56 protein-coding genes and 1 tRNA gene (2 of these 57 cut by a window edge) are annotated in these 55,082 nt (G+C 68.6%); 25 read left to right on the plus strand and 32 right to left on the minus strand.

Annotation, left to right across the window (positions count from 1 at the left end; all coding sequences use genetic code 11):
• From ACO1BU_RS15335 to ACO1BU_RS15345, 3 genes are all read left to right on the plus strand, one after another.
• On the plus strand, nt 1-958 hold the 3' portion of the coding sequence (locus ACO1BU_RS15335) for a DHA2 family efflux MFS transporter permease subunit (protein ID WP_424136836.1). The gene continues 632 nt to the left of window position 1, outside the view; only the last 958 of its 1,590 coding nucleotides appear in the window; the start codon falls outside the window, past its left edge; the stop codon is at nt 956-958.
• 51 nt (nt 959-1,009) lie between these two features.
• Nucleotides 1,010-2,317 (plus strand): leucine-rich repeat-containing protein kinase family protein, encoded by a 1,308-nt coding sequence (locus tag ACO1BU_RS15340; protein WP_424136837.1) that lies wholly within the window; start codon nt 1,010-1,012, stop codon nt 2,315-2,317.
• Nucleotides 2,318-2,428: 111 nt separating this feature from the next.
• On the plus strand, nt 2,429-2,824 hold the full coding sequence (locus ACO1BU_RS15345) for a hypothetical protein (RefSeq protein ID WP_424136838.1): 396 nt from the start codon (nt 2,429-2,431) through the stop codon (nt 2,822-2,824).
• A 3-nt stretch (nt 2,825-2,827) separates the two neighbouring features.
• Here the strand turns inward: ACO1BU_RS15345 and ACO1BU_RS15350 are convergent, their stop codons facing one another.
• Both ACO1BU_RS15350 and thiS read right to left on the minus strand, forming a co-directional pair.
• Complete coding sequence (locus tag ACO1BU_RS15350; RefSeq protein ID WP_424136839.1) at nt 2,828-3,622, minus strand: thiazole synthase; 795 nt, start codon at nt 3,620-3,622, stop codon at nt 2,828-2,830.
• 4 nt (nt 3,623-3,626) lie between these two features.
• On the minus strand, nt 3,627-3,863 hold the full coding sequence (gene thiS / locus ACO1BU_RS15355; protein WP_424136840.1) for a sulfur carrier protein ThiS: 237 nt from the start codon (nt 3,861-3,863) through the stop codon (nt 3,627-3,629).
• Nucleotides 3,864-3,947: 84 nt separating this feature from the next.
• Here thiS and ACO1BU_RS15360 point away from each other — a divergent pair, with 84 nt between their 5' ends.
• The 5 genes from ACO1BU_RS15360 to aat all read left to right on the plus strand — a co-directional run bounded on the left by ACO1BU_RS15360 (nt 3,948) and on the right by aat (nt 7,775).
• The gene (locus ACO1BU_RS15360; protein WP_424136841.1) at nt 3,948-4,616 is read left to right on the plus strand and encodes a phosphoribosylanthranilate isomerase; all 669 of its coding nucleotides are present in this window, start codon (nt 3,948-3,950) and stop codon (nt 4,614-4,616) included.
• Between the two features lie 94 nt (nt 4,617-4,710).
• Entirely contained in the window at nt 4,711-5,166 is a 456-nt protein-coding gene (gene aroQ, locus ACO1BU_RS15365) for a type II 3-dehydroquinate dehydratase (protein WP_424136842.1), read from the plus strand.
• Nucleotides 5,163-5,639 carry an acetyl-CoA carboxylase biotin carboxyl carrier protein gene (gene accB, locus ACO1BU_RS15370; protein ID WP_424136843.1) on the plus strand — a complete coding sequence of 159 codons (477 nt, stop codon included), beginning with the start codon at nt 5,163-5,165 and terminating at the stop codon, nt 5,637-5,639. Before aroQ ends, accB begins: the two co-directional genes overlap by 4 nt.
• Before the next feature lie 4 nt (nt 5,640-5,643).
• Nucleotides 5,644-7,002 carry an acetyl-CoA carboxylase biotin carboxylase subunit gene (gene accC / locus ACO1BU_RS15375; RefSeq protein WP_424136844.1) on the plus strand — a complete coding sequence of 453 codons (1,359 nt, stop codon included), beginning with the start codon at nt 5,644-5,646 and terminating at the stop codon, nt 7,000-7,002.
• A 104-nt stretch (nt 7,003-7,106) separates the two neighbouring features.
• Nucleotides 7,107-7,775, plus strand: a complete 669-nt coding sequence (gene aat / locus ACO1BU_RS15380) for a leucyl/phenylalanyl-tRNA--protein transferase (protein ID WP_424136845.1) — start codon at nt 7,107-7,109, stop codon at nt 7,773-7,775.
• Here the strand turns inward: aat and ACO1BU_RS15385 are convergent.
• The 6 genes from ACO1BU_RS15385 to ACO1BU_RS15410 all read right to left on the minus strand — a co-directional run bounded on the left by ACO1BU_RS15385 (nt 7,661) and on the right by ACO1BU_RS15410 (nt 11,774).
• Nucleotides 7,661-9,190 carry an alpha,alpha-trehalose-phosphate synthase (UDP-forming) gene (locus ACO1BU_RS15385; protein WP_424136846.1) on the minus strand — a complete coding sequence of 510 codons (1,530 nt, stop codon included), beginning with the start codon at nt 9,188-9,190 and terminating at the stop codon, nt 7,661-7,663. The genes aat and ACO1BU_RS15385 overlap by 115 nt on opposite strands.
• A gap of 236 nt (nt 9,191-9,426) precedes the next feature.
• Entirely contained in the window at nt 9,427-10,185 is a 759-nt protein-coding gene (gene otsB / locus ACO1BU_RS15390) for a trehalose-phosphatase (protein WP_424136847.1), read from the minus strand.
• A gap of 51 nt (nt 10,186-10,236) precedes the next feature.
• Nucleotides 10,237-10,647, minus strand: a complete 411-nt coding sequence (locus ACO1BU_RS15395; protein WP_424136848.1) for a DUF2155 domain-containing protein — start codon at nt 10,645-10,647, stop codon at nt 10,237-10,239.
• Entirely contained in the window at nt 10,644-10,871 is a 228-nt protein-coding gene (locus ACO1BU_RS15400; RefSeq protein WP_424136849.1) for a hypothetical protein, read from the minus strand. Before ACO1BU_RS15400 ends, ACO1BU_RS15395 begins: the two co-directional genes overlap by 4 nt.
• Complete coding sequence (gene mlaD / locus ACO1BU_RS15405; RefSeq protein WP_424136850.1) at nt 10,868-11,386, minus strand: outer membrane lipid asymmetry maintenance protein MlaD; 519 nt, start codon at nt 11,384-11,386, stop codon at nt 10,868-10,870. Before mlaD ends, ACO1BU_RS15400 begins: the two co-directional genes overlap by 4 nt.
• Before the next feature lie 28 nt (nt 11,387-11,414).
• Nucleotides 11,415-11,774: an NADH:ubiquinone oxidoreductase subunit NDUFA12 gene (locus tag ACO1BU_RS15410; RefSeq protein ID WP_424136851.1), complete on the minus strand. Its 360-nt coding sequence runs from the start codon at nt 11,772-11,774 to the stop codon at nt 11,415-11,417.
• 179 nt (nt 11,775-11,953) lie between these two features.
• On the opposite strand from ACO1BU_RS15410, the gene ACO1BU_RS15415 reads away from it, so the two are divergent.
• The 9 genes from ACO1BU_RS15415 to ACO1BU_RS15455 all read left to right on the plus strand — a co-directional run bounded on the left by ACO1BU_RS15415 (nt 11,954) and on the right by ACO1BU_RS15455 (nt 21,477).
• The gene (locus tag ACO1BU_RS15415; RefSeq protein WP_424136852.1) at nt 11,954-13,477 is read left to right on the plus strand and encodes a TSCPD domain-containing protein; all 1,524 of its coding nucleotides are present in this window, start codon (nt 11,954-11,956) and stop codon (nt 13,475-13,477) included.
• 3 nt (nt 13,478-13,480) lie between these two features.
• On the plus strand, nt 13,481-13,951 hold the full coding sequence (locus ACO1BU_RS15420; RefSeq protein WP_424136853.1) for a RidA family protein: 471 nt from the start codon (nt 13,481-13,483) through the stop codon (nt 13,949-13,951).
• Nucleotides 13,948-14,322, plus strand: coding sequence for a nuclear transport factor 2 family protein (locus ACO1BU_RS15425; protein WP_424136854.1), 375 nt, complete (start codon nt 13,948-13,950; stop codon nt 14,320-14,322). Before ACO1BU_RS15420 ends, ACO1BU_RS15425 begins: the two co-directional genes overlap by 4 nt.
• 45 nt (nt 14,323-14,367) lie before the next feature.
• Entirely contained in the window at nt 14,368-15,522 is a 1,155-nt protein-coding gene (locus ACO1BU_RS15430; RefSeq protein ID WP_424136855.1) for a GNAT family N-acetyltransferase, read from the plus strand.
• A 43-nt stretch (nt 15,523-15,565) separates the two neighbouring features.
• Nucleotides 15,566-16,441 carry a DMT family transporter gene (locus ACO1BU_RS15435; protein ID WP_424136856.1) on the plus strand — a complete coding sequence of 292 codons (876 nt, stop codon included), beginning with the start codon at nt 15,566-15,568 and terminating at the stop codon, nt 16,439-16,441.
• Nucleotides 16,438-18,465 (plus strand): DNA/RNA helicase domain-containing protein, encoded by a 2,028-nt coding sequence (locus ACO1BU_RS15440; RefSeq protein ID WP_424136857.1) that lies wholly within the window; start codon nt 16,438-16,440, stop codon nt 18,463-18,465. The genes ACO1BU_RS15435 and ACO1BU_RS15440 overlap by 4 nt, the downstream gene beginning before the upstream one ends.
• Nucleotides 18,466-18,552: 87 nt before the next feature.
• Nucleotides 18,553-19,632 (plus strand): amino acid ABC transporter substrate-binding protein, encoded by a 1,080-nt coding sequence (locus tag ACO1BU_RS15445; RefSeq protein WP_424136858.1) that lies wholly within the window; start codon nt 18,553-18,555, stop codon nt 19,630-19,632.
• A 27-nt stretch (nt 19,633-19,659) separates the two neighbouring features.
• Nucleotides 19,660-20,517 carry an endonuclease/exonuclease/phosphatase family protein gene (locus ACO1BU_RS15450; protein WP_424136859.1) on the plus strand — a complete coding sequence of 286 codons (858 nt, stop codon included), beginning with the start codon at nt 19,660-19,662 and terminating at the stop codon, nt 20,515-20,517.
• A 75-nt stretch (nt 20,518-20,592) separates the two neighbouring features.
• Nucleotides 20,593-21,477: a PPK2 family polyphosphate kinase gene (locus tag ACO1BU_RS15455; protein WP_424136860.1), complete on the plus strand. Its 885-nt coding sequence runs from the start codon at nt 20,593-20,595 to the stop codon at nt 21,475-21,477.
• Between the two features lie 97 nt (nt 21,478-21,574).
• Here ACO1BU_RS15455 and clpA read toward each other — a convergent pair whose 3' ends face one another.
• The 3 genes from clpA to ACO1BU_RS15470 form a co-directional block, all read right to left on the minus strand.
• Nucleotides 21,575-23,947: an ATP-dependent Clp protease ATP-binding subunit ClpA gene (gene clpA / locus ACO1BU_RS15460; RefSeq protein ID WP_424136861.1), complete on the minus strand. Its 2,373-nt coding sequence runs from the start codon at nt 23,945-23,947 to the stop codon at nt 21,575-21,577.
• A 196-nt stretch (nt 23,948-24,143) separates the two neighbouring features.
• Nucleotides 24,144-24,563, minus strand: a complete 420-nt coding sequence (clpS, locus tag ACO1BU_RS15465) for an ATP-dependent Clp protease adapter ClpS (RefSeq protein ID WP_424136862.1) — start codon at nt 24,561-24,563, stop codon at nt 24,144-24,146.
• A 295-nt stretch (nt 24,564-24,858) separates the two neighbouring features.
• Nucleotides 24,859-25,407 (minus strand): phasin family protein, encoded by a 549-nt coding sequence (locus ACO1BU_RS15470; RefSeq protein ID WP_424136863.1) that lies wholly within the window; start codon nt 25,405-25,407, stop codon nt 24,859-24,861.
• A gap of 345 nt (nt 25,408-25,752) precedes the next feature.
• Between ACO1BU_RS15470 and ACO1BU_RS15475 the strand changes: the two genes are divergently transcribed.
• A complete protein-coding gene (locus ACO1BU_RS15475; RefSeq protein WP_424136864.1) occupies nt 25,753-26,985 on the plus strand; it encodes a D-alanyl-D-alanine carboxypeptidase family protein in 1,233 nt (410 codons plus the stop codon).
• A 55-nt stretch (nt 26,986-27,040) separates the two neighbouring features.
• Here ACO1BU_RS15475 and ACO1BU_RS15480 read toward each other — a convergent pair whose 3' ends face one another.
• From ACO1BU_RS15480 to ACO1BU_RS15510, 7 genes are all read right to left on the minus strand, one after another.
• Nucleotides 27,041-28,147 (minus strand): DSD1 family PLP-dependent enzyme, encoded by a 1,107-nt coding sequence (locus tag ACO1BU_RS15480; protein WP_424136865.1) that lies wholly within the window; start codon nt 28,145-28,147, stop codon nt 27,041-27,043.
• A gap of 61 nt (nt 28,148-28,208) precedes the next feature.
• The gene (locus ACO1BU_RS15485; RefSeq protein ID WP_424136912.1) at nt 28,209-28,568 is read right to left on the minus strand and encodes a gamma-glutamylcyclotransferase family protein; all 360 of its coding nucleotides are present in this window, start codon (nt 28,566-28,568) and stop codon (nt 28,209-28,211) included.
• Nucleotides 28,565-29,977 (minus strand): phosphoglucomutase/phosphomannomutase PgmG, encoded by a 1,413-nt coding sequence (gene pgmG, locus ACO1BU_RS15490; RefSeq protein WP_424136866.1) that lies wholly within the window; start codon nt 29,975-29,977, stop codon nt 28,565-28,567. The genes ACO1BU_RS15485 and pgmG overlap by 4 nt, the downstream gene beginning before the upstream one ends.
• 31 nt (nt 29,978-30,008) lie before the next feature.
• Nucleotides 30,009-31,313 (minus strand): UDP-glucose dehydrogenase family protein, encoded by a 1,305-nt coding sequence (locus ACO1BU_RS15495; protein WP_424136867.1) that lies wholly within the window; start codon nt 31,311-31,313, stop codon nt 30,009-30,011.
• A 121-nt stretch (nt 31,314-31,434) separates the two neighbouring features.
• The gene (gene galU / locus ACO1BU_RS15500) at nt 31,435-32,307 is read right to left on the minus strand and encodes a UTP--glucose-1-phosphate uridylyltransferase GalU (protein WP_424136868.1); all 873 of its coding nucleotides are present in this window, start codon (nt 32,305-32,307) and stop codon (nt 31,435-31,437) included.
• Between the two features lie 88 nt (nt 32,308-32,395).
• A complete protein-coding gene (locus ACO1BU_RS15505; RefSeq protein WP_424136869.1) occupies nt 32,396-33,064 on the minus strand; it encodes a J domain-containing protein in 669 nt (222 codons plus the stop codon).
• Nucleotides 33,061-33,750 (minus strand): vWA domain-containing protein, encoded by a 690-nt coding sequence (locus ACO1BU_RS15510; protein WP_424136870.1) that lies wholly within the window; start codon nt 33,748-33,750, stop codon nt 33,061-33,063. Before ACO1BU_RS15510 ends, ACO1BU_RS15505 begins: the two co-directional genes overlap by 4 nt.
• A 114-nt stretch (nt 33,751-33,864) precedes the next feature.
• Between ACO1BU_RS15510 and ACO1BU_RS15515 the strand changes: the two genes are divergently transcribed.
• Nucleotides 33,865-35,538 carry a hypothetical protein gene (locus ACO1BU_RS15515; RefSeq protein ID WP_424136871.1) on the plus strand — a complete coding sequence of 558 codons (1,674 nt, stop codon included), beginning with the start codon at nt 33,865-33,867 and terminating at the stop codon, nt 35,536-35,538.
• A 31-nt stretch (nt 35,539-35,569) separates the two neighbouring features.
• On the opposite strand, the gene ACO1BU_RS15520 is transcribed toward ACO1BU_RS15515, so the two are convergent.
• Complete coding sequence (locus ACO1BU_RS15520) at nt 35,570-37,834, minus strand: NADP-dependent malic enzyme (RefSeq protein WP_424136872.1); 2,265 nt, start codon at nt 37,832-37,834, stop codon at nt 35,570-35,572.
• Between the two features lie 95 nt (nt 37,835-37,929).
• Between ACO1BU_RS15520 and ACO1BU_RS15525 the strand changes: the two genes are divergently transcribed.
• Nucleotides 37,930-38,130 (plus strand): hypothetical protein, encoded by a 201-nt coding sequence (locus tag ACO1BU_RS15525; protein WP_424136873.1) that lies wholly within the window; start codon nt 37,930-37,932, stop codon nt 38,128-38,130.
• A 93-nt stretch (nt 38,131-38,223) separates the two neighbouring features.
• Here the strand turns inward: ACO1BU_RS15525 and ACO1BU_RS15530 are convergent.
• Nucleotides 38,224-38,309: transfer RNA gene (locus ACO1BU_RS15530), tRNA-Leu, on the minus strand.
• A 47-nt stretch (nt 38,310-38,356) separates the two neighbouring features.
• Here ACO1BU_RS15530 and lipB point away from each other — a divergent pair.
• The 3 genes from lipB to ACO1BU_RS15545 all read left to right on the plus strand — a co-directional run bounded on the left by lipB (nt 38,357) and on the right by ACO1BU_RS15545 (nt 41,243).
• Nucleotides 38,357-39,028, plus strand: a complete 672-nt coding sequence (gene lipB, locus ACO1BU_RS15535; RefSeq protein WP_424136874.1) for a lipoyl(octanoyl) transferase LipB — start codon at nt 38,357-38,359, stop codon at nt 39,026-39,028.
• Nucleotides 39,029-39,198: 170 nt separating this feature from the next.
• Nucleotides 39,199-40,944 carry a cation:proton antiporter domain-containing protein gene (locus ACO1BU_RS15540; protein ID WP_424136875.1) on the plus strand — a complete coding sequence of 582 codons (1,746 nt, stop codon included), beginning with the start codon at nt 39,199-39,201 and terminating at the stop codon, nt 40,942-40,944.
• Nucleotides 40,945-41,087: 143 nt separating this feature from the next.
• Complete coding sequence (locus ACO1BU_RS15545; protein ID WP_424136876.1) at nt 41,088-41,243, plus strand: hypothetical protein; 156 nt, start codon at nt 41,088-41,090, stop codon at nt 41,241-41,243.
• Between the two features lie 56 nt (nt 41,244-41,299).
• Here the strand turns inward: ACO1BU_RS15545 and ACO1BU_RS15550 are convergent, their stop codons facing one another.
• Nucleotides 41,300-42,670: a DEAD/DEAH box helicase gene (locus tag ACO1BU_RS15550; RefSeq protein ID WP_424136877.1), complete on the minus strand. Its 1,371-nt coding sequence runs from the start codon at nt 42,668-42,670 to the stop codon at nt 41,300-41,302.
• Nucleotides 42,671-42,974: 304 nt separating this feature from the next.
• Between ACO1BU_RS15550 and mtgA the strand changes: the two genes are divergently transcribed.
• Nucleotides 42,975-43,655, plus strand: coding sequence for a monofunctional biosynthetic peptidoglycan transglycosylase (mtgA, locus tag ACO1BU_RS15555; RefSeq protein WP_424136878.1), 681 nt, complete (start codon nt 42,975-42,977; stop codon nt 43,653-43,655).
• Between the two features lie 16 nt (nt 43,656-43,671).
• Here the strand turns inward: mtgA and ACO1BU_RS15560 are convergent, their stop codons facing one another.
• Nucleotides 43,672-43,947, minus strand: a complete 276-nt coding sequence (locus tag ACO1BU_RS15560; protein WP_424136879.1) for an acylphosphatase — start codon at nt 43,945-43,947, stop codon at nt 43,672-43,674.
• The gene (locus ACO1BU_RS15565; protein WP_424136880.1) at nt 43,944-44,645 is read right to left on the minus strand and encodes an ATP12 family chaperone protein; all 702 of its coding nucleotides are present in this window, start codon (nt 44,643-44,645) and stop codon (nt 43,944-43,946) included. The genes ACO1BU_RS15560 and ACO1BU_RS15565 overlap by 4 nt, the downstream gene beginning before the upstream one ends.
• 46 nt (nt 44,646-44,691) lie before the next feature.
• On the opposite strand from ACO1BU_RS15565, the gene ACO1BU_RS15570 reads away from it, so the two are divergent.
• Complete coding sequence (locus ACO1BU_RS15570; protein ID WP_424136881.1) at nt 44,692-45,021, plus strand: YnfA family protein; 330 nt, start codon at nt 44,692-44,694, stop codon at nt 45,019-45,021.
• A gap of 78 nt (nt 45,022-45,099) precedes the next feature.
• Here the strand turns inward: ACO1BU_RS15570 and ACO1BU_RS15575 are convergent, their stop codons facing one another.
• The 9 genes from ACO1BU_RS15575 to hutH all read right to left on the minus strand — a co-directional run.
• A complete protein-coding gene (locus ACO1BU_RS15575) occupies nt 45,100-45,810 on the minus strand; it encodes a metal-dependent hydrolase (RefSeq protein ID WP_424136882.1) in 711 nt (236 codons plus the stop codon).
• Nucleotides 45,811-45,928: 118 nt separating this feature from the next.
• The gene (locus ACO1BU_RS15580) at nt 45,929-46,210 is read right to left on the minus strand and encodes a formate dehydrogenase subunit delta (RefSeq protein WP_424136883.1); all 282 of its coding nucleotides are present in this window, start codon (nt 46,208-46,210) and stop codon (nt 45,929-45,931) included.
• Nucleotides 46,207-47,025, minus strand: a complete 819-nt coding sequence (gene fdhD / locus ACO1BU_RS15585) for a formate dehydrogenase accessory sulfurtransferase FdhD (protein ID WP_424136884.1) — start codon at nt 47,023-47,025, stop codon at nt 46,207-46,209. Before fdhD ends, ACO1BU_RS15580 begins: the two co-directional genes overlap by 4 nt.
• Nucleotides 47,006-49,849 carry a formate dehydrogenase subunit alpha gene (gene fdhF / locus ACO1BU_RS15590; protein WP_424136885.1) on the minus strand — a complete coding sequence of 948 codons (2,844 nt, stop codon included), beginning with the start codon at nt 49,847-49,849 and terminating at the stop codon, nt 47,006-47,008. The genes fdhD and fdhF overlap by 20 nt, the downstream gene beginning before the upstream one ends.
• Nucleotides 49,850-49,862: 13 nt before the next feature.
• Nucleotides 49,863-51,422 carry a formate dehydrogenase beta subunit gene (locus ACO1BU_RS15595; RefSeq protein WP_424136886.1) on the minus strand — a complete coding sequence of 520 codons (1,560 nt, stop codon included), beginning with the start codon at nt 51,420-51,422 and terminating at the stop codon, nt 49,863-49,865.
• A complete protein-coding gene (locus tag ACO1BU_RS15600; protein ID WP_424136887.1) occupies nt 51,419-51,925 on the minus strand; it encodes a formate dehydrogenase subunit gamma in 507 nt (168 codons plus the stop codon). Before ACO1BU_RS15600 ends, ACO1BU_RS15595 begins: the two co-directional genes overlap by 4 nt.
• A gap of 102 nt (nt 51,926-52,027) precedes the next feature.
• Nucleotides 52,028-52,924 (minus strand): LysR family transcriptional regulator, encoded by an 897-nt coding sequence (locus tag ACO1BU_RS15605; RefSeq protein ID WP_424136888.1) that lies wholly within the window; start codon nt 52,922-52,924, stop codon nt 52,028-52,030.
• Nucleotides 52,925-52,978: 54 nt separating this feature from the next.
• Entirely contained in the window at nt 52,979-54,175 is a 1,197-nt protein-coding gene (hutI, locus tag ACO1BU_RS15610) for an imidazolonepropionase (RefSeq protein WP_424136889.1), read from the minus strand.
• Nucleotides 54,168-55,082: the 3' portion of a histidine ammonia-lyase gene (gene hutH / locus ACO1BU_RS15615; RefSeq protein ID WP_424136890.1), read on the minus strand. It continues 594 nt past the right edge of the window; only the last 915 of its 1,509 coding nucleotides appear in the window; its start codon lies beyond the right edge, outside the window; its stop codon occupies nt 54,168-54,170. Before hutH ends, hutI begins: the two co-directional genes overlap by 8 nt.

A 55,082-nucleotide genomic window follows, 5' to 3' on the forward strand; every position in this document is an offset into this window, starting at 1 on the left:
GCTCGGGCGCTTTGACTGGACGGGCCTTGTCGCCATGGCCGTCTTCCTCGGCAGCATGGAATATGTGATGGAGGAAGGTCCGCGCTGGGACTGGCTGGACGATCCCACCATCGCGACCTTCGCCGCGGCCTGTGCGGTCTCCGGCATCGTGTTCTTCTGGCGCGCCTTCACGCGCAAGGAGCCGATCGTCGAGCTGCGCGCCTATGCCAATGCGAATTTCGCCTTCGGCAGCGTCTTCGCTTTCCTTGTCGGCATCGGCCTCTATGGCGCGGTCTATCTCGTCCCGCTCTTCCTCGGGCGCATCCGTGGCTACAACTCGCTGCAGATTGGCGAGACGATGTTCGTGACCGGGCTTGCCATGTTCCTGGCGGCACCGGTGGTGGGCCGCCTGGCGCGCGTGCTGGATCCGCGGATCCTGCTCGCCTTTGGTATGGGCACCACAGGGCTCGCCATGTGGATGACCTCGCAGCTCACGGCGCAATCCAGCTTCGGCGAGCTATGGCTGCCGCTGTCGCTGCGCGGTGTCGGCACGATGTTCGCCATGGTGCCGGTGAACCAGGTGGCGCTTGGCACCTTGCCGCCGGCGATGATCAAGAACGCCTCGGGCCTCTACAACCTCATGCGCAATCTCGGCGGCGCCGTGGGTCTGGCCATGATTAACACACTGGTGATCGACCGCTCCGCCGCGCACCGACTTCATCTCTCGGAGGCGACGAACTGGGCGCGTCCCGGCGTATCGCAGGCGGTGGACGGCATCGCCTCGGCCATGTCCGGCCGCCTGGGCGAGGCGGCTGACCACGCGGCCCTGGCCCGCGTCTCCGCCATGATCACGCGGGAAGCATTGATCCTGTCCTATAACGACGTGCTTGTGGTGATCGCCGTGCTTTTCGCCCTCGCGGTGCCGCTGGTGCTTTTCGTGAAGCTGCCGAAGCCCGGGGCAGGGGGCGCGGCGCATTGACGCCGGGCCGGGGCTGCCCGAAGGGGGCGGCCCCAGCCCGGGAGGATGATGTTGGGCGCTGAAACCCTGGCGGCGCTGCGCCGCGGCGATCTGGCCGGAATCCGGGAGCTGCATCTCGGCCATCTCGGCCTGACGGAGTTCCCGTGCGAAATCCTCGCCCTGGCGGATACGCTGGAGGTGCTCGACCTTGGCGGCAACGTCCTGACCGCGCTGCCCCAGGATTTCGGCCGGCTGCGCCGGCTGCGCGTGCTCTTCCTCTCCGGCAACCGCTTCGTCCGCCTGCCGCCGGTGCTGGGTGACTGCCCGATGTTGGGCCAGATCGGCCTCCGAGCCTCAGGCCTGCGCGAGGTTCCGGCCGAGGCCCTGCCGCCCGCGTTGCGCTGGCTGACCTTGACCGACAACCAGATCGAGGCCCTGCCGTCCGCCATTGGTGACCGGCCTGCCTTGCAGAAGCTGATGCTCGCCGGCAACCGCCTGCATCAGCTGCCCGAAAGCCTGGCCGGGGCACCAAATCTCGAACTGCTTCGCCTCTCCGCCAACCGCTTCGAGGCCTTGCCGCCCTGGCTGACAGAATTGCCAGCCCTGGCCTGGATCGCCTGGGCTGGGAATCCGATGGACCGGGAGGCCGGACCGCCCCCCGCCACGCCGGTGGAGTGGCGGGCCCTGGAGCCCGGCCCGATCCTGGGGGAGGGTGCCTCCGGCCGCGTGCAGCGTGCTCTCTGGCATGCCGGCACTGGCGCGGCGCCGCGCCCGGTGGCGCTGAAGCTCTTCAAGGGCACCATGACCAGCGATGGCCTGCCAGAGCGCGAGATGGCCGCCTGCCTGGCCGCGGGCGCGCATCCCCACCTGACCGGCGCACTGGGCCGCCTGCAGGGCCATCCCGAAGGCCTCGACGGCCTGCTCATGCCCCTGCTGCCAGAGGGCTGGCGCGCTCTGGCCGGTCCGCCGAGTGCGGAGAGTTGCTCCCGCGACATCTACGATCCGGCACTGCGCCTCGATCCCGCCACCGCCCTCCGCCTGGCGCGCTGCGCCGGTGTTGCGGCCGCCCATCTGCATGCGCGGGGCCTGCTGCACGGCGATCTCTATGCCCACAACCTGCTATGGGACGGGGCCGGAGGTCATGCGGTGCTCAGTGATTTCGGCGCGGCCTCCTTCCTGCCGGATGGCCGGGCCGGTGAGGCGCTGCAACGGATCGAGATGCGCGCCTGGGGCCTGTTGCTTGGTGAACTGCTCGACCGCTGCAATGGCCTCGGCGGAGACGCCGGCCTGCGGGATCTGCAAGGGCGCTGCACCGCACCAGCCCCAGCGGCGCGACCCTTGATGGCGGAAGCCCTGGAGATGCTCCCACCTCCTCCATGAGGGCCGTCCGGCCCGGACGGGCCTTAGCCGAGCGACGACCCGGCACAGCCATTTTCCTCCTGCGGCGTTGTCGCTGGGCGCCCCACCATGGCCCGAAGGAGGAGATCATCCATGAACGTCGTCAGCCTTGCCCGTTTCCTGGGCTGGTTCAGCATCGGCCTGGGGGCGATGCAGATTCTCGGCGGCCGGACATTGGCCGGCAAGCTGGGGATGCGGGGCCGCACGGGCTTGTTCCGGGCCTTTGGCGTGCGAGAGGTGGCGAATGGCGTCGCCATCCTGTCGAATCCCACCTCCGCCCCGCTGCTCTGGGCCCGCGTCGGCGGCGACGCTCTGGACCTGGCCACCCTGATCGGCACGCCCGCCTTCGGCCCGCGCGAACGGGCCAATGTGAAGCTGGCCATCGCGGCCGTGGCCGGCGTGGCGCTGCTCGACATCCTCTGCGCCACGCGGCTCAGCACGGACAGCGACGCGGAACTGCGTGCGCTGCCGCCTTACTGGGAGGACTGATTCCTAGCGGATCAGCCCGGTCATCGGGCTGGAAGCATCCGCCGCATAGTTCCGCGGCATCCGCCCGGCCAAATAGGCGTGGCGCCCGGCCTCCACCCCAGCCTTCATGGCCCGCGCCATCCGCACGGGATCCCTGGCATGGGCGATGGCCGAATTCAGCAAGACGGCGTCGCAGCCCAGCTCCATGGCCTGGGCCGCCTCGCTGGCCGTGCCGATCCCGGCATCCACCAGCACCGGCACTTTTGCGTTCTCAATGATGGAACGCAGCATGAAGGGGTTGGTGAGGCCCAGGCCGGAGCCGATCGGCGCGCCCAGCGGCATCACCGCCACGCAGCCCATTTCCTCCAGCCGCTTCGCCGCCAGCGGGTCGTCGGCGCAGTAGACCATGACCTGGAACCCGTCCTTGATCAGGGCTTCCGCCGCCTCGAAGGTCGCGGGCATGTCGGGGTAGAGGAAGGGCGGGGGCCCCAGCACCTCCAGCTTCACCAGATTCCAGCCCCCGGCCTCCCGCGCCAGCCGAAGGGTCCGCACCGCGTCCTTCGCCGTGTGGCAGCCGGCAGTGTTGGGCAAGTAGGTGTAGCGGTCCGGCGGCACGAAATCCTGCAGCATCGGCGCCTTGGGGTCCGACAGATTCACCCGCCGAACCGCCACCGTGACCATCTCGGCCCCCGAGGCCTCGATGGCCGCCGCGGTCTCCTCCAGGCTCTTGTACCGCCCGGTCCCAACCACGAGGCGGGAACGGAAGCGGTGCCCCGCCACCTCCCAGGAATCGTCCTGGGCTGTCATCACGCCGTCCATGGCCTCAGCCTCCCCCGATGAAATGCACGATCTCCAGCTGGTCCCCCGGCTGGAGCAGGGTGGTGGCATAGGCGGAGCGCGGTACGATCTCCTCGTTCCGCTCCACCGCCACCTTGCGCGTATCCAGCCCCGACTCCGCCAGGAAATCGGCCAGAGGAAGAGAGGCGGGCAGAGTGCGGGCCTCGCCGTTCACGGTGATGGTGACCGCGCCGGGCGCGGCCATGAGGGTAGGTCCGGACATGGCCCAGCGGATGTGGCACGGGGCGCTGCCGGGTTGAAGGGGCTGCGCTTGCCTGTCCTTCCCGCCAGGGGCATGGATGCCGCCATGAGAACGCGCGTGAAAGTCTGCTGCATCGCCTCGGCCGAGGAAGCGGAGATGGCCGTCGCGGCTGGCGCCGATGCCCTTGGGCTGGTCGGCGCCATGCCTTCTGGCCCAGGTCCGATCCCCGATGATCGTATCGCGGAGATTGCCCGTCTCGTTCCGCCACCGGTCGCCACTTTCCTCCTGACCTCGGAGACGACGGCCGAGGCCATATCGGCCCATATCCGCGCCACCGGTCCCACAGCCGTCCAGGTGGTCTCCCATATCGAACCGGCGGAGGCGGCCCGGCTGGCGGTGCTGGAGCCGCGAGTCCGCCGCGTGCAGGTGGTCCATGTGGAGGGAAGCGATGCGCTGGACCTCGTTCCGCTCTACGCACCCCATGTTCACGCCTTCCTGCTCGATTCCGGCAGGCCGAACGCCACCATCCGGGAACTGGGCGGCACGGGGCGGGTGCATGATTGGGCGGTGAGCGCGGCGTTCGTGCAGGCCAGCCCTGTCCCTGTCTTCCTGGCCGGGGGCCTGACCCCGGATAATGCCGGGGAGGCCATTCGCCGCGTCCGTCCCTACGGCCTGGACCTTTGCTCGGGCGTTCGGACCGAGGGGCGGCTGGACCCGGCGAAGCTCGAGTCCTTCATGCGATCCGTGCGTTCGGCCGACCGCGAGGCGGGTTGACGAGTGGCTCGGGTTTGCGTGCCCACGGGCCCGCATGCTAGCCCGCCCGGCCAGACACCCGGACGCACCCCCCGGGAGGACCGGAACCAAGCCCGTGGAACCCCCGCTGATTGCCGTCCTGAACGGCCCCAACCTCAACCTGCTGGGCACGCGCGAGCCGGAGAAATACGGCACCGCTACCCTGGATGACGTCGAGGCGCTCTGCGCCGAGGCGGCCGAGGAGCTGGGACTGGCGATCGACTTCCGCCAGACCAACCTGGAAGGCGAGTTGATCTCCTGGATTCAGGAAGCCCGCGGCAACGCGGCCGGCATTATCATCAACCCCGCCGGGTATTCGCATACCTCCATCGCCCTGATGGATGCGTTGCTGGCGGTGGACCTGCCGGTGGTCGAGGTCCATATCACCAACATTCACCGGCGGGAGCCTTTCCGGCATCTCTCCTACGTCTCCCGCGCGGCGGTAGGCGTGATCTGCGGCCTGGGGGTCGGGGGTTACGCCCTGGCGCTTCGCGCGATCGCCGGCATTATCGGTCAGGACGACACGCCATGAGCGGCCTTTCCTTCGACCCGGACGCAATTCGCGCCCTGGCCAAGATCCTTCGCGAAACAGATCTCACCGAGATCGAGTTGGTCGAGAACGAGAGCCGCATCCGCGTGGCTCGCACCGTTCCCGTCCAGCAGGTGGTCCAGACCGTGGCCGCGCCGGCTCCGGCCGCTGCCGCGGCTCCTGCTGCCGCCCCGGCCCAGGCCGCGCCGGCCGCCGCCAATGACGAAGTGACCGCTGCCACCCCGGGCGCCGTCACCTCCCCGATGGTGGGGGTCGCCTATCTCTCTCCAGAGCCCGGTGCGGCGCCCTTCGTTACCGTGGGCAGCAAGGTGGCCCAGGGCCAGACCGTGCTGCTGATCGAGGCGATGAAGACCTTCAACCAGATCAAGGCGCCCAAGGCTGGTACGGTCACCCGCATCCTTATCGAGAGCGGCATGCCCGTCGAGTTCGGCGAGCCGCTTATGGTCATCGAGTAGTCGCGTGCCCGCTTTCAACAAAGTCCTGATCGCCAACCGCGGCGAGATCGCGCTCCGTATCCACCGCGCCTGCCAGGAGATGGGCATCCGGACGGTGGCCGTTCATTCCACGGCTGATGACACCGCCATGCATGTCCGGCTGGCCGACGAATCCGTCTGCATCGGCCCGCCGCTGGCGCGCGACAGCTATCTGAACGCCGCGGCGATCCTTTCCGCCGCCACCATCACGGGCGCCGAAGCCATTCATCCCGGCTACGGCTTCCTCTCGGAAAATGCCCGCTTCGCCGAGATGGTGGAGGCCCATGGCCTCGCCTTCATCGGCCCGACGGCGGAGCATATCCGCATCATGGGCGACAAGATCGCCGCCAAGGACGCGATGCGCCGCCTGGGCGTGCCGCTGGTCCCCGGCTCGCCCGGCGCTCTGGCCTCCCTGGAGGAGGCGCGGGAGATCGCGGAGCAGATCAAATACCCCGTGCTGATCAAGGCTGCCGCCGGCGGTGGCGGGCGCGGCATGAAGGTCGCCCGCACGGCGGATGAGCTGGAGGATGCCTGGCGCGTCGCCCGCACCGAGGCCAAGGCCGCCTTCGGCGACGACAGCGTCTATATGGAGAAGTATCTCGACCGCCCCCGGCATATCGAGATGCAGATCCTGGCCGATACCCACGGCAACGTGGTCCATTTCGGCGAGCGTGACTGTTCCCTCCAGCGCCGCCATCAGAAGCTGGTGGAGGAGGCCGGCAGCCCCGTCCTTACCACCGCCGCCCGGGACGCATTGGGCGAAACGGTGACCCAGGCACTGAAGCAACTCGGCTATCGCGGTGCCGGCACGCTGGAATTCCTCTACCAGGACGAGCAGTTCGCCTTCATCGAGATGAACACCCGCTTGCAGGTCGAGCATCCCGTGACGGAAATGGTCTGCGGCGTGGACCTGGTGCGCGAGCAGATCCGCGTCGCTGCCGGGGAGCCGCTCGGCTACGAGCAGAAGGACATCCGCTTCAACGGCCATTCGATCGAGTGCCGCATCACGGCCGAGGATCCGGTCACCTTCGCCCCGTCCCCCGGCCGTGTGACGGCCTATCACGCCCCCGGTGGCCTGGGTGTGCGGGTCGATAGCGCGCTCTATGCCGGCTATGCCGTGCCGCCGCATTACGACAGCCTGGTCGCCAAGCTGATCGTGCACGGATCCAACCGCGCCGAGGCGATTGCCCGTTGCCGCCGGGCGCTGACCGAGATGGTGGTGGACGGCATCCGCACGACCATCCCGCTGCACCAGATCATCATGGATGATCCGGAGTTCCAGGCCGGCGACTACACCATCCACTGGCTGGAGCGCTTCGTCGCGAACCATATGCCGGAGCGGTGAACGGACTGGCCCGGTGCAGCCGGTTGCGCTGCGCCGGGCCGCGCCTATCCTCGGCGCATGTGGTGCTGCCTGAATCCTAGCGATTTCGTGGCCCGGTTGGCTGGATGAGCCGCCGCGCCCTCTCGATCACCCCCGATCTGGTCCTCCGCGCCTACCGCGCCGGCCTGTTTCCGATGGCCGAGAGTCGCGGCTCCGGCCGCCTCTACTGGCTGGACCCGAAGATGCGCGGGGTCCTTCCGCTGGACGGTTTCCACCTGCCGCGCCGCCTGCGGCGTACCGTCCTGTCCGGCCGCTTCGAGGTGACGGCAGATGCTGACTTCCCCGCCATCCTCACCGGCTGCGCCGCTCCTGCCCCGGGGCGCGAGGAGAGCTGGATCAATGCCGAGATCGAGGACCTCTTCAACACCCTGCACCAAATGGGACACGCCCATTCCATTGAGGCGTGGCTAGAGGGAAAGCTGGTCGGCGGCCTCTATGGCGTTCGCATCGGCGCCGCCTTTTTCGGCGAGAGCATGTTCGCCAGGGCGAGTGATGCCTCCAAGGTCGCGTTGGTGCATCTCGTCGCCAGGCTTCGGCGGGGCGGCTTCACCCTGCTCGATACCCAGTTCCTGAACGAACACCTTGCCCGCTTCGGCGCCCTGGAAATTCCCCAGGCTGACTACCGGGCCCGCTTGGCCCTGGCTGTGGACAGCGCCGCCACCTGGCTCCCGGTGCTCTCGCCCGAGGCGCTGTCCGAAGAGGTGGCTGCCTTGCGCGAGACCAGCCGGGACTGAAACATGGAGAGCGCGGCGGCACGGGACGGCGCCTCCGCCGTCTCCGGCCGCTCCAGCGCCTCCAGGAAGGCCTTGGCCCAACCGGTCACTGTGTTCTCCCGCAGCCGGCGCAGCATGGCCGCGTGCCGGTCCCGGCGCTCCTTTAGCGGCATGACCAAGGCAGCATGGATGGCATCCGCCATGCCGCAGGCGTCCAGCGGGTTGACGAGCAGCGCCTCGGGCATGCCTTCGGCCGCTCCGGCGAAGCGGGACAGCACCAGCACGCCGGGATCCTCCGGGTCCTGCGCCGCGACATATTCCTTGGCGACCAGGTTCATCCCATCCCGCAGCGGCGTCACCAGCCCGACCTTTGCCATGCGGTAGTAGCCCGCCAGCGTGTCGCGCGGCACGGCCCGGCCGACATAGCGGACGGGAGTCCAGTCAGCATCCGCATGGTCGCCGTTGATTCGGCCCGCCAGATGCTCGATCTCCCGCTTGAGGTCCTTGTAGGTCTCCACATCCTCGCGCGAACGGGCAGCTACCTGCAGATAGGTCACACGGCTGCGGTGTTCGGGGTAGCGGTCCAGTAGGGCGCCGAAGGCCCGCAAGCGTTCCGGCAGCCCCTTGGTGTAGTCCAGTCGCTCCGCTCCGATCACCAGGGCGCGGTCGCCAAGGCTCGACTTCAGCCGCTGCGCGTCGGCGGCGTCGATGTTGCGCGCGGCTGCTTGCGCGAACTCGTCCGTCGCGATGGCGATGGGGAAGGCCCTGAAGCGGGTACGGCGGCCGCGAAACCGTATCTCGGCGCCCGGCCGTGCCTTCATGCCCGTGCCTTGCGCCATGCAGTCCATCAGCCCGGCAATGTCACGGTGCGTCTGCACGCCCACCAGGTCATAGGCCAGCAGGTCACGGATGACTGTCTCGGCGCCCGGCAATGCCGAGAAAACGGCCCAAGGCGGGAAGGGGATATGGTGGAAGAAGCCGATCCGATGCCGCGACCCCATGGCCCGCAACTCGGCGCCCAGCGGAATCAGCTGGTAGTCATGCACCCAGACCGTGTCATCCGGGCGCAGCAATGGCAGCAGCTTCTCAGCGAAGCGCCGGTTCACCGCGCGGTAGCACTCCGCATGGTCGCGGTCGTAGCTGAGCAGGCCGAGACGGAAATGGAACAGTGGCCAGAGTGCGGAGTTCGCATGCCCGGTATAGAAGCCATTATAGGCCTGCCGGGACAGGTCGATCACGGCATAGTCCACATTGCCGCGCCGCGCGTGCTTCACGACATCCGGGGGATCATCCGAGACCGTCCCGCTCCATCCGAACCACAACCCGCCGCGGCTGGCGAAGGCCTCTTTGAGTGCGACGGCAAGGCCACCCGCCGCGGGGACATCACCCCGCTTCGGAACGGCGACGCGATTCGAAACGACAACCAGGCGTCCCACGATCCCTCCTTCTTCGCCGTCGAGGTGACTATTAATCACCTCGACGAATAACCCAAGTGTAGCCGGGAGCTTGGACGCAAGCCTTATCCTGTACTGGACCCGGCCGGGACAACAGATACTCCGTGGCGCCTCGCCGCGGAATGTGCCTGCCGGTCAGCCTATTCTCCCCTATCTTCGCCTTATCTAAAAACAGTCCAGCCATCGGCTGGTTTCCCTGGGGAACGGAGAGGGCCGGCTCAAGGCCCCGCCGCTTCCGCCGTCATCGAATTAACGACGCGCGACAGCCAAGCTCGAACCAGTGCTGGCCGGCCCGCGAAATCATCGGGGACCCGGAGGCCATAGCCACCGTACTCGGCGCAGGCCGCCATGCCGTCCTCATCCGTGATGTCGTCTCCGATGAAGATCGGGCGCCGGCCGCGGAACGGCGGGGTCGCCATCAGGCGATGCACCGCGCCGCCCTTGTCGGCTCCGGCTGGCCGCAATTCCACCGCCGCATGGGCGGGCACGATGCGGAAGCCCTGCGAATCCTCGTTGATCAGCGACTCCAGCAGGGCCATTGCCTCGGGTCCGGCCTCCGGACGCTGACGGAAGTGCAGGACCAGGCAATGCGTCTTGTGTTCGGCCAGCGCGCCAGGGCGGGCCGCGGCGAACTCATCCGCCGCACGGCGCCATTCCGGTCGCGGCACTGGCAGGGGCGGGGCCCCGGGCAGGGGCGGGTCCAGGACCGCCCCGTGTTCCGCCCCGATCGGCAGCTGCGAAACCCCGGTATAACCCCGCGCAACCGCGAGTCCGCGCCCCGTCACCACCGCCACTGCGCCCCCGAAGGCCGCGTGAAGGCGGGTCAACAGCTCCGGCAGCTCCTTCGGAACCACCACCGCGTCTGGACGCGCCGCGATCTCAAGCAATGTGCCGTCCAGGTCCAGGAAGAAGGCTGCGTCGGGCCCTGGCATGGGCGGTCCGGCCAGGGCAGCGCTCGATTCGGGAACTTCGGTCATTGCGCCTCCTGCCATGTACGGGCCGCGGCGCGGCCGTTTGAATCAGGTCCGTCAACGGCAGCTAAGAATCCGGAGATCGTATACCGGATGCTCTAGCATATGGGCCGCTGGCGCATTGGCCAGCATCCAGCCCTGAAAGACCAATGGCGCATTGGCAGGTGCGAGATCGTCTCGCACCTCGATGAAAGCAGCGGCGTCCGGCACCTCATCTGGCGGGCGAGCGTTGCAAGCGCGCACCGTAACGGTCAGCGAACCGAAGCGGACGGGCTGGTCCACCGTCGCGTTCAGCACCGTGATCCGGGCCGTAACCTTGTCCAGCGCCTGAAGCTGGGCAGTGTTCTTCCGGACCCAGCCGGCCTCTGCGGGCGGCCCTTGGCTTTGCTCAGGGGCCGGGGGGGTGCCCTGGGCCGCCACTGCGCCCGGCACGGCCAACAAAGCGAGCAGAAGGGCAAAACGCTTCATGAAGCGCGCTTCGGGCTCGGCAGCGCGGCCACGAGATCAGTCAGCAAGCGCCGCATCGCCGCCTCGTCCACGCCCATCAGCACGGCGTCCTCGAACGTGTCGCGCAGCACCTGCGCGGCCTCCTCGTGGTTTTCCGCCAGCATCTTCAGCTTCTCCCGACAGGAGATCGGCTGCCCGTCCGCGCCCGGCCAGGTTTCCGGCGGGGAGAGGGGATCTGTCGTCAATGTGTCCCTCCTCCGGCGCCGGCCGGCGCCTCAGCGCCGTCATTCTGTTGGCCCTTGCTCGCCGTCAGCTGCGTCACCGAGAAGATGAAGCGTCCCAGCAGGCTCTCAAGGCTGACGGCGGATTGGGTGATCTTGATCTCGCCGCCATTCGTAAGGCTCCGGTCGCTTCCGCCCGGCACCAGCGCTACATATTTTCCGCCCAGCAGCCCCTCGGAAGTGATCTCGGCGGAGCTGTCATCCGGCACGTGCAGGCTGGAATCGACCTGGAGCGTCAGCACGGCAAGAAAGGATTTGGGGTCGATCCGCTGATCGGTGACGCTGCCCACCTTCACCCCGGCAATCCGCACATCCGCGCCGGGGGCTAGGCCATCGATCCGGTCGAAGCGCGCGGTCAGCTCCAGGCCGCCACGAGCGGCCGGGCGGCCCGAATTAGTAACCGCATAGGCCAGGAACAACACGGCGGCGAGCAACACCACCGCGCCAGCCGCGATTTCCGCGATGCCACGCCCTCTCACGCGCTGCGTTCCGGTCCCAGGAATTCCATCAGGATCCGGGCGTCCAGGCCTCGTAGTCGCCCGCGCTCTGGGCGCGCCGCTGGCCGCCGGCATGGTCATGGCCGCTCGGGCGATAGGCCTGGGGCGTGCCGGTAAGGTTGCGCTGGTGCGGCTTCATCCAGGGCAGGCGCTGGGCAGTGTCCAGCGGCGAGTCCACGGTGAAGTGCAGCCAGCCGTGCCATTCCGGCGGCACGGTCGTCGCCTCAGGCTCGCCGGCATAGACGACCCAGCGGCGCTTACGACCGTAATTCAGGAAGTCGCCGCGGCTCTCGAAGTAGACGTTGCCGTTGGAATCGGTGCCGATCCTGCGGCCGGAGAGGCCGGAGAGCCAGCGCTGCATGGCGGACATAATCGGGGCTCCTGCCGATGCGGGCGGAAGAAAGGAAGCGGGGATATGGCATGGCCGGGCACGGCGCGAAAGGCGGCGGGGGGATGGACAGCTATGCACACCTGATCTTGTGGCCCGAGTCGCGCCGACCCACCAGATGGTGCCTTCACCCCTGGCCGTAGCGCGCCTATGGTTCGCCCATGACGCGCAGCGATGGCACGATCCGAGACACGGTTTGGGAAGGTGTGGCCATGCGCCGCACCCGGGCGGCGGCTGATCCGGATGCGGAGCCGCGTGCGGTCGCATTGCCTGCCGCCTGGGACCAGGCCGCCGCCGAGGCCCTCGCCAGCCTTGCCCCCGGTAATGCTCCTGTGGCCCTGCCGCGCCTCGCTGAGAACTGGATTCGCCGCCTTGCCGCCCGTGGGCGCAAGCTCGGAATCCTCGTCAGCGCCGGCCAAGCGGAGTGGCTGGCGAACGGCCTTCGTTCGCTCCTGCTTTCCCGCCGCGCCGCACCGGGTGCCGGAACCTGGGCGAATGATCCAAAGGCGGAGCCGCGCTTCGTCCTGAACCTGCCGGCCTTTCTGGATGCTGAAGGCGGCTTCGACTCGGCTGGATACGCCGCTGCGGTCCGCCTGGGCGTGACCACGCTGGAAATCCTTGGAAATGCGAAGGCGACTCGGTTGCGCCTGGGCTTCGCGGACTTGGCCGGGCTGCTCGCTGGGCTCCGGCTGGACTATGAATCCGCCGAGGCACAGGCCGTCGCTGCCGCCATCGCGGCTCTGACCCGCGGCACGGCCGAGGCCGCCTCGGGCGATCTCGCTGAGAGCTTCGGCGCCCGGTTGCCCGTCGCGCTGGTCTGGCCCACGCCGCCCGAGTCAGTCCCGGTGCCTGGCCTGGCCGAGGCCGCGCGCGCCGCGCTGGATGCCGCCGCCGCTGCTCCGGGCCTGCGCCACGCCGCACTCTTCGTTCTCTCTCCACCCGACGCGGTCGAGGCTCTGCTCGGCGCCGAGACCGGCGGATTTGCCCCCGCCGCTGCCCCGACTCGGCTCGTTTCGACAGTGGACGGCGGAGTGGTCGAGGTTCCGACCCGCGCGGCCATGCTCGCCGGCGAAGACGCCCCGCGCCTGCTTGCCCCGCGCGGCCCCGAGGCCCGCAATGCCATGGAAGCGGTCCTTCGCCCCTGGCTGCACGCCTCGGCCCCTGCGGCGGCCGCGCCCGCCCAGGCCCCCCGCCCGGCACCGAAGCCCCGCGCGCAGGGCGGCCATGGCCGTGGCGCTGTGTGGAAGGTCACGATCGGCGGCCATCGCGTGACTCTGCGAACCATGGAGGGCGCGGAAGGGCTGGAGGAGATCTCGCTCTCCCTCGCCAAGGACGGCGCCGCCTTCCGGGGCGTGGTGGATGCCCTCTGCCATTCCGTAACCGTTGGCCTCACCTCCGGCGTGAAGCTGGAGGAGTATGTGCAGGCCTTTGCCTATACCCGTTTCGGCCCAGCCGGGGTGGTGGAGGGCGACCCGGCCATCCACCGCGCCTCCTCCGTGCTCGACTGGGCCTTCCGGCGGCTGGCGCTGGACCATCTCGGCGGCCGCATCCTGCCCGACCCGACTGAGGAGGAATGCGGCGGCGATCATCTCGGCACCGCCTCGCAGCAGCTTCCCCTGTTGCCGGACCTGCCCGCTACCCCCGCGCCGGCCGCGCGCCGCCGCGCCCTTCGGCTGGTGGGCTGAGCCATGGCCAGCGCGGATCGCATTGAGGCGCGTCTCAAGGAACTGGGCGTGACGCTGCCCGAGGCGGCGAGGCCCATCGCCAACTACGTGCCCGCCGTCATCACAGGTGACCTGCTCTTCGTCTCCGGCCAGGTGCCAATGCGGGAGGGCAAGATCGCCTATACTGGCAAGCTCGGCGCCACGGTGCAGGTCGAGATCGGGCAGCAGGCGGCACAGCTCTGCTTTATCAATGTCCTCGCCCAGGCCAAGGCCGCGCTGGGCAGCCTGGACCGGGTTGGCCGGGTGGTGCGGCTGGGCGGCTTCATCGCCGCCGTACCCGAGTTCACCCAGCATGCCACGGTGATGAACGGCGCCTCGGATATGGCGGTCGCCGTCTTCGACGATGCGGGCCGCCACGCCCGCACGACCATCGGCGTCCCTTCCCTGCCCGGTGACGCGGCGGTGGAGGTGGAAGCCGTGTTCGAGATCGCGTGACCTCTGGGGAAGCCCTGATCCGCCGCTGGATGGAGTGCGGCGATCATTCGCTGCTGGCCGAGAATGTCAGCTGGCGCGTCTCGCCCGGCTACCCCGTGCCGCGCACCGAATGGCGCGGCCGGACGGAGGTTGCGGGAAGCTTCTTTCCAACCTTGCGCCGCCACTTCCCGCATTGGCGCATCGTCGTGGAGTCCTTCACGCCCCTGGCCGATGGCCGCCTGCTGGCGAGCGGTTTCTACGACGCGTGTGACGCGACGGGCCGCACGGGCCGGGTACCTTTCCTGCATATCTGGGCCGTGACGGGCGACTCGATCACCGGCGTGGAGGCCGTGGCCGATTTCGCGGCCTTCCCACCGCTGGCGGCTGGCTGATCATTCGCGCTTGCACGCGGTGCCCGGCAGCGCACATGCAGCACCATGCCTACTGAGCTGACCCTCTCCTTGCATCCCCGGATCGCCGACATCCCGGCCGAGGAATGGGATGCCTGCGATGAGACCGGAAATCCCTTCACGTCCCATGCCTTTCTCCTCTCCCTGGAGGAATCGGGCTGCACCGGCCCGCGCACGGGATGGCTGCCGCAGCACCTCGCTCTGCGCGATGCCTCGGGTGCGCTCGTCGCCGTCGCGCCGGCCTATGCCAAGGGCCATTCCTACGGCGAATACGTCTTCGATCACGGATGGGCCCGCGCCTTCGAAAATGCGGGTGGGGACTACTACCCGAAGTTCCAGGTGGCCGTGCCCTTCAGCCCCGTACCTGGCCCACGCCTGATGCTTCGCGCCGGCACCGGCGTGCCCCGTTCGGCCCTGGCTCAGGGGCTGGCGCAGGCGACGGAGGCGCTGAAGCTTTCCTCCTGCCACGTTACCTTCTGCACGCGGGAGGAGTGGGAGGATTTGGGCGAAGGCGGCTGGCTGCAGCGCCTGGGCGTGCAGTTCCACTGGACCAATGAGGGATACAGCAGCTTCGACGATTTCCTCGGCGCCCTGTCCTCCCGCAAGCGCAAGGCCATCCGGCGCGAGCGCCGCGACGCGCAATCCGCCGGCCTCACCATGCGCGTCTTGCGCGGATCGGAGATCACGCCGGAGATCTGGCGCCTGTTCCACAAATTCTATCGCAGCACGACGGATCGCAAATGGGGCAGCGCCTACCTCACGGCGCGCTTCTGGCCCCTGATGGGGGAGCGCATGGGTGATCGCGTGGTGCTGATGGTCGCGGAGCGGGACGGTACTCCCGTCGCCGGCGCGCTGAACCTGATGGGGCGCGACGCGCTCTATGGCCGCAACTGGGGAAGCCTGGTGCAGACGCCCTTCCTGCATTTCGAGCTTTGCTATTATCAGGCGCTCGACTTCGCGATCGCGCATGGTCTGAAGCGCGTGGAAGCCGGCGCGCAAGGCGAGCACAAGATCCAGCGAGGCTACCGCCCTGTGCCGACTTATTCGGCGCATCTGATCGCCCATTCCGGCCTGCGACGCGCGGTGGCGGATTCACTGCGCCACGAACGCGCGGCGATCGAAGCCGAGATGGCAGAGCTCGATGCCCTCTCCCCCTACCGGCGCGACGGCGACGAGGCGTAAAAGCGCGGGGGATGACCTTCCCTGATCGTGATGTGCGCCGCCCATGCTGACGGCCTATGCGCAGCTTGCGGCATCCATGATCATGGTGGGCGCGAATGTCGCCGTGGCGAAGCACCTCGCGGATGCTCTGCCGATCGTACTCATCCTCGGCCTGCGCTGCCTCATCACCTCAGCGGTGCTGCTGCCGCTCATGCTCTGGCGCGACGGTGCTATCAGGCCAGCGCCGCGCGTGCTCCTGAATTTCCTCCTCCAGGCGCTGTTCGGCACCGTTCTCTACAACGTCGCCCTGCTGACCGGGCTGCGCCTCACCACGGCGCTGCAAGGTGGCCTCGTCCTCGCCACCATTCCCGCGGTCGTCGCGCTGGGTAGCGCGATTTGGCTGAGGGAACGGATTACGGCACGGGGCTGGGCCTCCGTCGTACTGGCCTCCGTTGGCATGGCGGCCGTCGTGCTGGCCCGTAGCCCGGGAGGGGAGGGCGGCAGCGTTCTCGGCAGCGCCTTTATATTTCTCGCGGTCTGCGGTGAAGCTGCCTATGTGCTGCTGGCCAAGCGAAGCGTCGGCGCTCTGCCCCTGCTATCCGCCAGCTTCTGGATGCAGGCCTTCTCCGCGCTCCTCATTCTGCCTGCCTGGATTCCTGTGGCCGGTGCTGCATCCCGCCTCGCCGATCCCGCCTTGCTGGCCCTGTTGATCTTCCACGCGCTGACATCCAGCCTGCTCGCCGTGCTGCTCTGGTACGGCGGATTGCGACGCGCGCCGGCCGGCACGGCAGGCGTGTTCACCGCTTTCCTGCCCGCCACTGCTGCGGTGACCGCAATTCTCTTCCTGGGCGAGGAGCCGACGCCGGCGCATGGGCTGGGCTTCCTCTTGCTCCTGGCCAGCATGATCCTCGCGACCTGGCCGTCCAGGAGCCCCCATTGAGACCGTGGCTGACCCTCTCCGTGCCCGAGTTGCTGGCCCTTTCGCCGGAAGAGGTGGCCGCCGGACTCGCCTATGCGCATCCCGCGCGCTTTGCGACGCTGGAACTGACCCAACGCGACGCCTGGGTCTCCACCGCGCGGCTGCTTCACGCGGCGCTCGCCATGCCGGAGGCGGCGGGGTGGACGGTCATGCTGGAATACGACCTGTTGCGGCTGGAGAAGCGGCCGGATTGCGTGATCCTGACCGACCGCGCCGTGCTCGTGCTGGAAATCAAGGACAAGGCAAGGTCGTACAGCCCCGCCGATCTTCGGCAGGCCGAGGATTACGCTCTGGACCTGCGTGACTTCCACGCGGGATGCCGTGCCATCCCGGTCGTTCCCGTCCTTGTCGCGACCGACGCACCACCGGCGTCCCTCGATCCACCCCTCTTCTGGCATGGCGTAGCGCCGCCGATCCGCGCGAATGCGGTGACGCTCGCCGATACGCTGCGCGCCATCCAGGCTGGGATCGGCCGTCCTGCGGTCCCCTTGGACCATGCCTCATGGCTCGCCGCGCCCTATCGCCCCGTGCCGAACGTGCTGGAAGCCGCGACCATGCTCTTCGACCGGCATCGCAGCGCAGAGATGGTTTCCGCCCGCGCCGATGCCGCCAACCTTACCCGCACCACAGAGGCCGTGCGCCGTGCCATTGAGGCAGCCCGTGCCGCCGGCGAGCATCTTGCCATCTTCGTCACCGGCATTCCGGGCGCCGGTAAAACGCTTTGCGGGCTGAACATCGTCTTCGGCGCCCTGCGCGGTGATGGGGCTGCCTTCCTCACCGGCAACGCCCCGCTGGTGGAGGTGCTGCGGGAAAGCCTGGCGCGGCAGGCCGCGCCTGATGGTGGCCGCCGCCGCGCCCAGGCGCGCGGTCACGCCGTAACGGCCCTGCAAAACGTCCACCGCTTCCTCGAGCATTACGTCGAGCGCCCCGCCGAAGTGCCAGAGGCGCGTGTCATTGTCTTCGACGAGGCGCAGCGCGCCTGGAACCAGGCACAGGCTACCAAGCCCTCCCAACGCCGTGGCGCCAGCAGGCTGACGGATAGCGAACCGGCCCATGCGCTCGGGATCATGGCGCGCCACAGGGATTGGTCGGTGATCGTTGCCCTGATCGGCAATGGCCAGGAGATCAACACGGGGGAGGCCGGCCTGGCCGAATGGGGCCGCGCCATTGCCGCCTCACCGGGCTGGCGCGCCGTTGCTCCGCCGCGTGCCCTCTCCGCGCCTGTTACGGCGCAGCGCCTGGCGGATGGCCCGCAACCCTGGCTGACTTTCGATCCTGAATTGGACCTCACGGTGCCCATGCGTTCTGTCCGAGACCCGCAGGGTGCGCCCTGGGTGGACGCCCTTCTGGCGGGAAACGGCAGGGCGGCGGCCAACATTGCCCGCGACTCCGGGGGAGTCCCTTATTTCGTCACGCGCGATCTTGCCGCGATGCGCGCCGCCCTCCGCCATCTCTCGCGCGGGATGCGCCGCGCCGGCCTTGTCGCCTCCTCCGGCGCCCGCCGCTTGCGCGCGGAGGGGCTTGGCGTGCAGGCCGCCGACATCCCGCATTGGTTCCTGGACCGCTGGCCCGATATCCGCGCCTCGGATGCGCTGGAAACCTACGCCACCGAATATGACTGCCAGGGCCTCGAACTGGATCATGTCGGTTTCGCCTGGGGCGGTGATCTCTTGCGCGGCGATGGCGGCTGGCGGATGCGCAGCCTTTCCGGCACGCGCTGGAACGCTATCCGTGACGAGACCGAGCGCGCCTTTGTGCTGAATACCTATCGGGTGCTGCTGACCCGCGCCCGCTACGAGACGGTGATCTGGATTCCGCGTGGCAGCACCACCGCCGAGGGTCCCTGGTATGATCCGACCCGCGACGCGGGTGAACTCGATGCGGTGGCAGAGTACCTCATGGCCAGCGGCGCGCGGGTGCTGGAGGCCACGCCATCCCCAGAATGGGCGCCGGGCTTGTTTCCGGAGGCGGTTGCAGATCGCTGAAGGCCGGGAACGGAAGGGAGCGGTCACGTTGACAGCGCCTCCGCTTCCGGGGCGGGATGCCGTTTCCATTGATGGTGGAGACTCCGCGTGCTGAGAGCGACCGATCCAGGCGTGGCCCATCGCGCGCGCCGCCGTCCGTTTGCCACCCTCGGCCGCATCCTGTCCGGTGCCACGTTGCTCGCTGCGCTGCTGCTTCCGCAAGTCGCGTCCCAGGCCGCGGAACCTTCACCGACCGTCTCGGCCATTCGCGCGCGTGGCCGCCTCGTTTGCGGCATGCAGGGCGACAATCCGCCCTTCTCCGTGCCGGACGCGCAGGGCGTCTGGCACGGGATGGACGTTGCCTCTTGCCGCGCCTTGGCGGCTGCCGTGCTCGGCGATCCGGACAAGGTGCTGATCCGCCCCATCACCGGCCTCACCCGCTTCCCCGCCCTTCAGAGCGGCGAGGTGGATGTGCTCTATGGCAGCACCACCTGGGTCACGACACGTGAGACGGCGCTCGGCCTCTCCTTCACCACCGCGAATTACTATAGCGGCCAGGGCTTCCTCGTGCGCCGCTCGCTCGGCGTGCAGCATGTGAAGGATCTCGACGGCGCCTCGATCTGCGTGCCGCCCGGCTCCACCACTGAACTGATCCTGCAGGACTGGTTCCGCCAGCATCATATTCGCTTCCAGCCCGTGATCATCGACGATCCGAACCAGATCCAGGCCACGTTCCTGGCCGGCCGCTGCGACGCTTATACACGCGACATGACCGGGCTTTCCGGCTTCCGCGTGCGCCAGGGCAATCCGGATGAGTTCCTGGTGCTGCCCGAGGTCATCTCAATGGAACCGCTCGGTGCCTTCGTCCGCAAGGGCGACAACGCCTGGTTCGACATCGTGCGCTGGACGCAACTCGCTCTCGTCGCCGCGGAACAGCTTGGGGTGTCGCGCGCCAATCTCGACCAGAGCAGGACCTCCGCCTCGCCGGATGTGCGCCGGCTACTTGGGGTGGAGGGCGAGGTCGGACCGTCCATGGGCCTGGAGAAGGACTGGGCCGCACGGGCCATCCGCGCCGTGGGCAATTACGGCGAGGTCTGGGATCGGGAGATCAAGCCGATGGGCTTGGCCCGCGGCCTGAACCAACTCTGGAACCAGGGCGGGCTGCAATTCGCCCCGCCGCTCCGCTAGACCGGCGCCTTGGGCGCCCAGGGTCCGATGCGGTGCGCTTGGCTGCTGGCGCTCCCGCTTGCTGCCTTCCTCTTCGCCCGCCCGGCTGAAGCCGCGGAGTTAAAGCTGGCGACCTGGAATCTTGCCTGGCTCACGACCCGTCCCGCCGATGATCCGGAACTGCCGCGCGACGTCAGCCGGCGCGACCGCGACGACCTTGCCCGCCTGCGTGGCTACGCGAACCGCCTCGCCGCCGATGTCGTCGCTCTCCAGGAAGTGGATGGTCCCGAAGCCGCCGCCCAGGTGCTGGATCCGGCCGCCTGGCGTTTCTTCTTCCCCGATGAGCGCGACGTACAGCGCAGCGGCCTTGCCGTCCGGCGCGGTATCCCGGCCCAGCAGAACCCGGATTTGGCGGCGTTGGACCTTCGGGCCGGCGCCCGCTTTTCCCTCCGCCGTGGGACGGATGTGACGGTGGGGGAAGGCCGTTCGGCGCTCCGCATCCTCTCCGTCCATCTGAATGCCGGTTGCCGGGAGGCGGACGACCGAGGCCGGGAATGTGACAGCCTACTCCGCCAGGCTGAGATCCTCTCGGGTTGGATCGAGGCGCGGCACAGGGCAGGGGAGGCCTTCGCCCTGGCCGGGGACTTCAACCGCCGTTTCGACCGCGATGGCGCGATCTTCCCGGCCCTGGAACGCGCGGCGCCCCTGACCCGTGCCACAGCCGGGCGCTCCAATCCTTGCTGGGGCGGCCGGCCTTTCATTGACCACATCCTGCTCGGCGGGGCCGCGAGGGAATGGCTGGTGCCAGTCAGCCTCCGCGTGCTCGTCTATGCCGAACGCGAGGCGGAATGGCGCCGTCGCCTGTCGGACCACTGCCCTGTCAGCGTGATACTGAATATCCCCTGATCACGGCGGGTCCACCGGTCAACGCCCCGGTCCCGCCGTGCGTTCGCCCTCCGGACTTCGACCCGGACCCATGTCATGAACGCTGAAAAATCTCTTCGCCACCTTCTCGCCGCTTGCCGCGTCACCGATGGCGGCAGCTTCTCGCTTGGGGCTCATCGACCGGACGGGAATGGCGACCTGCCCCTCGACAAGCAAAGCGGGGGGGAGGCGTTGCAACCGATCGTCGCACGCATCGGGGAGCAGCAGGCCCGCCTCTATGCCGATGCGCGCTGGTCCGTGCTCTGCATCTTCCAGGCGATGGATGCCGCTGGGAAAGACGGGGCGATCAAGCACGTCTTCACCGGTGTGAATCCGCAAGGCATCAATGTTGAGGCCTTTTCCGCCCCCAGTACGCTGGAACGGGCCCATGGCTTTCTCTGGCGCCATGACCTGGCCCTGCCCCGACGGGGCCGGATCGGTGTTCACAACCGCTCCTGGTATGAGGAGGTGCTGGTGGCGCGGGTGCAGCCCTCCATTCTCCAGGCCGCGCCCCTGCCGGCGACCCTGGTGGGCCCGCAGATCTGGGACGAGCGGCTGGAGGACATTGCGGCGCATGAGCGCTACCTGGCGCGCCAGGGCATGCTGATCCTGAAATTCTTCCTCCATGTCAGCGAGGAGGAGCAGCGCCGGCGCCTGCTGGCCCGCATCGACGAGCCCGCGAAGAACTGGAAGTTCCAGCTGGGCGACCTGGCCGACCGCAGCCGCTGGGACGCGTATATGGCGGCCTATGACGCCGCGATCCGCGCGACCGCCGCCCCACACGCGCCCTGGTTCATCATCCCGGCCGACCGCAAATGGCTTGCCCGGCTTCTGGTGGCCGAGGCGGTGGCGGGGGCGATGGAGGCGCTGGACCTCCAATATCCGAAGCTGGACTCGGCGGCCACGGCCAAGCTGCTCCGCGCGCGCGACGCGCTGACCTGACGGGCCGGACAGCAGAAACGACAACGGCGCGATGGGATCCCCATCGCGCCGTTGCCCATTCTGTCCTTCAGGCCGCCTCCGGGGAGGGGCGGGGCAATCAGCCCGCCGCTTCCGGCTCGCGCTCGGCCTCGCCATCGCCATCGCCCGAGCCCTCATCGGGCTTGGGCAGGGCCGGCGGCGGAGCCTCGGCGATGTCGAAGGTCAGGGCGCCCTCCTTCAGGCCAACCTTCACCGCGCCACCCTTCACCAGCTTGCCGAAGAGCAGTTCCTCAGCCAGCGGCTTCTTGATGTACTCCTGGATCACGCGGGCCAACGGCCGCGCACCGTAGAGCGGGTCATAGCCCTTCTCCGCCAGCCACTCCTTGGCCGCCGAGGACAGCTCAATCGTCACGTTCCGATCCGCGAGCTGGGCCTCCAGCTGCATCACGAACTTCTCGACGACGTTGCCCACGATCTCCGGCGTCAGCCCGGCGAAGGGCACGATGGCATCCAGGCGGTTGCGGAACTCCGGCGTGAACAGCCGCTTCACCGCATCCTCGTCCTCACCCGTCCGGGCCTCCCGGCCGAAGCCGATGGCGGGCTTGGCCATATCAGCCGCGCCGGCATTGGTGGTCATGATGAGGATAACGTTGCGGAAGTCGACTGTCTTGCCGTTGTGGTCCGTCAGCTTCCCGTGGTCCATCACCTGCAGCAGGATGTTGTAGAGATCCTGGTGCGCCTTCTCGATCTCATCGAGCAGGAGCACGGCATGCGGGTGCTGGTCGATGCTGTCGGTCAGCAAGCCGCCCTGGTCGAAGCCCACATAGCCCGGAGGCGCACCGATCAGCCGGCTGATGCTGTGCCGCTCCATGTACTCGGACATGTCGAAGCGGATCAGCTCGATGCCAAGCGTCTTGGCGAGCTGCTTGGCAACCTCCGTCTTGCCGACACCCGTGGGGCCGGAGAACAGGTAGTTGCCGATCGGCTTCTCCGGGTCGCGCAGCCCGGCGCGGGCCAGCTTGATCGCAGCCGAGAGGGCCTCGATCGCCCGGTCCTGGCCGAACACCATGGACTTCAGGTCGCGCTCCAGGCTCTTGAGCGTCTCCTTGTCATCGGTGCTGACGGACTTGGGTGGAATGCGCGCGATCTTCGCGACGATATCCTCTACGTCCTTCAGCGTGACGGTCTTGCGGCGCTTCGCCTCGGGCAGCAGCATCCGGCTCGCCCCGACCTCGTCGATCACGTCGATCGCCTTGTCCGGCAGCTTGCGGTCATGGATGTACTTGGCCGAGAGCTCCACCGCCGCGCGGATCGCCTCAGGCGTGTACTTAACCTTGTGGTGCTTCTCGTAATTGGTCTTCAGGCCGGTCAGGATCTTCACCGCATCCTCGACCGACGGCTCGTTGACGTCGATCTTCTGGAAGCGGCGGACCAGGGCGCGGTCCTTCTCGAAGTGCTGCCGGTACTCCTTGTAGGTGGTGGAGCCGATGCAGCGCAGCGTGCCCTGGGCGAGGGCCGGCTTCAGCAGGTTCGACGCATCCATCGCACCGCCCGAGGTCGCACCGGCACCGATGACCGTATGGATCTCGTCGATGAACAAGATGGCGCCAGGCTGCTGCTCCAGCTCGTTCACCACGGCCTTCAGCCGCTCCTCGAAGTCGCCGCGGTAGCGCGTGCCGGCGAGCAGGCTGCCCATGTCCAGCGCATAGATGGTGGATTTGAGCAGGACCTCGGGCACGTCCTCCTCGATGATCCGCTTGGCCAGGCCCTCGGCGATGGCGGTCTTGCCCACGCCCGGGTCGCCGACATAGAGCGGATTGTTCTTGGTCCGGCGGCAGAGGATCTGGATCGTGCGCTCGATCTCCTCGGCGCGCCCGATCAGCGGGTCGATCTTACCCTGGCCGGCCTTCTTGTTGAGGTTGACGCAGTAGTTCGATAGCGCATCGCCACCGCGCTTGGCGCCACCCTCGCGGCGCTCCTCGCCGCCACGATTCTCGTCCTGGCCCTCGCCGTCCTTGCCGGCATTGCCCTGCACGGGGCGGGCCTGGCTGCGGCCCGGGGCCTTGGCGATGCCATGGGAGATGAAGTTGACCGCATCCAGCCGCGTCATGTCTTGCAACTGCAGGAAGTAGACGGCGTGGCTCTCGCGCTCGCTGAACAGGGCCACCAGCACATTGGCACCGGTCACCTCGTCACGGCCCGAGGACTGGACATGGATGGCGGCGCGCTGGACCACCCGCTGGAAGCCGGCGGTCGGCTTCGGGTCACCCCCACGGTCGGTCACCAACCCGGCCAGGTCCTTGTCCAGGAACTCAGCCAGGTCACGCTTCAGCTTGTCCACATCCACGCCGCAGGCACGGAGGACGGTCGTCGCGTCCGTGTCTTCCGCAAGGCTGAGCAGCAGGTGCTCGAGCGTGGCGTATTCGTGCCGGCGCTCGCTGGCCAGGCCCAGGGCGCGGTGGAGCGTCTGTTCCAGATTACGGGATAGCATAACGTTCGACGCTCCCCTGTCTCAGCGGCCGTCGGGATCTCCCGGCAGGGCGTCCCCCTGGACGCCAAGCTTGGGACGGCCGCGCTAAAGAAGTCTATATTGTGTCTCACACCCCGAACGCGGAGGGGCGGAGTCGGTTACGCTTGGTATCAACCTATCGGTTATCTTCTTTGATGCCCGACATTTCGATACCGGCTCATTCCTTCTCGATGGTGCATTGGAGAGGGTGCTGGTTCTGGCGGGCCAAGTCCATCACCTGGGTCACCTTGGTCTCCGCCACCTCATAGGTGAAGACCCCACACACACCCACCCCGCGGCGATGCACATGCAGCATGATGCGCGTCGCCTCGTCCCGGTTCTTCTGGAAGAACCGCTCCAGCACGTGCACGACGAACTCCATGGGCGTGTAGTCGTCGTTCAGCATCAAAACCTTGTACATGGTGGGCTTGCGCGTCCGCGGACGCGCCTTGACCACCACGCCGGTCGCCGGGCCGCCATCGCCAGCCCCGCCATCCCCCGGGGGGGTATTGGGCCGTGTCGGCTCATTACCACCCTTTCCGGGATCCTCAGGGATATTGCCCGGTATGCCGCTCGGGCGCCTGTCCTGCTTGCTCATCGCCCCGCCATGGTCTCACGGATCGTGGGCTTGCCAAGGGGCAGCCACGCCCGCTGCGCTGAAGTCTATCGAAGTGAGGATATCGGAACGCGCCGCGCAAGGTGAAGTGTCTCGCATGAAGCGTGCAGGCTTTTGGCCTGGCAGGGATATGGGGCGTCCTTCGCTCTTGCAAAAGGGGCTGGCTGACAGAGGTGCCGAAACGCGAAAGGCCCCGCCGCCAGCCCCGGAGATGGGGCGGGCGGGCGGGGCCCGACAGGGCAGAGCCGGCGGGGAGTGGCCTCCCCGCCCGGGATACTCAGGCGGCGGCCAGCGGCTTGGTCACCCGCTCGACGGCGAGGGTGACGCGCTGGGTCACGGGGGCGGAAACCTGCTCGGCGAGGCGGAAGGAGGCCTCCTGGAGCTTGGCCGTCTCGGACATCACGCGGTCCAGCGTGTTACGCGTGTAGGTCGCCTGGATCTCGGCGGCCTCCTTCAGGCTCTTCACGCCGGACAGGGCGCGGGCACCCTCGAGCGCCTGCTCCGTCAGGGACTGCGCGAAGCCGAAGGCTTGGCGGCTGATGTCCTGCGTACCGATCATCCAGGTCTGCGCCACCTGGGCCAGGGTCTCGGCATTGCCGCGCGAGAACTCGGCGAATTCCTGGGCGGCCTTCATGCTGCCCGCGGCGGCCTTGTTGGCCTGCTCGATGCTGCGCTCCATGGCAGTGCGGAACTGGGCAGCGCCGGCCTCAGCGAAGAGGGAGGTGGTCTTGGGGGCGACCTTCTCGGCCGTCGCAGTCGCGTTGCTCGTGGCGGTGTTCACCGTCTCGCTCGCTAGACGGGCAATCTTGGGGGATTCATTGGCCATGTGACATCTCCTGGAAGTCCGAAGAGGCAGCCCATGATCAATCAATGCCATGGCTTTGCTGCGCTGCAACATGCTCCTTATACACAGCGAAACGAAGCGACGTCCAGTTTTATGTCGCACCGCAACATGACAACTTCGTCAACTCGCGCAACCTTTTTCACCTTGGTTAAAGTGTAGCAAAATCCGCCCGCTAGCGGAAATTTCTGCAACCTACGATGGACAGGTGCCCAGCAACCTACCTATCCTGCACCTGGATGCGGTCGGGGGGCCGGTCCGACGGGCCGTTTGTGCCCGTAAACGAAGGTCGGTGCTGCGGGGGCGGCGCCGGGGGCAGGGGGATGCTGCATGGGTAACGGTCTGACCGCTTGGCGCGGTTGGCGGGCTCGTTCTGTCCGGCAATTCGGCCGGAAGGCAGGATGGCTTGCGGCGCTGGTTCCAGCCCTGCTGGCGGCGCAGCCGGCAGCCGCCCAGATCGGCAGTGAGCGCTACGCCTCCTTCGTTATGGATGGGCGCACCGGCAACGTTCTCAGCAGCGCCAATGCCGACGAGCCGCGCTACCCGGCCTCGCTTACCAAGATGATGACCCTCTACATGCTGTTCGAGGCAATGCGTGACGGGCGCATTTCCCTGGACAGCCGCATCGGCATCAGCGCAGAGGCGAGCAGCCGCCAACCTTCCAAACTCGGCGTGCCTGCGGGCATGTCGATTCCGGTTGAAGTCGCCATCTACGCACTGACCATGAAGTCCGCGAATGACGTGGCGGTCGCGGTTGGCGAGGCGCTGGGTGGCACCGAGGAGCGCTTCGCCCAGATGATGACGCAGAAGGCGCGTCAGCTTGGCATGACCAACACCACCTTCCGCAACGCCTCCGGCCTGCCAGACTGGGACCAGACCACCACCGCCCGCGACATGGCGACCCTGGGCCGCCGTCTCTTTCTCGATTTCCCGGAACGCTGGCATTACTTTGGCAACCCGACGGTCCGCGCCGGCAACTTCGCCTTCCGCAACCACAACCACATGCTCAGCAATTACGAGGGTGTGGATGGGGTGAAGACCGGCTTCATCAACGCTTCCGGCTTCAACAACGTCATCTCGGCCCAGCGCGCGGGCCAGCGGGTCTTCGTCTCCGTCTTCGGCGGTTCTTCCTGGGTGGAGCGGGACCGGCACGCGGCCATGCTGCTGGACGACGGCTTCGCCAAGCTCGGCGTTTCGCCCCCGGCCCGGGTGCCGGAGACCTTCATGGCCTCCGCCCGTGGGCCGGCAGTGCTCAGCCGTGCCCGCGCCGCGACGCTCGCGATTGCTTCGCCGCGTTCGAACATCCGTCAGGTTTCGCTGCGGACCGTCCGCCCCGTCCCGCGTGAGGCAGCAGGACTTCGCGGCCGGCACATCGGCGCAGCAGCCCGGCCCGTGGTTCGTACCCCAGTGGTCCGGGCCGGAAGCCGCGCTGCGGCGGCCCGCGCCGCCAAGACCCGCCGGGTTCTGGAGCAGGGTGATGGCGGGCGCCTCGTCCGTGTGTCCACGCCTGCGCGGCGCGTCGCCCAGGCGGCCCCTGCTGCGCGTAAGCCCGCCCGGCGCTGAGGGCGGCACCCTGCCAGGATCGAGAAGGGGCCGGTTCGCCGGCCCCTTTTTTGTTTCAGGCCATGCCGCCGCGCGCCGCGATGGGCCAGAGGCACTCCACGCGGCCTTTGCGGACGCCGACATACCAGTCGTAGCGGTCCACTGTCGGGTCGCAGTGGCCGGGCACCAGACGCAGCTTTTCGCCGAGCTTCGGTCGCGCTCCGCCCTCGACGGTCAATGACCCATGCTCGTCCGAGGCGCCGGTATACCGCAGGCCGGGCCGCTCCCAGACCAGCGGAAGGCCCGAGTCCACCGCTACGGCCTTGTGGCCGGCATCCAGCACGGCAACCCCGTCGCGCGGTGCTGACATAACCTGGGCCAGCACGAAAAGGCTCTGCCGGAAGGCGGGCGGTTCGCCATTGGCCGCGTAGTCGGCATCCATGAAGGCGTAGGAGCCGGCCTGGATCTCAGTCCAGAGCCCGGCTTCCAACTCCAGCTCATAGGTGCCCGTGCCCGCGCCGCCGATAATCGGGCAAGGAAGCCCACGCTGGCGAAGCTGCTCGACCGTCCGGCGCACGCCCTCCGCCGCGCCGGTGATGGCCTCGCGCCGCGCCTCCAGCGTCCGGCGATGCTGGGCATTGCCGTGATAGGCCTGCAACCCGCCGAAGATGAGGTGAGGGGAAGCCGCGATGCGCTCGGCCAGGGCTACCGCCTCCGGTCCGGGGGCCACGCCGCAGCGGCCGGCGCCTACATCAATCTCCACCAGCACTTCCATCCGGCGCCCGGCAGCCTCGGCCACGGTGGCGATCGTGTCGATTCCCGCCGCATCATCGGTGCAGACCGCTACCTTGGCGATGCCGGACAGTGCTGCCAGCCGCGCCAGTTTGCGGGCATCCACCACCTGGTTGGAGACCAGGATGTCCGGCACGCCGCCCCAGGCCAGCGCCTCGGCCTCTGCCACCTTCTGCACGCATTGCCCAACCGCGCCGCGGCGCATCTGCTGATGCGCGACCACTGACGACTTGTGGGTCTTGGCATGGGCCCGCAGCTTCGCCCCGGTTCCTTCCAGGCGCGCCGCCATGGCGTCGAGATTGGCCTCGAATGCGTCGAGGTCGATAAGGAGGGCAGGGGTGTCCACCTCCTCCTCACGCATGCCGGGTTCAGCGGGAGGGGCTTGCAGCATGGGATCGGTGCTCCGTCGTTCGGCCGATCCTAGCGTGACAGTGCGGGAGGGTGGAGGCGTGTTAGCCCCGTAGCCGGGAGCGCCAGGCCGACTCTTCGGCCATCCAGCGTGGCACCACCCAGGCACGGGCGCGGATCGGCCCGCGTACCGTCTGCACCCGCAGCGGTACGAGGCGGTAGCAAGGTCCCTCGTATCGCTGCAGCGCCGCCATCGCTGAAGGCGACGGCCAGATCAGGGCTCCCCTGACCCACCCGCCCTTGCCAGGAAGGAGGGTGGGGTAAAGCGTGCCCCGGAAGGCAGCCCGCCGATACCCGCGCAGCAGGGCCGGGCGCATGGCCCGGGGCAGCCGGGCGTCGCCCGACTGCCGCGCGAGCACTTGCGGGTTCAGCAGCGTTCCATAGAGGAAAATGGGGGCGCTCAGTGCCCCGCATTCTCCCCCGAGAAATCCGGTGCCGCGAGGCCGCTGGCTTCCAGCTGCTTCGCGATCCCGGCCTTCAGCCGCTCCAGCCCCTCGGCGCTCTTCGCCTCGGCGCGGGCCACCAGCACCGCCTGGGTGTTGGAGGCGCGGAGCAGCCACCAGCCGTCATCGGTCAGCACGCGCACACCGTCCACGTCCTGCACCTTGGCACCCTCGGAAGCCAGGCGGTCCTTGACCTCCTGCACCACCTTGAACTTGCGGTCCTCGGCGCAGTCGAAGCGCAGCTCCGGCGTGTTGATCACCTTGGGCATGGCGTCGCGCACTGCGGAGAGCTTCTCGCTCATCCGCGCCACGATGCCGAGCAGGCGCACGGCGGAATAGGGCGCGTCGTCGAAGCCGTACCACTTGTCCGCGAAGAAGATGTGGCCGGACATCTCGCCGGCCAGCGGCGCCCCGGTCTCCGCCATCTTTGACTTGATGAGGGAGTGGCCGGTCTTCCACATCAGCGGCGTGCCACCGGCCTTCGCGACCTCGTCGAAAAGCACCTGGCTGGCCTTCACATCGGCGATGATCGTGCCGCCGGGATTGGACTTCAGGACGTCCCGCGCCAGAACGACCAGAAGCTGGTCGCCGAACAGGATATGGCCCTGGTCGTCCACCACGCCGATACGGTCCGCATCGCCATCGAAGGCGATGCCGAGATCAGCGCCATGGCGGGCAACCTCGGCAATGATCTGCTCCAGATTCTTCGCCACCGTCGGGTCGGGATGGTGGTTCGGGAAACGCCCGTCGATCTCGCCGTTGATGACGACATGCTCGCCCGGCAGGCGCGCCGTCAGCATCTTCGTGATCTCGGCGCCCGAGCCATTGCCGGGATCCCAGACCACCTTCAGCTTGCGGTCGCCGCCGTCATAGTCCTTCAGCAGCCGCGCGACATACTCTTCGGAGATGTCGACGAGGCGGGAGGAGCCTTGCGCCTCCTCCACCACATCGCCAGCCGCGGCCATCTGGCCAAGCTTCTGGATGTCGGCGCCGAAGAACGGCTTCTTGCCGATCATCGACTTGAATCCGTTGTAGTCCGGCGGGTTGTGGCTTCCCGTCACCATCACGGCACCGTCGGTGCCAAAGTGATAGGCCGCGAAATAGAGCATCGGCGTCGGCCCGCAGCCGATGCGGATCACCTCCATGCCCGAGGCCATGAGCCCCGCGACCAGTCGCTCCTCCAGCATCGGGGAAGAGAGGCGGCCGTCATAGCCGACCGCCACCTTCGCCCCGCCGCTGCGCTTCACGATGGAACCGAAGACCCGCCCGATGGCGAAGGCATCCTCGCCGGAGAGGGTTTTCCCGACCACCCCGCGGATGTCGTATTCCCGCAGGCTGGTCGGATCGAAGCGGTGGCTGAAGCTGCTCATGGTCTCGTGCTCACGGTCTGGACGTTGCTTATCACGGGCGCCCGATGGAATGGTAACGAAGACCCGCCTCGCGGAAGGCGATGGGATCCCAGGCATTCCTGAGGTCAAGCACGACATCACCCGCCATGGCGGTCTTGATGCGCTCGGGCGACAGGCCGCGGAACTCCGTCCACTCGGTCAGCAGCACGACCGCATCGGCCCCTGCAACGGCGTCCAGCGCGGAGTCGGCGAAATGGGTCGCCGACGGCAGCAGCGACTTCGCGTGGCTGGGCTGCGGGTCATAGGCGCGGATGGTCGCGCCCGCGGCCGCCAGCTTCGGCACGACCACGAGGGAGGGCGCATCGCGCATGTCGTCGGTCTCGGGCTTGAAGGTCAGGCCCAGCACCGCGATCGTCTTGCCGGCGGCGGAACCGCCGAGCGCCTGGATCACGCGGTCGGCCATCTGCTCCTTGCGCGCCTCGTTGGCCGCGATGGTCTGCTCCACGATGGTCGCGGGCACGCCGAGTTCCTGCGCCGTGCGGGCCAGGGCCAGCGTATCCTTCGGGAAGCAGGACCCGCCATAACCCGGGCCGGCATGCAGGAACTTGCGGCCGATGCGGCCGTCCAGACCCATGCCGCGCGCCACGTCATGCACGTCGGCACCGGCCTTCTCGCAGATATCCGCCATCTGGTTGATGAAGGTGATCTTCACCGCGAGGAAGGCATTGGCAGAGTACTTGATCAGCTCCGCCGTCTCGATGCTCGTCTGCACGATCGGCGTCTCGATCAGGTAAAGCGGCCGGTAAAGGCGGCGCAGCACCTGGAAGGCGCGCTCGCTGTCGGCGCCAATCACCACGCGGTCCGGCCGCATGAAGTCGCCGATCGCGTTGCCCTCGCGCAGGAACTCGGGGTTCGAGGCGACCTCGATCTGGTGGTCGGGACGAACCTTCCCGATGAGTTCCTTGATCTGCGCGCCCGTGCCGACCGGGACGGTGGATTTCGTCACCAGCACCAACGGCCCCTCGGCCGCGCGGGCCACCTGCTCGGCGGCGGCGAAGACATAGGAGAGGTCCGCGTGCCCGTCGCCGCGGCGCGACGGCGTGCCGACCGCGAGGAAGACGGCGTCCGCCCCCTTGATCGCCTCGGCCAGGCTGGTCGTGAAGGACAGGCGGCCGTCCTGCACGTTCTCGGCCACGAGCTTGTCCAGCCCGGGCTCATAGATGGGGATACGGCCGGCACGGAGCGCCTCGACCTTCGAGACGTCCGTGTCCACGACGCAAACATCAACGCCGAACTCGGCGAAGCAGGCCCCCGATACCAGCCCAACATAGCCGGCACCAATCATCGCGACTCGCATGAGTCCTCCTCGAAAGCCCCCGAATCTCGGGGCGTTATGGACTGACCCTCCCTATCGTTCTGTTAGGCTCAGGTCGACGCGAGATGGCGCCGATCTCGCGCCGTTCTGGCGCCGGATTTCGTTAGGCGAGGTATTTCGGCAGGAAACTCCGCACGGCGTCAGCGAGATCGGGGCGCTTCAGTGCGAAGGCGATCTGCGCCTCCAGGAAGCCTGACTTGTCGCCGCAGTCAAAGCGGCGGCCCTCGTAGCGCAGGCCGTGGAAGGGCTGCTTGCCGATCAGCTTCGCCATGCCGTCGGTCAGCTGCACCTCGCCACCGGCGCCCTTTTCCATGGCGGCCAGGTGCTGGACCACGTCAGGCATCAGCACGTAGCGCCCGATGATGGTCAGATTGGACGGAGCCTGTTCCACCGGCGGCTTCTCGACCAGGCCCTTCACCGAGACGAGCCGGCCCTTGTCCTCCAGCACGTCCAGCACGCCATACTTGTTGACGCGCTCGCGCGGCACCTCCTCGATGGCGACGACATTGCCGCCAGTTTCCATATAGGCGTCGGCGAGCTGCTTGGTGCAGGACACGTCGCACTGCATCAGGTCGTCCGGAAGCAGGATCGCGAAGGGGTCGTCGCCGATGAAGGTGCGGGCGCACCAGATGGCATGGCCCAAGCCCATCGGAACCTGCTGGCGCACGGTGGTGATGGAGCCCGGCTCCACGGCGGCGGCGCGCAGATCGGCCAGGATCGCGTCCTTCCCGCGCTCTTTCAGCGTGCGCTCAAGCTCGTAGGCCACGTCGAAATGCTCAACGATCGCGGTCTTGCCACGCCCGGTGATAAAACAGAACTGCTCGATACCGGCGTCGCGCGCCTCTTCCACCGCATATTGGATGAGGGGCTTATCGACGACCGGCAGCATCTCCTTGGCCAACGCCTTGGTGGCGGGCAGGAAGCGCGTCCCCAGCCCTGCGACGGGCAGGACGGCCTTCTTCAGCGGCTTTGGCACGGGTAACGAATCCTTGTAGCGTGGTTCTTGGTAGATGTGCCACGCCGGCCCTTAATTGGGAACGTCGCTGGAAATGTCGGATGCGTGATCAGCGCAGCAGCACGTCCCGCGCGGCGTTCAACCGGGCCGCCAGCCAGTCCGACCCGCCCGCATCCGGATGAGCGGCCCGCATCAGCCGCGCATGCGCCGCCCGGATCTCCTCCTCGGTTGCATCCTCCGTCAGGCCGAGGATGGCCAGCGCCTCCGCCCGGTCGGGTGCCTCGGCCGGGGCGGCCTGGCCCGCCTCCCGCCAGCCCGGATGGGTGCGGTCCAGCCACGCTTCCAGCAGCGGAACGCTTTCTGGATCATCCGTCCCGGCTTCGGCCAGCAGGGCGCGCAGGGCCATCAGATCCAGATCGGACAAGTCTCGCCCGGCCTGCCGCCCGCGCAGAACCCGGCCGGACAGAGTGCCGGAGGCTGGATCCATCTGCATGGAGAGCATGGCCGTTTCCACCATATCCGCCGGCGCAGGGCCGAAGCGGGCGGGCGCCCGCCGCGCCTTCCACCAGCGCCAGGCCAGGGGGCCGAACAGCGCCAGCGCCCAGACGAGCTGCCCCCCACGCCCGGCGAGGAGCAGCACGACCAGGAGGACCAGCCCGACCGCCCCCGCCAGCACGGCCGCGAACCATTTCACCTGCGCCACGCTGGCCGAACTGAAGGCGCGGAGTATTCCGACCACCAGCACTAGGATCAGCGCCCCGGCTGCCAGCCAGATCATCGGGAAGGGCCGGGAAGCTGGGCCAGCAGTGCCTCGGCCCCTGGCAGCCGGGCCAGGGCCTCCCGCCCACCGGTCGCATAGGCGGCGGCCCCCCGCAGCAGGGCGGCGAGGGTGCCGGGGCTGCGATGATCGAAAGGTGCCCAGGCTCCGCCCGATTGCTTCGCGATTCCGCGCAGCACCGGGGTCGCTCCGGGGTCGTCGCCCTCCTGGAACACGAAGGCGGGCACGCCCCGTGCGCCCAGCCGGGACGCGGCGCGCCAGATCGGTTCCGGTTCCTCCTCGGCTGCGTCACCGACGAAGACCAGGGCGTGCAGCCGCTCCCGTGTCGCCTCCGCCTCGGCATGGCGCAGGAGCCGTAGGATCTGCGTCTGCCCGCCCCGGCAAGCCACCCCGGTCATCTCGGCGGCCAGTGCCTTGGGGTTCGCGACGAAAGGGGAGGCCATGAACTCCCCATGTCCCCGATAGAAGCAGAGGCTCACCATCAGCCGCCCCGGGGTGGCCGCGAACATCTCCGCCTGCAGGTGGCAGGCGCGATCCCAGGTTGGCTGGCGGCTGGCCGTGGCGTCGACCGCGAAGATCAGCCGGGCGGGGGAGGGGGCCGCGCGCAGGGCGGGCACCGAGGACGCGCGTTGCAGGAAGGCAGCGACAGCGCTGCGGGGTGGGGCGGGAACCGGCGGCTTGGCCATGCAAAAGAGTATGGGGCGGCAACCCGCCCGGCGAAACCGATGGCGAGGGCTTGAGTGGCGCATCGCTGTCACCAGCCCTAGCCTGTCAGTGTTCCCGGGAAATAACGAAACACCATGCGTCGCCGTGCCCTCCTGCTCGCCAGCTGCATCGCCGTTCCGGTGGCCCTTGGCGCTCTCGCCCAGGCCGAGGCGGAGCGTCAGCTCGACGCGGCCATCGCCCGGCTGCGTGCCGGACTTGGCCCGGACGGCGCGGTGGAGTGGCGCGGCCGCAGCGTGGACCCGGTAACCGGCACGGCCCGGTTCCAGGGCCTCACCATCCGGCAGGGCTCCAGCCGGCTGACAGTGCAGGAGGCGGTGCTCGGGGATGTGCGGGAGGACCGCATTGGCCAGGCCAGTCTCGATGGCCTGCGGATCGAGGCGGTGGCACGGGGCCCTTCCGGAACTGCTGTGGTGACGGCGGGCCGGGTCACGCTGAACGCCCTGGCCGTGCCAGCGGCCGGCTCCGGCCCCGCGGTAGATTGGCCCGCAGTGGCGGTGGAGCAGGCCGTGGCCGAAGGGCTGCGCGCGGAGGTCCAGGGCCGCGGCGATGCCGATCTCGGCCGCCTTACCCTGTCCGGCTACGCGCCCGGCCGGGCGCGGGAGGTGGTGATAGAGGGCCTTCGCCTCGATGACCGGCACAACCGGCATAATGGCGCGACCCGCATCCTGCTCGGCCGTGCCCGCCTGGCCGGCGCCGAGTTTCCGCGGATCGGCCAGCGCTTTGACCCCTGGGCCCTGGCCGCTGATGACGCCGTGCTGGAAGGCGCGGAGGTAACTGTCGAGAAGCAGAACGGCCGGGCGCGCCTGGGCCGCGCGCATCTCGGCAACTGGCGGAAGGGTCAGATCGCCAGCCTGGCTGCCGAAGGATTGTCGGTTTCGGGCGATACGCCGGACACCGGCCCCTTCACGGCGGAACTTGGCCGGTTGGCCCTCTCCGGGATCGCTGCGCGCGACACGGCCTATGCCATCGCCCATGACCTGAACCCGCCCCAGGCCGCCCCCGGCCAGGAGCAGGCAGGCGAGATGGAGGGCTTGGCTGTCTCGCAGAACGGGGCGCCGCTGCTTCGCCTGGGCTCCCTCCGCCTGCGCAATAGCTGGGAAGGGGCCGGAACGCCTGTGGCGCTGGGCTCTCTCGCCCTGGATGGCCTCGCGGTGGACCTGCCGGCCGGATATGGCGGGGACTGGCTCGCCAATCTTGGTTTCAAGGCCATCCTCGCCCGGATCGGCGTCCAGACGCGCCTGAACAGCGAGGAGCAGCGGCTGGTGACTGATCCCTTCACCATCCAGGCCACAGGCATGGCCAGCCTGGGCCTCAGCATGGATGTGCGGGGCTTCGAGGCGCCCGCGCCCGGCCAGCCCTCCGCCGCAAACGACGATCCCCTGGCGGTGATCAGCCGGTGGTCGGTCGCCGGATTTACCATCCGCTACACCGAGGAGGGCCTGGTCGGAGCGCTGCTCGCGCGGCAGGCGGCGCGGGAGCAGGTGCCGGAGGCGCAACTCCGCGAGCGCTATGCCCAGATGGTACTGCGTACCCCTGTGCCTGGGGCGAATGCGGGCAAAGAAGTCGCGGCCCTGCGGCCGATCCGCGAGGCCCTGGCGAGCTTCGCGCGTGACCCCGGCACGATTGAGATCAGCCTTCGGCCGCCCAAGCCCGTGCCGATGCTCGAACTAGCAGGCATCGTGGGGATGCCGCCCGAGCAGGCCGTACGGATCCTGAACCTCACCGTGACTGCCATCCCACCGCGCTGAGGGCCCGTCCTGGCCCCCAGCGCGTGGCTGGTCAGCCGGTCTGTGTGGCGGCGATGGCCGACATATTTACGATGCCCCGGGCCGTGGTGCTGGGCACCATGACATGCACGGGCTTGTTCATGCCCAGTAGGATCGGACCGAGCTGGAGGCCGTCAGCCGCCGCCTTCAGCAGGTTGTAGGCGATGTTGGCCGAATCGAGATTGGGGAAGACCAGCAGGTTTGCCGACCCGGTGAGGCGCCCATCGGGCACCGCGCGGTCGCGGATGGCGGGTTCCAGCGCGGCATCGGCATGCATCTCGCCATCCACCTCCAGGGAAGGATCGCGTTCCTGGATAAGCTTCAGCGCGCGGCGCATCTTGCGGGCGGAGGGAGCGTCGGAGGCACCGAAGGAGGAGTGGGAGAGCAGCGCCACGCGTGGGGTCACGCCAAAGGCGCGCACCTGCTCGGCGGCCAGGGTGGTCATCTCCGCGATCTGCTCCTCCGTGGGGTCCACCAGCAGGTGGGTGTCCACGAAGAACAGGGTGCCAGCGGGAAGGATCACGCCTGTCATCGCATAGACACGCCCCGCGTCAGGGCGCTTGCCCACGATGTCGAAGGCGAGATGCCACTGATTCATCCACTCGCCCGTGCCGCCCACGATGGCGGCATCCACCTGGCCGGTTTCCAGCAGCAGGGTGGCCGCGACCGTGGGGCGGGTGCGCAGCGCGCGGGCGGCGGCATCGGGCGGCATGCCGCGACGGCCGACCTTCCCCTGGTAGAGGGCGAGAAGAGGAGCGAGGACCTCGAAATCGGCGGAGGGATCGACCACGGTGACACTGCTTTCCAGGTCCATCCGCAGGCCCATGGCGCGAACCTTCTGGGCGATCACCTCGCGGCGGCCAATAATGACGGGGTCGGCGATGCCCTCGTCGAGCACGGTCTGCACGGCGCGCAGCGTGCGCTCGTCCTCGCCTTCGCCATAGGCGATGCGGCGGGCGGCGCCCCGGGCGGCGGCAAAAACGGGCCGCATCAGGTCGCCGGAGCGGAAGACGAAGCGCTCCAGCTCGCGCTTATAGGCGGCGAAGTCCTCGATGGGTCGCGTGGCTACCCCGGAATCCATGGCGGCGCGCGCCACGGCCGGCGCAATTTCCAGGATCAGGCGGGGATCGAAGGGCTTGGGGATGATGTAGTCCGGCCCGAAGATCGGGGCGTGGCCGCCATAGGCCGCCACCACCACCTCGCTCGCCTCCGCCCGGGCCAAGCGGGCAATGGCCTCCACGCAGGCGACCTTCATTTCCTCGTTGATCGTGGTCGCGCCCGCATCCAGCGCACCGCGGAAGATGAAGGGGAAGCAGAGGACATTGTTGACCTGGTTCGGGTAATCCGACCGGCCCGTGGCCACGATCGCGTCAGGCCGCGCGGCACGCACGGCCTCGGGCAGGATCTCCGGCTCGGGATTGGCCAGGGCCAGGATCAGCGGCTTCTCCGCCATGCTCGGCAGCCATTCCGCCTTCAGCACGCGCGGCGCGGAAAGGCCGAGGAAAACATCCGCATTCGGCAGCGCGTCCGCGAGCGTCCGGGCATTGGTGGCGCGGGCGTAACGCGACTTGTAGGGGTCCATCAGGACCTCGCGGCCCTCATAGACCACGCCCTCGATGTCGCAGACGGTGATGTTCTCGCGCTTCGCGCCCATCGCGACCAGCAGGTCGAGGCAGGCCAGCGCGGCCGCGCCGGCGCCCGAGGTGACGATCTTCGCCTGCTCGATGGGCTTGCCCTGCAGCAGCAGCCCGTTCCGCACGGCGGCCGCCACGATGATGGCGGTCCCGTGCTGGTCGTCATGGAAGACCGGAATCTTCATGCGGGCGCGCAAGGCGCGCTCGATCTCGAAGCATTCCGGCGCCTTGATGTCCTCGAGGTTGATGGCGCCGAAGCTTGGCTCCAGCACCGAAACGGCCTCGACGAACTTGTCGGGGTCGCGCTCATCGACCTCGATATCGATGGAGTCGATATTGGCGAACTTCTTGAAGAGGACCGCCTTGCCTTCCATCACCGGCTTGGAGGCCAGGGCGCCGATGGCACCGAGCCCAAGCACGGCCGTGCCATTGGTGATGACCGCGACCAAGTTGCCGCGGGCCGTGTAGTCATAGGCTGTCTTCGGATCGGCCGCGATCTCCATGCAGGCCGCCGCGACGCCGGGAGAATAGGCTAGGCCCAGGTCACGCTGGGTCGCCATACGCTTGGTCGGCTCGATGCTGAGCTTCCCGGGCCTCGGAAGCCGGTGATAGTCCAGAGCGGCTTTGCGGAAATCCTCGTCCATAGGGTCGTTATGGCCCTGCGGAGGCGGCGGCGCCAGCGGGGAACCCGCCCCTTCGCGCGGCGTTGGCCGCATACCAGCAAACGACGGAGGTGGTGATGGCAGGACCATCGGATGATCCCGGGGGCGAGCCGCGGCCCGGGGATCAGGCCCCGGCAGGGACGCCGGGCACGGAGGAGGTCGTCTGCCCGGAATGCCAGGGGAAGGGGGAGCTGATGGGCAAGCCCTGCCTGGCCTGTAATGGCACGGGCATGGTCAACCGGAATCCGGACAGCGAAGCGCCAGAACCAATGGGCTGATCTGCTTCCGGCCGGTCTGTGCCCTGAGGCGCCGGCGCGCTACATCGCGCGGCAGAGGCCGGGCGAGGTGCCCGGGGTGCTTTAGAGAGAAGATGGTGCGGTCAAGAAGATTCGAACTTCCACGGGGTTGCCCCCACCAGCACCTCAAGCTGGCGCGTCTACCATTCCGCCATGACCGCAGGCGGGAAGCAGCCCATCGGCTGCTCCGCGGCCGGGCGTATAACCGATGAGCGCGGCGGCGGCAACCGGGGCCGACGGCCCCCAATGGCTGATTTCCGACACACGCGTCACGGTGCCTGAGGCACTGGCGGCAATGGAGGCCCGCGTGGCCGGCATCCGCGCCGGCACGGCCGGGGAGGCGGTCTGGCTTGTGGAACACCCGCCCAGCTACACAGCCGGCACTTCCGCCCGGTCCGATGCGCTGCTGGACCCTCGCTTTCCGACCTATCAGGCCGGGCGCGGCGGCCAGTGGACCTATCACGGGCCCGGCCAGCGCACCGCCTATGTGATGCTGGACCTCACCCGCCCCCACGGCACCGTTCCCGCCCGGGACGTGCGCGCCTATGTCCATGGGCTGGAGGAATGGATGATCCGGGCCCTGGACCGCTTCAACATCCGTGGCGAGCGGCGGGAGGGCCGTGTCGGCATCTGGGTGGCGGACCGGACCAACGGCACAGAGGCCAAAATCGGCGCCATTGGCGTCCGCGTCTCCCGCTGGGTGTCCTGGCACGGCATCGCGCTGAATGTGGAGCCGGATCTTTCGCATTTCGGGGGCATCGTGCCTTGCGGCATCAGCGAACATGGCGTGACCAGCCTGCACGCGCTGGGCATCCTCGCGACGATGGAAGAGGCGGATTCCGCGCTCATGGCTGCCTGGACGGAGGTTTTTGGGAGCTAGTGGCAGACGCCACTACCGCTTTCCGGTTCTGACCAGGGCTGGCGCTTGCAAAATCCTGAAACAGAACGGAAAGGCGAGAAAAACTCCGGGCTGTCACGGTCTTGTCGGTGGTGCGGAAGGCATCCAGTGCGTATCCTGTGCGGGCTCCTCCAACCGCACAGGACGAAACATTGCCGGATCACCACACCCCGCTCATCGCCACCATCGCTCTTGGCCTGCTCCTCGCCTTCATCTTCGGAATAGCGGCTAACCGGCTGCGGGTCTCGCCGCTGGTCGGTTATCTCCTGGCCGGCGTCGCGGTCGGGCCCTTCACGCCCGGCTTCGTCGCGGACCAGGAACTGGCGAACCAGCTCGCCGAGATCGGCGTCATCCTGCTGATGTTCGCCGTCGGCCTGCATTTCTCGCTGAAGGACCTGATGGCGGTCCGTTCCATCGCGCTGCCCGGCGCGGTCGGGCAGATTATCGTGGCCACCCTGATGGGCATGGGGCTTGGCTGGCTGTTCAACTGGGGAATCGGCGGCGGCCTGGTCTTCGGACTCTCGCTCTCCGTTGCCTCGACCGTCGTGCTGATCCGGTCCCTTCAGGAACGCCGCATTGCGGAGACGGAGCGTGGCCGCATCGCTATCGGATGGCTCATCGTCGAGGACTTGGCGATGGTCCTCGCCCTCGTGCTGCTGCCGGCGATTGCGCCCGCGCTGAAGGGGGGCGTCGGCCTGTCCTTTGGCGAGCTCGCGGTCACCCTCGCCATTACTCTCGGCAAGGTTGCGGCCTTCATCGTGCTGATGCTGGTGGCTGGGCGGCGCATCATCCCCTGGGTGATGCACCACGCCGCCCATACGGGCTCGCGCGAACTGTTCCGGCTGGCGGTCTACGCGATCGCCCTCGGCGTCGCCTTCGGTGCGGCGGAACTGTTCGGCGTGTCCTTCGCCCTTGGCGCCTTCTTCGCGGGCATGGTGATGGGAGAAAGCCAGCTCTCCCAGCGCGCGGCTGAGGAGGCGCTGCCGCTGCGCGATGCCTTCGCCGTGCTGTTTTTCGTTTCCGTGGGGATGCTGTTCAACCCGCATATTCTCATCACCGCGCCCTTCGCGGTGCTGGCGGTGCTGGCGATCATTGTCATCGGCAAGTCGGCGGCTGCCTTCTTCATTGTGAAGGCTTTCGGCCATCCCACGGGCACCGCGCTGACCATCTCGGCCAGCTTGGCGCAGATCGGCGAATTCTCCTTTATCCTGGCCGGGCTCGGCGGAAGCCTGGGCCTGCTGCCGCCGGAGGGACGAGACCTGATCCTGGCTGGAGCCATCCTCTCCATCCTGGTCAATCCCTTCCTCTTTATTCTGGTGGAGAGACGGCGCACTGCCCTGCCGGCACGCGCTGCCGCGCCCAACCCGCACCCGGCCCCCGATCTGGCCGCACCCGCCGTGGCGGTGGTCCCGGCCGTCGTGCCGACCGCGCTGCCTGCCCAGCCGGCGAAGCCTGCGGACCCGGCTGATGCCGAACTGGTCGAAGTTCCGGCAATGCAGGACCACGACGTGGTGATCGGCTACGGCCGCGTCGGCTCCATCGTCGCTCGCGGGTTACGGGACGCCGGGCGCCCGGTGTTGGTCTTCGAGGATGCGGAGCGCATCGTGGGCACCGCCCGGACGGAGGGGTTGCCGGTTGTGCTCGGCAACGCCGCCGATCCCGAGGTCCTGGCGACGGCAAACCTGCCCGCCGCGCGCCGTCTCTTCATAACGGTCCCCGAAACCTTCGAGGCCGGGCAAGTCGTTGAGCAGGCCCGTGCGCTGAACGCCACGCTGGAGATCACCGCCCGCGCCCATTCGGACGAGGCAGTGGAGTATCTGGAACGACTCGGCGCGACCCGGATCATCATGAGCGAGCGCGAGGTTGCCCGCCGCATGCTGGAGAACGGGAACGGCTGACATTCCTCACCGTCCCGATCAGCCCGATTCTGAAAGATCCTTCAGAGTCGCGCCTGCGGAGCCTCCATCATGGCGGCTCCAGCTTCTCGCGCATCGGAGCCGGCGAAGCCTCGCCGGCCCGATGTTGGAAAGGAGCCTATTCCATGAGCTGCCGGACCTCAGGCGCTTTCGCCCTTCTTGCCGCCAGCTGGATCACCGCTGCCGGCGTCGCCCCCGCTTCTGCCGGGGGAATCACCCGTGACGCAGGACTGCGCGCAGAGGTGAACGCCGTGGTGACCGGCCCGGCCACAGGCCCATAAAAGGAAAGGGCGCCCCGAGGGGCGCCCTTCGTCTTTTCAGCATCCGCCCTGGCGGATTAGCGGCCGCTGTCGCGGAAGTCGCCTTCCCGCCAGCTGCGGTCCTTGCGTTCGCCACCGGCCATCTCCGGCCGACGCTGGCTCTGCCCGCCGGAACGCCCGGGCTGGCCACCGCCCGGCCGCCCCTGAGCCGGGCGCTGCCCGTCGCGCTGCGGACCGCCACGGCCCTGCTGGCCGCGCTGGTCGTCGCGCCGCGGCGGACGCTGCTGCTGCTGACGGTTCGGCCGGCGCGGCACGGGGCCGGTCGGGATATCGCCCTCAGCCGGCACCTGCTGGCGGGTCAGCCGCTCCACTGCGCGGAGCAGCGCAACCTCGTCCGGCGCCACCAGCGCCACCGCCTCACCCGAGGCGCCGGCACGGGCCGTGCGGCCGATGCGGTGCACATAGGTCTCCGGCACCTCCGGCAGGTCGTACTGGATGACGTGGGTCACGCCATCCACATCAATGCCGCGGGCGGCGATGTCGGTCGCCACCAGGATCGGGGCCGTGCCCTTCTTGAAGGCATCCAGCGCCCGCTCGCGCTGGCCCTGGCTCTTGTTGCCATGGATGGCACCGGCGGCGAGGCCGTCCTGCTCCAGCTGCTTCACGATGCGGTCGGCGCCGTGCTTGGTGCGGCTGAAGACCAGGGCCCGGCCCACGCCCTCGCCACGCAGCAGATCGGCCAGAATGGCGCGCTTGCCGTCGGCGCGGGTGTGGATGACGCGCTGGTTCACCCGCTCCGCCGTGGTGGCAACGGGCGTCACCTCCACGCGCACGGGGTCAGGCAGCAGTTCCTTTGCGAGCTTGGCGATGTCTTCCGGCATGGTGGCGGAGAAGAACATCGTGTGCTTCGTGCGGGGCAGCATGCCGGCCACGCGGCGGATCGACGGCCAGAAGCCGCGGTCCAGCATCTGGTCGGCCTCGTCGAGGACGAAGACCTCGATGCCGTCCAGCTTCATGGCGCGCTGGTTCAGCAGGTCCATCAGGCGGCCGGGGGTGGCGATCAGCACGTCCACGCCCTTCGCCATGGCCCGCTTCTGCGGGTTTTCCGGCACGCCGCCGAAGACCAGCGCGGTGCTCGGGCGGATGTGGCGGCCATAGGCCCGGATGCTCTCATGGATCTGCGAGGCAAGCTCGCGGGTCGGGGAGAGGATCAGGGCGCGGCAGGTGAAGGGCGCGGCGCGCTTCGGGTCAATCGCCAGGCGGTTCAGCAGGGGCAGCGCGAAGGCCGCGGTCTTGCCGGTGCCGGTCTGGGCGATGCCCAGCACGTCGCGGCCCTGCAGGGCGGCCGGGATGGCCTGGGCCTGGATGGGGGTAGGGGTGGTGTAGCCCTCTTCCTCAAGCGCACGCAGAAGGGGCGCCGCGAGGCCGAGCTCATTGAACTGTGTCATGGATTCCAATCGGGGCGGCCCATGCCGGGGCTGCCAAGGCGGGTGGAGGCGCCCCGCGTGTCCGGTCGCATCCAGGTATCGGAAGGTCTGAACGCCCCGGTCAGGGCCGCGCGCATCATTGCGCGAGGCGGCCGTCTCACGCGGCCGGGACGTGGCCTCGGCAGATCGCCGGGCACGGGATGAAGATGGGGCAAGCCGTGTTGCGGCGCAAGATCCCAGTGGGCATGGACGGCCGCGCTTGACGCAGGGCGGCTCGGCGGCCACGAGGGGGCATGGGCCGGCACCCCTTTCCAGGCTAGGTATCGTGAGCCGTTGGCGCCGCTGGCTCGCCTGGGCCGCCCTGATCCTGCTCGTAGGGCCGCTGGCCCTCATCCTGGTCTTCCGCGTCCTGCCCCCACCTGTCACGCCGCTGATGCTCATCCGCCTGGTGCAGGGAGAGGGGCTGCGGAAGGACTGGGTACCGCTCGGAGCCATGGCGTCTGCCCTGCCGCAGGCCGTGATCGCCGGAGAGGACAACCTTTTCTGCGAGCAGGCCCTGGGCTTCGACTTCAAGGCGCTCCGGGGTGAGGTCGATGCCTGGATGGACGGGGATCGCCCGCGCGGCGCCAGCACCATCACCATGCAGACCGCCAAGAACCTGCTGCTCTGGCCCGGCCGCGATCCGGTGCGGAAGCTGATCGAGGCCTGGCTGACCCCGCAGGTCGCCCTGCTCTGGCCGAAGGACCGGGTGCTGGAGGTCTATCTGAACATCGTGGAGTTCGGCCCGGGCATCTATGGTGCCGAGGCCGCCGCCCGCGCCTTCTTCGGCAAGCCGGCCGCGGCGCTTACGCGGCGCGAGGCGGCCCGGCTGGCGGCGGTGCTGCCAAGCCCGCTGCACTGGTCCCCCGCGCGACCGTCGGAGTATGTCCTGCGGCGGGCCGGGCTTATTGAGCGACGCATGGGACAGCTCGGCTCGTTGCTGGACTGCGCGCGACCGGCCTCGTGAAAGGCCGGGCCGCCGTTCAGAGGGTCGGCTTTCGCTGGAAGCCCGGCTCATCCGGCAGGGCGGCGAAGCTCTCCTGGATGCGGTCCACCCGGGCCGCCAACGGGCCGCGCCGGGCGGCGAGCAGCACGGCGCCCACCGCCGACTCCTCCCCGGCCAGCAGCGCCTCCACCGAGCCGTCGGCGCGGTTCCGCACCCAGCCGCTCAGCCCGGCGGCCGTCGCCTCCCGCACCAGCCAGTCGCGATAGCCCACGCCCTGCACCCGACCCTCGATGCGCAGGAGCCGGGCCTTCACCGGGACAGCTCCAGCAGCCGCGCGGCCAGGGCGATGTCGGCGGCGATGCGGGCCCGGCGCTCCAGCGCCTCGGCATCCGCACCCCAGAAGGATTCCTGGTAAGTCTCGTCCAGCGCGGCCAGCCGGTGCGCCTCCGCCGCATCCACCCGCCCGGCCGAGAGGGCGAGCCCCAGGACCAGGCTGCCCATCGCCGGCACCGCGATGCCGAGCGCCGAAAGGCCAAAGGGCGAATGGGCCGCCACCGCAGCGTGCAGGGCGCGCAGCGAGTCCGGCGGTTGCGCCACATGGACGATGCCGGTGGTGATCCGCAGGGGCGCGTCATATTGCAGGGCCGCCCAGTCCAGGATCGGCTGCCAGTTCTCCGCCTGCAGCGCGGCCAGCCTGCGATCCTCGGCACGGTAGCAGAGCAGGTCGCTCTCCCCGTATTCGGCGATGGCAGCGGCGCTCGGCGCCGGGTCGGGCGCGATGCGGTCCACGGCGGTGCCCACCAGCCGGGTGAGGGGCACCTCCTCCATTGTCATCTCTCTACCCTTGGCGCCGCCGGCCGCGTCCCACTCGGCTGCGACAGCCTCGGCCAGGGGCAGACTTGGCAGGTGCAGCGTGGTGCCGCCCGGCAGCCGCAGCGGGCGTCCATCCAGGGCGATGCCCCAGCCGGCCTCCATCTGCTGGACGGCGGCCTGATCCCAGAATCTCTTCATGGCCGGGAATTGGGGGCGCGGGGGGGGACATGGCAAGTTGCGCCCCATGGGTTCGGTAATGATCTACGCCGCCGCGGCGCTGGCCGAGATTGGAGGATGCTTCGCCTTCTGGGGCTGGCGACGGCTGGGCTGGCCCGTCTGGGCGCTGCTGCCCGGCCTGGCTTCCCTGGCCCTCTTCGCCTGGCTCCTGACCCTGGTGGAAAGCTCGGCGGCCGGACGGGCCTATGCGGCCTATGGCGGTGTCTATGTCGCGGCGTCCCTGGTCTGGCTCTGGGCGGTGGAAGGGCGAGCGCCCGATGCCTGGGACCTGGGTGGTACTGCGCTCTGCCTGCTGGGCGCGGGGGTGATCCTGTGGGGCGGGGGCGCCGGCCGCTAGGCCGGGCATCCATTTCTTCTTCCCGCCCGGGTCCGGGGAGGAGAGAAAGCTTCCTCCCTCTCCGAAGTCCCGTCCTGTTCAGATCTCGAAGGCTTCGCCGATCGCCGGCACGCGGACCCGGCCGGCCTGGTCGCCCATTGCCTGGATGAAGGCATCGGCCGACTTGTCGATGATCGGGAAGGTCCCGAAGTGGCAGGGCAGCACCACCGGCACATCCGGCAGGAACCGCTTCATCGCCAGCGCCGCGCCCTTCGCGCCCATGGTGAAGCGGTCGCCCACCGGCACGATCGCCACCTTCGGCTCGTACAACTCCGCGACCAGCGCCATGTCGGAGAACACGTCGGTGTCGCCCATGTGGTAGACGACCGGATCCTTCCCGTTCTTCGGCGTCAGCACCACCCCATTCGGCAGGCCGAGATCCATGATCACGCCGTTCTCGTCCGGCGTGGAGGAGGAATGGAAGGCGATCGTCAGCGACACCGTGAACTCGCCCTGGTCGGTCGTACCGCCAGTGTTCATCATGTCGACCTTCTCGACGCCCTTGCCCTTGAGATAACCGCAGATCTCGGCGTTCGAGACGACCTTCGCGCCAGTCGCCTTCGCGATCGCCACCGTGTCGCCGATATGGTCGCCATGCCCATGCGTCAGCACGATATGGGTGCAGCCCTTCGAGGCTTCCTCGACCGTGCCCTTGAAGGTGGAGTTCCCCGTCAGGAAGGGATCGACCAGCACCACCGCGCCGCCGATCTCAAACCGATAGGCCGAGTGCCCGAACCAAGTGATCTTCATGCCTTCCTCCTCGCCAGGCGTGCCCTGCGGGCACGCCCAATGGACGGCAATGGTGTAGCGAGGGTGGCAGCAGGCGGCCAGAAGCCCCGGCGCAAAACTCCGGGAAGGGCAGGTGCCCTTAGCCCGCGTCGCTTGTCATCTGGCCGACTTCGTCCGGGCCGGCGGTTTCCCGTTCGACCGGGCTTTCCCCTTGCGGCGCGCCGCCGAAGGCGCCCAGAACCAGGGGATCAAGCCCCTGGCCGCCCGCCGCGATCCGGGCCTCAAGCCCCTCCCGCATCACACGGGTCCAGAAAGAGGCGATATGGTCGGCGATCCCCGCCCGCGCTTCCTCCGGCGGATAGGCACGGAAGAAATCCGCGATCTGGTTCGCCATGCGGACCAGCTTCTCGTCACCCGTCATATCGGTGTTCTCTCCCGCACGCGGTCCATGCCGTGGAACACCGCGACCGTGTCGCGTCGCGCCACGGCCACCAGATTCATGTCCAGCGCCCGCGCCCGCTCCAGCGCCAGCGCCGTGGGTGCGGATATCGCCACCAGGGTGCGCGCGCCGATCGAGGCCGCCTTCTCCACCAGCTCAAAGGAACAGCGGCTGGTCACGATGACGAAGCCTTCCGCCGCCCTGATGCCATCGCGCATCAGCGCGCCGGCCAGCTTGTCCAGCGCGTTGTGCCGCCCGACATCCTCGCGCACCGCATGAAGGCTGCCGTCAGCCCGTGCGAAGGCCGCCGCATGCACGGCGCGCGTCTCATCATTCAAAGGCTGTGATTCCTCCAGCGCCGCCAGGGCGCGCCGGATGGCCGGCACGTCGATGGCCGGTGCCGCTCCCTCGGGCCGCAGGCCCTGCGGCATCTGGTCCAGCTCCTCGATCCCGCAGAGCCCACAGCCCGTGCGCCCGGCAATCGAGCGCCGCCGCGCCAGATGCGCGGTCAAGGCCGTGGGCGCCAGCCGGATCGCGAGGCGCAGCCCGCGCGGGTCCTCCTCCACCTGAACTTCCCGAATGCCCGAGGCGTCCGTGATGATCCCCTCGGTCAGGCTGAACCCGTAGGCGAAATCCTCAAGATCCGAGGGCGTCAGCATCATCACCGCGAAAGGCACGGTGGAATAGACGAGGCTGACCGGCACTTCCTCCGGCACCGCGCGCGTGGTCGGGCGGATCTCCCCATCGGCCGCCACGACCAGCGCGGGGGCAGGGCGGCTACTCGGCGGCAGGGACATCCGCCGCGATCCGCTTGAGGTTGGCCTCGCCCAGGGCGAACTCCTCCTGCCAGGCCGAGGGCTGGTTCGTCCGCCGCACCTGCACCGCCGTCACCTTGTATTCCGGGCAGTTCGTCGCCCAGTCCGAGTAATCCGTCGTCACCACATTCGCGCCCGTCTTCGCGTGGTGGAAGGTGGTGTAAACCACGCCCGGCTGCATCCGCTCGCTGATCACGGCGCGAAGAGCGATCTCGCCGGACCGGCTCTCCAGCGCCACCAGCTCCCCATCCCGGATCCCGCGATGCTCGGCATCGAAGGGATGGATCTCCAGCACGTCCTCCTCATGCCAGCGGCTGTTCTCGGTGCGCCGGGTCTGCGCGCCGACATTGTACTGGGAGAGGATGCGCCCGGTGGTCAGGATCAGCGGGAAGCGCGCGCCGGTGCGCTCATCCGTGGGCACGAATTCCGTGATCATGAACCGGCCCTTGCCGCGCACGAAGCGGTCCACATGCATCATGGGCGTGCCCAGCGGCGCCGCCTCGTTGCAGGGCCACTGCACCGAGCCCACCGCTTCCAGCTTGGCATAGGACACGCCGGCGAAACTGGGCGTCAGCCGCGCGATCTCGTCCATGATCTCGGAGGGATGGCGGTATTCCATCGGGAAGCCCAGCGCGTTGGACAGCGCCATCGTCACTTCCCAATCCGCCATGCCGCCCAGCGGCGCCATCACCCTGCGCACGCGGTTGATGCGCCGCTCCGCATTGGTGAAGGTTCCATCCTTTTCCAGGAAGGAGGATCCCGGCAGGAAAACATGGGCATATTTGGCCGTCTCGTTCAGGAACAGGTCCTGCACGATGACGCATTCCATCGCCGCCAGCCCGGCCGTGACATGCTTGATGTCGGGATCGGACTGCGCGATGTCCTCGCCCTGGATGTAGATGCCCTTGAACCGGCCGCCCACGGCCTGGTCCAGCATGTTCGGGATGCGAAGGCCCGGCTCCGAGGACAGCGGCACGCCCCAGGTTGCCTCGAACATCTCCCGCGTCGCGTCGTCCGACACATGGCGATAACCGGAGAACTCATGCGGGAAGGAGCCCATGTCGCAGGCTCCCTGCACGTTGTTCTGCCCGCGCAGGGGGTTCACGCCGGCGCCAAGCTTGCCAATATTCCCCGTGGCCATCGCCAGATTGGCCATGGCCATCACGGTGGTGGAGCCCTGGCTGTGCTCCGTCACGCCCAGCCCGTAATAGATCGCCGCCGCCCCGCCCGTGGCATAGAGCCGTGCCGCCGCGCGCACGCGGTCCGCCGGCACGCCCGTGATCGGCTCCACCGCCTCCGGAGAGTTCTTCTCCTGCGCGATGAAGCGAGCCCAGCTCTCGAACTCCGCTAGGTCGCAACGCTCGCGCACATAATCCTCGGCGACCAGCCCTTCCGTTACCACTACATGGGCCAGCGCATTCACCAGCGCGACGTTGGTGCCCGGCAGAAGCTGGAGGTGATGCTCCGTCCTGATATGCGGCGACTTCACCAGATCGATCCGGCGGGGATCGGCCACGATCAGCCGCGCCCCCGCCCGCAGCCGCTTCTTCATGCGGCTACCGAAGACCGGATGCGCATCCGTGGGATTGGCGCCGATCACCAGGATCACATCGGCATGGTCCACCGAGGCGAAATCCTGCGTCCCCGCCGAGGTCCCCAGTGTCGTCTTCAGCCCGTAGCCCGTGGGGGAGTGGCAGACCCGCGCGCAGGTATCGACATTGTTGTTGCCGAAGGCGCCGCGGATCATCTTCTGGACGAGGAAGGTCTCCTCATTGGTGCAGCGGGAGGATGTGATGCCCCCGATCGCATCCTGCCCATACTTCGCCTGGATCCGCCGCAACTCGGAGGCCGCGTGGCTGATCGCCTGTTCCCAGGACACCTCGCGCCAGGGATCGGTGATCCGCGCACGGATCATCGGCTTCGTGATGCGGTCCTTGTGCGTGGCGTAGCCGAAGGCGAAGCGCCCCTTCACGCAGGAATGGCCCTCATTCGCCTTGCCATCCTTGTAGGGCACCATACGGACGAGCTGGTCGCCCTTCATCTCCGCCTTGAAGGAGCAGCCCACGCCGCAATAGGCGCAGGTCGTCACCACCGAATGCTCCGGCGTGCCCGCCGCGATCACCGACTTCTCATTCAGCGTCGCCGTCGGGCAGGCCTGCACGCAAGCGCCGCAGGACACGCATTCGGAGGACATGAAATCCGTCCCGCCCGGCGAGACCTTCGAACCGAAGCCGCGCCCCTCCATGGTCAGCGCGAAGGTGCCCTGCACCTCCTCGCAGGCCCGGATGCAGCGCGAGCAGGCGATGCACTTCGAGGCCTCGAAGGTGAAATACGGGTTACTCTCATCCTTCGGCGCATCAAGGTGGTTCGCGCCATCATAGCCGTAGCGCACCTCCCGCAGCCCGACCGCGCCCGCCATCTCCTGCAACTCGCAGTCGCCATTGGCCGAGCAGGTCAGGCAGTCCAGCGGATGGTCGGAGATATACAGCTCCATCACCCCGCGCCGCCGCTTGGCGATGGCGTCGTTCTGGGTGTGCACCACCATCCCATCCTCGGCTGGGGTGGTGCAGGAGGCCGGAAAGCCCCGCCGCCCTTCGATCTGCACGAGGCAGAGGCGGCAGGAGCCGAAGGGTTCCAGGCTGTCCGTCGCGCAGAGCTTCGGGATCTTCGTCCCCAGCGTCATCGCCGCCGCCATCACGGAGGTGCCGCGCGGCACCGCCACCGCATGCCCGTCGACGGTGAGGGTGACGGTGTCCTTGGCCAGCCGGATCGGCGTGCCGTAATCGGTTTCCTGGATCAGGGCCATTGGTCCGTCTCCCTCACTCCGCCGCCTGGGGCATGGCCCGGCGCGCGGCGTCGAAATCCTCGGGGAAATGCTTCAGCGCGCTGCCGACCGGCACGGGCGTCAGTCCGCCCATGGCGCAGAGCGAGCCATCCGTCATCAGTTCCAGCAGGTCGTCCAGCAGCACGCGGTTCTTCGCCGGCTGCACCCCGGCGGTGATGCGGTCCACCACCTCCATCCCGCGCACAGCGCCGATGCGGCAGGGCGTGCACTTGCCGCAGCTCTCGGCCGCGCAGAATTCGAAGGCGAAACGGGCCTGCTGGGCCAGGTCCACGCTGTCGTCAAACACCGTCACGCCGCCATGGCCCAACAGCCCGCCGACGCGCGCGAAAGCTTCGTAGTCCATCGGCGTATCCAGCAGCGCCTCCGGGAAATACGCTCCCAACGGCCCGCCCACCTGCACGGCGCGGAAAGGCCGCCCCGTCGCGGTGCCGCCACCCCATTCCTCGATCACGGCGCGCAATGGCAGGCCGAAGGGCAGTTCCACCAGCCCCCCGCGCCGCACATTCCCAGCGATCTGCACGGCCAGCGTGCCCAGAGACCGCCCGGTGCCGAATTCCGCATAGGCCTTCGCGCCATGCTCCATGATCCAGGGCACGGCGGCGAGGGACAGCACGTTGTTCACGACGGTCGGCTTGCCGAACAGCCCCTCGATCGCCGGCAGCGGCGGCTTGGCGCGCACCACGCCCCGCTTGCCCTCCAGCGAGTTCAGCAGAGAGGTTTCCTCGCCGCAGATATAAGCCCCGGCGCCGACCCGCACCTCCAGATCGAAGGCGCGGCCCGATCCCGCGACATTCTCGCCCAGCCACCCGGCCCGGCGCGCGGCCAGGATCGCCGCCCGCATGGTTCGCACGGCATGCGGGTATTCCGATCGCGTGTAGATGAAGCCCTTCGTCGCTCCGACTGCGATGCCCGCGATCGTCATGCCCTCGATCAGGCAGAAGGGATCGCCCTCCATCAACATGCGGTCGGCGAAGGTCCCGCTGTCGCCCTCATCGGCGTTGCAGACCACGTATTTCCGGTCTGCCTGGGCGAGCCGCACCGTGTTCCACTTGATGCCCGTGGGAAACCCAGCCCCACCGCGTCCGCGCAGGCCGGAAAGCTTCACCTCATCGACGATCGCCTCGCCAGACATGGCCAGGGCCTTCTCCAGCCCCGCGAAGCCGCCATGGGTCCGGTAATCCTCCAGCGATAGCGGATCAACGATGCCGCAGCGGGCAAAGGTCAGCCGTGTCTGCCCGGCGAACCAGGGATGCTCCTCTGGCCGCCCAATTCGCAGCGGATGCGCGCCGCCCTGCAGGAAGCCCGCCTCGAACAGCGAGGCCACATCGGAGGCTTCCACCGGCCCATATCCGATCCGTCCCTCGGGGGTTTCCACCTCCAGCAGCGGCTCCAGCCACACCGCGCCGCGCGTGCCCGTCCGTACCAGCTCCAACGCGATACCGCGCAGCCCAGCCTCGGCCCGCAGCGCGCGCAGCACATCCTCGGCGCCCAGCGCCTCCGCCGCCGCGTCCTGGGGCAGGTAGATCCGCCTCATGCCCGCTGCGCCTCCTGCACCAGCGCGTCCAGCTTCGTCTCGGTCACCCGCGCCACCGACCGCCCATCCATCATCGCGGAAGGCGCGCAGGCACAGAGCCCGAGGCAGAAGACCGGCTCCACCGTCAGGCTGCCATCCGCCGTGGTGCCTCCCCAGTTGATGCCCAGCCGCGCGAGCAGTCCGGCTGAAAGGGCTTCAGCGCCGCGCGACTGGCAGGATTCCGCCCGGCACAGCTTCAGCACATGCCGCCCCGGCGGGGCCGCGCGAAAGTCGTGATAAAAGGTGACCACCCCATGCACCTCGGCGCGGGAGAGATTCAGCGCCTCCGCCACCAGCGGCACAGCCTCATGCGGCACGCAGCCGAATTCCTCCTGTAGCGCGTGGAGGATGGGCAGAGTGGCGCCCTCCAGCCCCGCATGGGTGCCGATGATTTCGACAGCCAGCGCCTCGTCCCAGTGCGGTGTAGGGTTAACAGGGCGGAACTCGGTGGTCAGTGCGGACATACGCTCCCCATGATCGGGAATTCTTCATTTCGTCCGACAATCCGGCGCCGGATCACGCCGGAAATCAAGAAGGCGTTCCCGTAGTGCGATTGAAAAATCCTATCAAAGTTCTCCGCGCGCCTCGGAGAGTAGCTGCGCCTCCGCCAGCAGGGCGGCGGTCAAGGGCGGCATCGGATCATGCTGTGGCACTACCAGCCCGATCCGGTACTCGGCATCCGGCGAGGCCAGGGGGATGGCCTGAAGTCCGCCCGCCGCACCCATGCTGTTCGCCACGCTCTCGGGCAGCACCGTCATCCAAAGCCCGCTGCGGACATGCGCGATAAGGGCCACGATGGAGTTGGACTCCACCGTCGCCTCTACTTCCACCCCTGCCTGCTGGAGCAGCCGGTCCATGATCCGCCGGTTCTGCATATCCGGCGTCAGTAGGCAGAGTGGTTGTCCCGCCAGTTCCGCCCAGCCCACGGAAGCGCGCGAGGCCCAGGGGGAACTCGCCGGCACCACCAACCGGTAGCGCTCGGTATAGAGCGGCACGCTCCGCACCCGGCCCAGCGGCTCGTTGCCAATATAGGTGATGCCAGCATCGGCCTCGAAATTCGCCAGCATTTCCGTCACCCCCGCCGAGGTCTGGGAGAGGATGGTGAAGCGGATTCCCGGATGCCGCTTCCGGCAGGCGATGGTCAGGGCGGGCACCATGGCCAGGGCTGTCGGAATCACCGCCAGCCGCAGATGCCCGGTCAGCCCGGCCCGCATGGCCCGTAACTCCTGTCGCATGGAGCGCACATCGCCGAGCAGGCGTTTGGCCCATTCGACAACCGTCTCCCCCTCCGGCGTCAGCCCCTGGAAACGGGAGGAGCGGTGCACGAGCAGCACGCCCAGCTCCGATTCAAGCTGCTTGATCCCGGCCGAGAGCGTCGGCTGCGCCACCCCGCAGGCCTCCGCCGCACGCCGGAAGTTCCGCTCCCGCGCGACGGCTACCAGGAAGCCGAGCTTGTCGATCATGGTCCCTCCGGCCAGGCATCAGAGGGGGAGAAAAGGGAAAGAGGTCCGGCGCCGTCAGGCGTCCCGCCCCGCCACCACCCGGCCGATGCAAGGATTGCCACCGAGCCAGTAGCACAGCTCCGCCGGCGCCCCGATCCGGAACAGGGCGAGGTCGCAGCGCATCCCAGGCGCCAGCAGGCCGCGATCCGTCATGCCCAGCGCCGCCGCGGCATGGCGCGTCACGCCCAGCAGCGCCTCCTCCACCGTCAGGCGGTACAGGGTGCAGGCCATGTTCAGCATCAGTAGCAGGGATCGGGCAGGGGAGGAGCCGGGATTCATATCGGTCGCCACGGCCATTCGCAGACCGGCCGCCCGCATCGCCGCGATATCGGGGTGCCGTTCCTCCCGGATGAAATAGGTCGCCCCGGGCAGCAGCACCGCCACCGTTCCAGCCGCCGCCATCGCCGCGAGGCCCTCGGCCGAGGCATGCTCCAGGTGATCGGCAGACAGCGCCCCGAAGCGCGCGGCCAGCGCCGCCCCGCCCAGATCGCTCAACTGGTCCGCATGCAGCTTCACCGGCAGCCCATGCCGCCGCGCCGCATCGAACACCGCCTCGGTCTCGGCGACGGTGAAGGCGATGCGCTCGCAAAAGGCATCGACGGCGTCGGCCAGTCCCTCGGCCGCCAGCGGCGCGATCATCCCCGCCACGAGCGCGGCATACTCACCCTGCCGGCCCCTGTATTCCGGCGGCACGGCATGGGCGCCGAGGAAGGAGGTCGCCACCGACACCGCCCGCTCCCGCGCCAGCCGGCGTCCCACGCGCAGCATCCGCCGCTCCGCCTCGAATTCCAGCCCGTAGCCGGACTTCACCTCGATGGTCGTGACGCCCTCGGCCAGCAGCCCGTCCAGCCGCGGCAGCGCGGCCGCCAGAAGCTCATCCTCGCTCGCTTCCCGCGTGGCCCGCACGGTGGAAAGGATACCGCCCCCCTCCCGCGCGATCTGCTCGTAGCTGACGCCCGCCAGCCGCCGCTCGAATTCCGCCGCACGGTTGCCGCCGAAGACGAGATGGGTGTGGCAATCCACCAGCCCGGGCAGCAGCCAAGCCCCATCGCAATCCACCACCGGAGCGTCATGCGCGGGCAGCTCGGCACACGGCCCAACCCAGGCGATATGCCCGTCCTTCGCGGCCACTGCCCCGTCCCGCACAACGCCGAGCCCCTCGGCCATGGTGCAGAGATGGGCGTTTACCCAGACGCGGTCGAAATCAGCCATCGACCAGCGCGGAGAAGCGCCCCCTTTCGATCAGCCAGGACACGGCCGCGATATCCGGCGCCATGAAACGGTCAGCGTCCCAGGCCGCGGCGACGCCCCGGACCAGGGCATGCGCTGCCTCCAACGGCTCGGAGGAGCGCAGCGGCCGATGGAACTCGATGGCCTGGGATGCCGCCAGCAGCTCGATCGCCAGGATATCCCGCAGGTTGCGTGTCATGGTCAGCAGCCGCAACGCCGCCCCGGTGGCCATGCTCACATGGTCCTCCTGGTTGGCCGAGGTTGGCAGGCTGTCCACGCTGCGCGGATGAGCGAGGGACTTCTGCTCGCTGGCCAGCGCGGCCGCCGTCACCTGCGCGATCATGAAGCCGGAATTCAGTCCGCCCTCCCGCACCAGGAAGGCCGGCAGGCCGGAGAGCGCAGGATCGGTCAGCAGCGCGATCCGCCGCTCCGACAGCGCACCGATCTCGGCCAGGGCCAGCGCGATGTGATCCGCCGCGAAGGCCACCGGCTCCGCATGGAAATTCCCACCCGAGAGCACCTCACCTTCCGTGACCAGCGGGTTGTCCGTCACCGCATTCGCCTCGCGTTCCAGCACGGAAGCGGCATGGTCCAGCGCGTCCAGGCAGGCCCCCATCACCTGGGGCTGGCAGCGGATGGAATAGGGATCCTGCACGCGGGGGTCGTTCACGCGATGGCTCTCGCGGATGGCACTGCCGGCCATCAATCCGCGCAGAGCCGCAGCCGCCCGGATCTGCCCGATCTGTCCTCGCAAGGCGTGAATGCGGGGGTCGAAGGGCGTGTCGGAGCCGCGCACGCCCTCCGTGCTCATCGCGCCCGCCACCAGGCCAGTGCGGAACAGGTCCTGGGCACGGAACAGCGCGGCGAGCGCGATGGCGGTGGAAACCTG

The organism is Roseomonas chloroacetimidivorans (assembly GCF_049629625.1).
Taxonomy (GTDB): Bacteria; Pseudomonadota; Alphaproteobacteria; order Acetobacterales; family Acetobacteraceae; genus Roseomonas; species Roseomonas chloroacetimidivorans.

Bases quoted from the DNA above. Each gene is read 5' to 3' on its own strand.
- ACO1BU_RS15345 (WP_424136838.1), top strand. From the start codon at position 2,429: ATGAACGTCGTCAGCCTTGCCCGTTTCCTGGGCTGGTTCAGCATCGGC.
- ACO1BU_RS15350 (WP_424136839.1), bottom strand. From the start codon at position 3,622: ATGGACGGCGTGATGACAGCCCAGGACGATTCCTGGGAGGTGGCGGGG.
- thiS (WP_424136840.1), bottom strand. From the start codon at position 3,863: ATGTCCGGACCTACCCTCATGGCCGCGCCCGGCGCGGTCACCATCACC.
- ACO1BU_RS15360 (WP_424136841.1), top strand. From the start codon at position 3,948: ATGAGAACGCGCGTGAAAGTCTGCTGCATCGCCTCGGCCGAGGAAGCG.
- accB (WP_424136843.1), top strand. From the start codon at position 5,163: ATGAGCGGCCTTTCCTTCGACCCGGACGCAATTCGCGCCCTGGCCAAG.
- aat (WP_424136845.1), top strand. From the start codon at position 7,107: ATGAGCCGCCGCGCCCTCTCGATCACCCCCGATCTGGTCCTCCGCGCC.
- otsB (WP_424136847.1), bottom strand. From the start codon at position 10,185: ATGACCGAAGTTCCCGAATCGAGCGCTGCCCTGGCCGGACCGCCCATG.
- ACO1BU_RS15395 (WP_424136848.1), bottom strand. From the start codon at position 10,647: ATGAAGCGTTTTGCCCTTCTGCTCGCTTTGTTGGCCGTGCCGGGCGCA.
- ACO1BU_RS15410 (WP_424136851.1), bottom strand. From the start codon at position 11,774: ATGTCCGCCATGCAGCGCTGGCTCTCCGGCCTCTCCGGCCGCAGGATC.
- ACO1BU_RS15415 (WP_424136852.1), top strand. From the start codon at position 11,954: ATGACGCGCAGCGATGGCACGATCCGAGACACGGTTTGGGAAGGTGTG.
- ACO1BU_RS15420 (WP_424136853.1), top strand. From the start codon at position 13,481: ATGGCCAGCGCGGATCGCATTGAGGCGCGTCTCAAGGAACTGGGCGTG.
- ACO1BU_RS15430 (WP_424136855.1), top strand. From the start codon at position 14,368: ATGCCTACTGAGCTGACCCTCTCCTTGCATCCCCGGATCGCCGACATC.
- ACO1BU_RS15435 (WP_424136856.1), top strand. From the start codon at position 15,566: ATGCTGACGGCCTATGCGCAGCTTGCGGCATCCATGATCATGGTGGGC.
- ACO1BU_RS15450 (WP_424136859.1), top strand. From the start codon at position 19,660: ATGCGGTGCGCTTGGCTGCTGGCGCTCCCGCTTGCTGCCTTCCTCTTC.
- ACO1BU_RS15455 (WP_424136860.1), top strand. From the start codon at position 20,593: ATGAACGCTGAAAAATCTCTTCGCCACCTTCTCGCCGCTTGCCGCGTC.
- clpA (WP_424136861.1), bottom strand. From the start codon at position 23,947: ATGCTATCCCGTAATCTGGAACAGACGCTCCACCGCGCCCTGGGCCTG.
- clpS (WP_424136862.1), bottom strand. From the start codon at position 24,563: ATGAGCAAGCAGGACAGGCGCCCGAGCGGCATACCGGGCAATATCCCT.
- ACO1BU_RS15470 (WP_424136863.1), bottom strand. From the start codon at position 25,407: ATGGCCAATGAATCCCCCAAGATTGCCCGTCTAGCGAGCGAGACGGTG.
- ACO1BU_RS15475 (WP_424136864.1), top strand. From the start codon at position 25,753: ATGGGTAACGGTCTGACCGCTTGGCGCGGTTGGCGGGCTCGTTCTGTC.
- ACO1BU_RS15480 (WP_424136865.1), bottom strand. From the start codon at position 28,147: ATGCTGCAAGCCCCTCCCGCTGAACCCGGCATGCGTGAGGAGGAGGTG.
- pgmG (WP_424136866.1), bottom strand. From the start codon at position 29,977: ATGAGCAGCTTCAGCCACCGCTTCGATCCGACCAGCCTGCGGGAATAC.
- ACO1BU_RS15495 (WP_424136867.1), bottom strand. From the start codon at position 31,313: ATGCGAGTCGCGATGATTGGTGCCGGCTATGTTGGGCTGGTATCGGGG.
- ACO1BU_RS15505 (WP_424136869.1), bottom strand. From the start codon at position 33,064: ATGATCTGGCTGGCAGCCGGGGCGCTGATCCTAGTGCTGGTGGTCGGA.
- ACO1BU_RS15510 (WP_424136870.1), bottom strand. From the start codon at position 33,750: ATGGCCAAGCCGCCGGTTCCCGCCCCACCCCGCAGCGCTGTCGCTGCC.
- ACO1BU_RS15515 (WP_424136871.1), top strand. From the start codon at position 33,865: ATGCGTCGCCGTGCCCTCCTGCTCGCCAGCTGCATCGCCGTTCCGGTG.
- ACO1BU_RS15520 (WP_424136872.1), bottom strand. From the start codon at position 37,834: ATGGACGAGGATTTCCGCAAAGCCGCTCTGGACTATCACCGGCTTCCG.
- ACO1BU_RS15525 (WP_424136873.1), top strand. From the start codon at position 37,930: ATGGCAGGACCATCGGATGATCCCGGGGGCGAGCCGCGGCCCGGGGAT.
- lipB (WP_424136874.1), top strand. From the start codon at position 38,357: ATGAGCGCGGCGGCGGCAACCGGGGCCGACGGCCCCCAATGGCTGATT.
- ACO1BU_RS15545 (WP_424136876.1), top strand. From the start codon at position 41,088: ATGAGCTGCCGGACCTCAGGCGCTTTCGCCCTTCTTGCCGCCAGCTGG.
- ACO1BU_RS15550 (WP_424136877.1), bottom strand. From the start codon at position 42,670: ATGACACAGTTCAATGAGCTCGGCCTCGCGGCGCCCCTTCTGCGTGCG.
- ACO1BU_RS15565 (WP_424136880.1), bottom strand. From the start codon at position 44,645: ATGAAGAGATTCTGGGATCAGGCCGCCGTCCAGCAGATGGAGGCCGGC.
- ACO1BU_RS15570 (WP_424136881.1), top strand. From the start codon at position 44,692: ATGGGTTCGGTAATGATCTACGCCGCCGCGGCGCTGGCCGAGATTGGA.
- ACO1BU_RS15575 (WP_424136882.1), bottom strand. From the start codon at position 45,810: ATGAAGATCACTTGGTTCGGGCACTCGGCCTATCGGTTTGAGATCGGC.
- ACO1BU_RS15580 (WP_424136883.1), bottom strand. From the start codon at position 46,210: ATGACGGGTGACGAGAAGCTGGTCCGCATGGCGAACCAGATCGCGGAT.
- fdhD (WP_424136884.1), bottom strand. From the start codon at position 47,025: ATGTCCCTGCCGCCGAGTAGCCGCCCTGCCCCCGCGCTGGTCGTGGCG.
- fdhF (WP_424136885.1), bottom strand. From the start codon at position 49,849: ATGGCCCTGATCCAGGAAACCGATTACGGCACGCCGATCCGGCTGGCC.
- ACO1BU_RS15595 (WP_424136886.1), bottom strand. From the start codon at position 51,422: ATGAGGCGGATCTACCTGCCCCAGGACGCGGCGGCGGAGGCGCTGGGC.
- ACO1BU_RS15600 (WP_424136887.1), bottom strand. From the start codon at position 51,925: ATGTCCGCACTGACCACCGAGTTCCGCCCTGTTAACCCTACACCGCAC.
- ACO1BU_RS15605 (WP_424136888.1), bottom strand. From the start codon at position 52,924: ATGATCGACAAGCTCGGCTTCCTGGTAGCCGTCGCGCGGGAGCGGAAC.
- hutI (WP_424136889.1), bottom strand. From the start codon at position 54,175: ATGGCTGATTTCGACCGCGTCTGGGTAAACGCCCATCTCTGCACCATG.